The organism is Faecalibacterium prausnitzii, assembly GCF_003287405.1.
In the GTDB taxonomy this organism is placed as follows: Bacteria; Bacillota; Clostridia; order Oscillospirales; family Ruminococcaceae; genus Faecalibacterium; species Faecalibacterium intestinale.
The window spans coordinates 1-55,076 of sequence record NZ_PRLD01000013.1 but is presented as its reverse complement, the minus strand read 5'-3'; the positions used below and the strand labels follow the sequence as shown (position 1 = coordinate 55,076).

Sequence of the window (55,076 nt, the reverse complement as noted above, 5' to 3'; positions counted from 1 at the left end):
GACGGGCTTCATGGTAAACTCGTCATGCTCAAAAAGCAGGTATTGTTCGGCAGCTCCGTAGTCGGCGTTTTTAGAGTTGATATGCTTGAGTGTTGCCAACTGCGTCACCTACTTTCTTGAGAACTTCATACTTGAGGGCGGCAAGGTCGGCTATGGCGGCGCGTACCTCGCCGGACAGCGCATTGTAGGGGGCGCCGTACTCGTTCAGATACCGGGCAATCTGATTGAGGTTGCCGCCAATCCTGCCGTACTCGGCGGCCAGCTTCCCGACAGCGGAAAGCAGTTCATCATTGACCGCCGACACATGGATAATGGGGCGTATGGTGGTGCGCCGTATCGCCTGCCGGAGAAATTCGGACTGGCTGATACCATAGGGCGCAAGCCGCGCTGTGAAGTCGGCGTATTCATCTTCGGACAGCCGGGTTTTCACAACGCGGCTGCGGTGAGGTGTGTTGTATCGCTTCGGCATGGGCTGTAAACCTCCTTTCACTTATCACAAAAAATAGGCTGGTCTGTTAGGTATTTCCGGGGCAGTTCTCGCAAAAAAACGGCCTGCCGGACGGAAATATTTTTGCGGCGCAAGCCGCCATAGCAGGGTTTGGGGAAGGCACTCCCCAACAAGTTTCCCGCGAGGGGCAAAACCGCAGAATTGCGGATTTTGGCACCGTGGTAGAAACTTGCTCTCCGTGACTGCAAACTTTCTCTCACTTCCGTCCGCCACTTTTTTGGAAAACTGCAACCACAAAAGTTTGTTTCTCTTTTTCTGCTACTACTAATCCTGTAAAGGGCATTCCTGCCCGCTTTCGCTAAAATGACACCGGACGCAGTGGTTTCTACCCGGTGTTGGAGAAATCCTTTCTCTTTGCCCTCTACTACGGGTAAATGCTCCAAATGCCAAACACCAGGGCAGAAAAATTCCCTCCTCGCTTACTACTACAACCGGCAGGGGGCAAAATGGCCGGGAGCGGAGCCGGACAACAAAAAAAGCAGTAAATCTTTTTCAAGACTTACTGCTTTCGCTGGCCGCGTCGGTGGCGGCTGGTATTCAGTTTTTATGACTTGTCCGGTGGTTCGTCAAGCCGGAACTTGAATTGACAGTCAATTAACCGCTGCTTTACATAGTCCTCCACCTCGGCGTTGACCTGCCCGTTCACTTTTGAGAAATAGCGGATATATCCGGCGTAGTGGAGCAGGACAGCGTTCACGGCTTCTGGGTCGCCCTCACGGGCTTTGAGGATTGTTTCATAGGGGAGAAGTCTACTCATACCGGCTCACCCCCATTTCTTCGCGTAGCCGCTGCAAGGCAAGCTGGATATGCCGCCCCGCTGTGCTGCGTGACCGGCCAATACACGCGCCGATCACGCGCTGCGGCTGGCGCAGAAAGTAATAGCGCAGGATTTCTTCCCGCGTCTGCTCCGGCAAAACAGAGATCGCGTCGGCAAGGGCGGCGTTGCAGAGCAGGACGGTCTGACCGCAGACGGTAAATGGGTATTCCTCGTCCGGCTCCGACGCGGCAAACTGGACAAACTTCTCGTTCATCAGATAGTCAAGGGAAACTTGCCGTTCCCATTGCCGTTTAAGCTTCAAAATCTTGTCCAAGGCGGCACAGCGGATAACAGTCTTGCAAAAGGCGTTGTACCTGCGCTGGATATATTCTTGATAGGCTATCTGGTCGGTCATGGAAATTCCCCTTTCTGAATAATAGTGCGGGGCGGTGGCACTTCTTGCTGTCGCCCCTTGATTGCCTACCAGCAAAGGCGGGCGGGGCTGTCAACGGCTGCGCATATGCGCCGTTCATCTTGACCGTTGACTGGCTCGGCTGGGTTTGCTATTTACCCGACAAACTTGAATTTATTTTAAGCTATCACGTTTTACCTTCTTAAGCCTTACTATCATTACCATAGGAATTTCTTTGTTGGTTTTAAAACATTCTTCATAAAATCCATCAATGACAAATCCAGCTCTAAAACAAAGGTTAAAAATATCTTGTATGGAACGATGATAATAAATCTGCTCTTTCGGTTGCCCTTCAATCGCTATATCATAGTAACTGTGCGGTGTCATATATTTTTCAGTCAACGTGACAAAACAAGGGTGTTGCGTTGCAAAGACAAAAATTCCGCTTTCCTGCAACAGTTCATAAACAGCCATAAGAAGTGGTTCAATATCCGTAATATCCATAATTGCCATATTAGAAACTGCTTTCGTAAAGGCTCGATTTCTTTTTAATTCTAATATACTTTTTCTATCGGTCGCATCCGCCACACAAAATTCAATTTGTTTTGCATATTGTGATTGCCGTCTTTTAGCCAATTCTATCATTTTTTTGCTGTAATCAAAAGCGACAACCGAAGCGCCTCTTTGTGCAAGATACGAAGAATAATTTCCATTGCCACACGCAATATCCAAAATGTAATCCGCAGGATTAGGAGATAGAAGTTCCGTTACTTTGGGACGCACTACCTCTCTGTGAAATTCATTAGATTCGTCACCCATTGCATTATCCCAAAATTGTGCGTTCTCCTCCCAGATTTTTTTACTTTCCTCTGTTCCCATGTTCTCTCCCACTCCCCAAATTTGCTTTTTTGCTTCCATTAAATCTTCCTTACTATATTCCATTGTTACCCTCCATAACTTCTGATTGTTGCCGTCTTGACGATTATGTATCTTTACATTACCTTCTGAAACATATGGCGCACCTTGTCCAGGCGGCTGTTTGGACGGCGGGGCTGGATGACCGGCTGACCGACAGCGGCCTGATATCCTTTCAGCTCTGTAAGGCATACGCTCCGCCCGTTGGTGTAAAAGGCCAGATCAGTACGGTATGCCTGTATACAGCGGGCGGGAATCTCGCCAGTAAAGACAACTTCATCCTTTTTTACCTGGGCCGTTTCGATGGTGGCACAGTATTTCGGTGCATCATGATAAGCCCTGGAAAGGTATTCCTGGGGCGCATAGAGGATGAAGGAGAGATAAGGTTCCAGCAGCTGCGTCCCCGATTCCTTCAATGCCTGTTCCAATACAATCGGGGCCAATGAGCGGAAGTCCGCCGGCGTGCTGACCGGACTGTAATAAAGCCCGTATTCAAAGCAAATCTTACAGTCCGTTACGTTCCAGCCGAACAAGCCCTGCTCCAGCCCGTAACGGATACCATCCCTGACAGCGTTTTGAAAACTCTGGTTCAAGTATCCCAGCGAAACCCGGCTCTCGTATTGTACACCGGAGCCAAGCGAGAGTGGTGTAACAGACAGTCCTATGGATGCCCAAAACGGGTTGGGCGGCACCTCGATATGGATGGTGTGGCTGGCTGCTTTGAGCGGCCGCTCCATATAAATGACGGAGGGTTCCTTTACCACTGTTTCAAGCTTGTATTTTTCCGACAGCAAAGCGGAAACAACCTCCAACTGCACCCGGCCCAAAAAAGAAAGAATGATCTCATGGGTGATGGAATCCACTTCGCAACGCAAAAGCGGGTCAGTATCCGCAAGTTGCGTAAGAGCGTCCAGCAGCCGTTCTCTTTGCGCTGCCGTTTTCGGCGCAATCGTCGTCCGCAGCATGGGGAGGGGGTCCTCGCGCCACCTTTTACGAGGGAGCCGGGTTTGGTCCCCTAATACATCGTTTAACCTCACGCTGTCGCTGGGAAGGAGAACAATTTCACCCTGATAAGCGGTGTCTGTCCGAACAATTTCCCCTTTGGATGGAATACGCATCTCTGTGATTTTCAGCTTTTCTCTCCCGGCCAGGGCCACCGTATCCCGCAGGCGCAGCGTTCCGCTGTATAACCGTAGATAGACACGCCGCTGGCCGCAATCGGTGTACTCAACCTTGAAAACGCTGCCGCATAGGGCGGCGCCCCCCTGTTCCCCAATCGGTTGGAACAGCCCTGTCACCGCATCCATCAACGGTTGAATGCCAAGGCCATTTTTGGCGCTGCCATGATAGACTGGGAACAGGGAGGCGTCTTGAACCCGCTGCTGTTCCTCCCGCGCAAGTTTTTCCCGGCTGATTGGTTCTCCTGCGATATACTTTTCCAATAATTCATCGTTATTTTCGATGACCGCATCCCATGCTTCTATGTCGGTATTTTCCTCCAGGACTATTTCCGGGGACAGCGACACCGTCTGCTTGATGATAATATCGGCGGAGAGCTTATCCCGAACAGACTGAACCACGCTCTGCAAATCAACGCCAGCCTGGTCGATCTTGTTGATAAAGATAACGGTGGGAATGTTCATTTTCCGCAGGGCATGGAACAGAATACGGGTCTGGGCCTGCACGCCATCTTTAGCGGAGATCACCAAGATGGCCCCATCTAAAACAGCCAAAGAGCGGTACACCTCCGCCAAAAAATCCATGTGGCCGGGCGTATCCACAATGTTAACTTTACATCTGTGCCACTGGAAGGAAGTGACTGCCGCTTGAATGGTAATCCCACGCTGCCGCTCCAAAAACATGGTGTCCGTCCTCGTTGTCCCTTTTTCGACGCTCCCCGGTTCTGAAATGGCTCCGCTGGCATATAGCAGGCTCTCCGTCAAGGTCGTCTTTCCAGCGTCTACATGGGCAAGAATTCCAATATTGATTATTTTCATGTGATTGTCCTCCCTTTACAGCCCCAAAGGGCATAAAAATCCCCAGCAGTAAAATACTTTTACCACTGGGGATTATAAGTTGCGGACATACACATATACAGCATACACCTGTTTGTGATTGCTGTTTTTGGGGATATGTCAAAATTGATAAGGCAAAAGTATTCTTAAATTGGGTACAAAAAACTAAGCCCCTACAAAAGGAGCTATCATAATCCTTTGTTCCCACTATTTGATTATAGTTTTATTTAAGAATACCTTGCCGCATATTTTTTACTCCTTTTCTGGATTAAATCATTGTATCACATCAGTTTTAGGAAAGCAAGTACCTAAAAGAAATTTTTCTTCCCCTTATATGTAACAATCATACCGGCTTCCTAGCGTTCAGAATGTTTTCTGCTGTCTGCTGTGGTGTTTGGTTGGAATTGTCCAACCAAAAGCCGATCCGTGGTGTTGTCTGCATTTTACTAAATACAAATTCAATGTATACAGAAAGATATAAGGAGTGGGAGGGATTCCGCCGTAGTTGGCATTGTAGGAAAATCCAAAAGTTTAGATTTTCCCACAATGCTTATCTTTTGGTCTTTGGTTCGGAATAGTGTAGTGCTGGCGGTCTATCTCTTGTTTTCGGTTGCTTGCTTCCTTACCGTACATGAGCATTTGCGCCAGGGTTGTCGTTACCATATCCTTCCATGAGGTTCACAACGCCCCAAACACCAAGGCCCGCGCCGATGGCAACAACGAGAGTCTGGAGAACGGTAATAGCCTGATTGAAGAATTCCATATATGTACTTTCGCCAGATTGCAGCATTGATAAAAAACACGATTCCAAAAGAAAAACAGGCTGGCACATCTTCGGTGCTGCCTGCTTCCTGCAATTCTGGCTTCTCCTTTCATTTTCATAAAAATCAGCCTTTTGGAATCGCAAAAATGTAGAGATCAGTCGGACAAGTCACCTGCCACGGGGTCTGCCCGGACAGGTGGACGAGCATACTTGTTTCGGATAATGGCCTCCTTTTCTATGCGGTTGCTTCTTTTTCGGTTGCTGGAGTTAAATCCACCTCATAGCAATCAAATTCTTCATCCATCCGCAGTTGCAATTCATGCTTCAGGTAGCGTTCCACATCGAAAGCGTTCTTCTTATCAAAGTCCGACAGTTCTTTGTACCGCTTATGCTTGGTAATGTCGAATTTGTCGCTCAGGAATGGCCGGACACCGCGCAGCTGCAGGATACACTTGCTGCCATCCATGACAGAAAGTTCGTCCCGGCTCATAAGTTCCTTGCCAGTTTTTTGGTAGGTTGTACCAAATGATGGGCTTTGGCCGCGTGTGTCAGAAGTGTTATATAGGTCGATTGTTTCTTTCCCCAGCGTTTCGGAAATTTCTTTGAGTGTCGAGCTTTCCTTGCCGCCGAGGAACAGCATGGTGTCGCAGTTTCCGATAATGGTTTCTGCGGCATCCTTGTAGATGGTTTTCAGCTGGCTCTGCGACTGCAGGATGATGGATGCCGAAATCTCGCGGCTGCGGATGGTGGCGATCAGTTTGTCAAACTTCGGGATCAGCCCGATGTTCGCAAACTCATCGAGCAGCAGCCGCACATGATACTTCAGCTGACCTCCGCATTGATCGTCTGCACGGTCACAAAGCAGATTGAAAAGCTGGGTGTACATGATGGACACCACGAAATTGAACGTATCGTCCGTGTCGGAGATGATAACGAACAAGGCCGTGCGGCGATCCCCCAGCAAATCCAGTTCCATTTCATCGTAGGCCATAAGGTCACGCAACTCCGCAATGTCAAATGGAGCCAGCCTTGCGCCACAGGAAATAAGGATGGATTTTGCCGTTTTGCCGGCAGCTAGCTTGTAAAGTTTGTACTGCCGCACGGCAAAGGATTTTGGCTTCTTCTTGCCCAGATCCTCAAACAACAGGTCTACCGGATTCTGATAAGTTTCATCGTCCTCAGACACCTGCATAGTGTTTAGCATTTCCAGCAATGTTGCGAAGTTTTGCTCCTCGACAGGGGCTTCGTAGTGGAGGTATGCGATCAGCGAAACGAGCAGAAGCCGTTCCGCTTTGTCCCAGAATGGGTCGCCGCCCTGACCTTCACCTTTGGTGTTGGTCATCAGTGCGGTCACGAGTTTCAGAACATCCTTTTCACTGTGGATGTACGCCATGGGGTTATAGCGCATACTCTTGGAAAAGTTGATGGTGTTGAAGAATTTTAGCTTGTAGCCGTGCTTTAACAGGGCTTCTCCACATTCCACGCCGATACTACCTTTCGGATCTGTAACTACGAATGATACCGGAAAATTCTTGGAATCACATTGCAGCAGATTCGGCTTGATAAAGAACCTTGTCTTACCGCTGCCGGAGCCGCCCACCACCAGCACGTTTTTATTCCGGGCATTCTTGGGGTTCGGTGGGCGGTTGCTCATCATCAGCCGTTCCGTTTTGGTTAGGATGATGTTGTCGGCGAACTTTGGTGCCATGAACGGCTCAATGTCCTTCGGAGTGCCCCACCGGGCGGAGCCGTACTCCATGCCGTGACGGTACTTCTTGGCGTTTTTACCTTTCAGATACACCGCCAGCCGCATCGCGGCACCGCAGCATAAACCCACCAGCAGATCCAGTGGATGCAGGCTGGGCAGCGGATTTGAAAATGCAACCGGGAGCGTATCCATCAGCGATACGATTTTGTCGCCAAGTTCCTTACCCGCAGCCAGCCGCCATGCCTCGCCCAGATTGGTAGCTACAAGCCCAATCACCACATAGGGCAGATAGAGCGCCAGCAGCTTGGAAAGCTTCTTTTTGCTCATAGGCCACGCTCCTCCTGCTTGTGCCGCACTTTGTCCGGCAGATTTGCAACGGACTGCGCCAGATCATGCAGCTTTGCCAGCACGGAAGGACGCTTGGTTTTATCCAGCACCGATGCCGAATATTCCTTGAAAGCTGCGTTCAAGGCATCCGTGTCCTGTGCCTTGAAGTAGACCAGATACCGGGGCGGCTTGCAGGATAGGTCTTTCTGGATGGAGTAGTCGATGTGATACCGCTTAGCATAGCGGTCAAAATCCTTGATGCCTGTTTTCTGGATCTCCACATTGGTCACGCCACGGTTCTGCCGTACCAGTCGCTTCATGGACTGCTTGCCCTGCGCAGCGTGCTTATCGTACTGCCGCAGCAGAAACTGCATCCCACGCAGCAGGGTGCGGGCAGACAGTTTTGTGGTCGAGATGGCAAGGTTGACCGTCTTATGCTCGATTTCTTCCTGCATCGTTACCACCTCCTGTGCAGAAAATCGTCTTAGCGGTCATGCTCTGCCGGGGGCTTGCTCACAGCCTTTTCTGCGTCATTCTGAACCGATTCGTCCGGCACCGGAATGACCATCAGGCGACGCCCCAGAGGGAGAAAAGCTTCGGGTTGATGGAATTCTTCTTCATACTTCTGCGCCAACTCCGGGGAGAGCGATACAAAGTCCTCCTCTCCCAGCCCCACCACCAGAAAGGTTCCGGCAATAACATCGTACATCAGCCCGTCCTCGTCCCACAGGGCACGGTTCAGCGGCAGACCCATAAGCTTGCCGTCATCGTTATAGACGATGGCAACCGGATCTTCAAAAGGGTAGCTTGCGCCGATGGAGCCGCCCACCACCTGCTGCAAAGCCTTCAGATCGTTATCGATCTCGACCAGCTGCGGATACTGCCCCGGCGCAATTTTCAGCACCGACAAGGTGTTCTCTTCCATGCGAATCCTCCTTTCCGTTCAGCCCGATTTCGCCGCTTCGTGCCGCCTGCATCAGAGCTGCCACAAAGAAGCCGAAAAAGGCACCAGCTTCAAAAAATGCGATACCGATAAAAAAGTTCAGCATGGCACACCTCACTCCATGCAGATGCAGGGCAGCTTCTGGTCATCTGCCATCAAGGTGATGCTGTGGCTTGCCAGATACTTCTGGAACAGGTAGACCTCATCAATGGTCAGAGAGATGACCCTGCCGTCCATGTTGGTACGAACCAGAATCACCGGGCCGGTCAGGTAGTGCTTGCCGCCCATCTTCAGCACCTGCGCCGGATTATAGCAGAGCAGCAGCGAGGTGTCAGGGATGTTCAGGCAGGCATCGTCCTCCTCAAAGCAGGGCAGGATACCGGGAGCCTCATCCAGTGTGATGATGGTCAACTCCATATCCGGGGCAATGGCTGCGAGATAGACCTCACCGCTGCCCCGGTTTGCCGCCAGTGCAGCGCAGATACGCACATCAATGGTGATCTCTTCGGAGCGGATGGTACGGGTAGCGTTGTTTTTCATAGGCTTTTCTCCTTTTGTTTGAAAAAGAAAAAGACCCCATCGGGTCTTTCGTTACGGTATTTGTCAGCGTTCATTCTGCCGTTGCAGTTTGCGCTGCCACTGTTCCAGCAGCTTGATGATGGTGTCCTCCATCTGTTTCGGGGTGTAGCTGCGTGGAAAGTATTTCCGCAGGGTGTCGTTTTTGATGACCACTTTGTCCAGTTCGTCCTTTTTTTCTTCGCCCATGACGGCAAAGGCAACATCATACGAGAAGTGCCCCTCCTGCGCCAGCTTTTTAAGCCGCTGCGCTTGGGAAAGGGATGGCGCATTTTGGGTGTCGTTCATCGCTTCTAAAAAATCCCGCTGTTGGCTTTCGTCCAGATAGGACAGTTCCACAGCGGGATTAAAAGCAATTTTCTTTTCGTCCACCATGTCCAGCAGTTCCGGGACAAGGTTGGTCAAACGGATATAGCGGAAAATTTGATTCTTACTAGTTCCGAGTTCTTCAGCCATCTCCTCACTAGATAGTGCACCGAAATTATTCCCAACTTGGGAATAATTATCTTGCGTAGGTCGTCCTGCCTGATGCTTCATGGCTTCCAGCTTCATCTTGTAAGCGAAAGCCCTCTCGCTTGGCAAGATGGTTTCGCGTTGAAGATTGCTGTCTACCATGAGCAAAACAGCGGCATCATCATCCATCTGACGGACGATAACAGGCAGCGCATCCAGCCCGGCAAGCTGTGCAGCGTGCTGACGGCGGTGCCCGGAGATGATCTCGTAGCCACCTTCCGGGCGTGGGCGGGCAATCAGCGGAGAAAGCACACCGTATTGTTCCACACTTTCCACCGTGCGCTGCATGGATTCATCGTCCAAGACTTTAAAGGGGTGGTTTTTGAAGGGGAACAGTTCACCGATAGGAATTTGCTGCACCTGCTCTCGCTGCTGTTCCTGCCGGGATTCTTCCGTGGAGAAAATGTCATCTGCCTCTTTCAACGACACGCTTAAGCTGCCTTTCGGCATTCGCCATCACCTCCTTCGTCAGAGAGCGGTAGGCTTCTGCCACCTTGCCTTTGGGGTCATGCTGGAAGATGCTCTTGCCCACAGCACTGATTTCCGCAGCACGGACAGACCGGGGAATGGTCTGGTCGAACACCTTGATCTTGCTACCGTAGGCACCCCGAATCAGATTATCGATTTGCTGTCCGTAGTTGGTGCGGCTGTCGGTCATGGTGAGCAGGATACCCTCGATTTTTAGCTTCGGGTTTATCTGCCGCCGGACTTTCTGTACCGTCTGCAAAAGCTGTTCCAGACCCTTTGCAGACAGGTACTGCGCCTGCACCGGAATCAGGGTGGTGTCCGCCGCTGCCAAGGCATTGACGGTCAGCATTCCAAGGGAAGGGGTGCAATCCAACAGAATAAAATCGTATTCATGCTTCGCACCTTCCAGCACCTGTTTCAGCATCTTTTCCCGGTTCATGGTGTTGACAAGAGACACTTCCAGCCCTGCCAGTTCGATGTTCGCCGGAATCAGGTCAACGCCCTCCGTATGGTGCAGGATGCCTTCACCGGGCAGAATGCTCTGGTCGTTCATGGTTTTTGCCATCAGGGTGGAAAGGGTCGTGGGCAGTTCATCGGGTTGCTGCCAGCCCATGCTAATGGTAAGTGACCCCTGTGGGTCAGCGTCCACCAACAGGACCTTTTTGCCCTCCATCGCCAGCCCGATGCCCAGATTTTCACAGGTTGTGGTCTTGCCAGTACCTCCTTTCTGGTTGACGATGGCAATCGTGGTTGCTTTCTTTGAAATTTTCATCATCTCCGATTCGCTAAGTCGTGGTTGGTTTGGTTTTGATAGGAAAGCTGCATCGTGGTGGGTGCGTTATACAGAGAAGCGAGCAGATATTGTTTCATGTTGCGGATTGGGCTGCTGTTCTCTGCAAGGCACTTCAGCACAAAGCGGATATGGTCGGCGTTCAGCTTCATAAACCGGCTGCGTACTACCTCGGCGGGCTTATCGTCCCCGGCAATGCGCAGCGTCTTGCGGTTGGTGGCGCAGGTGTCCACCAGCAAATCCACGATTTGATAGATGGTATCCTCATCGTCCGGGCAGAGCCGGAGCAGAAGGTCTACCTCCAAAGACTGTGAAAAATATTCTTCCAGTTGGGTGCGTTTGCTCATCCCATCCGATTCTTCAGAATAGGAAGGATTAGTCTCACTCATTTCAGTATAATTCTCTTTAGTCTTATTACATCGTGATTTTGCAGGGTCTTGACTTGTGGTTTTGAAGCCTCCAGAATCGTGAAAATCACGATTCTGGAATATTGATTTTGACGATTCTGCTGAAAAGTTCTTCACATACACCAAACTTGGCTTTCCCAGACCTCTGCGTTTTCGTTCAATCAAACCAAATTTTTCAAGTTCCCGGAGCAGCTTGGTCGCTTTGTTGTCTGCGCAACACAGTGCCCTCTTGACATCCTCAATCGTGAAGAGGATGAACACCCGGTTCTGCTCGTCCAGCCAGCCATTTTTCACGGACAGGCTCATGCGATCCAGCAGAATACCGTACAGTGTTTTGGCATCGGTTGACAGGCTCTGGAACCGTGACTCCTGAAACAGAGCTTTCGGAATGCGGTAGAACGAAAACAGCTCTCCGGCTTGCCCGTAGAAATAATCAAGGATCATGCTGTTTTTCAACTATCTGTTCTGAAACGAATGTGATTCTTCGTGCGTGGGTAGATTTTTTTGCAACATAAATAACAGGCATTTTGAAAACTCACCTCCAGTCTTTCAGTCGGAATATGTACGAAAAATCGACGTTATACCGTATATGTTTTGTGGCGCGTATACCGCTTGCTATATTTTGTATAAAGCAAGGCAATATTTGATGGCTTTTTTGGGCATTTGCATCTTCGTTGGGTGCGTAGCTGTTAGCACTGTTTTCGCCGATTCATGCAATAAAAAAGAAACAGCCAGAAAAAATCCAACTGTTTCTCGTCAATTTTATTGCACAGGGGATATCATCCGAATCATCCCCATACGGTGCATGATCCGCAAGAAGTATTCAGATGGTCGCCCATTCAAATCGCATCTGAAACGCATTGCTCCTGAAGTGTGACTTTTTTACATTGAAGCAAAAATAGCAATTTTTTCTCGAAAGCAATGCTCGTCCGAAAACCCGCATTACGCCTATGTTTTTTGCCATTTTCCAAAAGAAATGTTTTGTCCTTTGGGGGCTTCTTTAAGGTCCGCATGGGAGAGCGTTCGGTTCGCATCCGAGAGGTCAAGGGTTCGAATCCCTCTAGGTCCATAAAAACAAAACGTCCTGCCGTATCCCGGCAGGGCGTTTTGCTTTTTATGCTGACCTAGAGGGGATTTGAAGAAAGGCGGCCAGCCGCAGCTGGCTAGGGTTCCTGCCAGTAGGAATGTCTACCGGGGATGCCGTGTGCTTTAGCCGCCATCGTTTTTGAAATTTCGAAAGTTCAAAGCTGCCATCAGGCATCCAAACGCACCCGCCCAGAGAAGGCCAGTATAGAGCCATACTTGGAGAATGACAAAAATCACCCCTGCGATCAGCAGCAGGATGCCAGCCGTTAACAGCAGACGTACCAATAACTGCTCCATCTTAGATATCCCTTTCTGTGCGAAGATAGTGCTGCACCCGGTGGACATCCCCGGAACGAACTGCAACGTACCACAAGGACTGAGCCATTGCTCCGGTAGGCATCGGCGTATTCAGCGACACCGGAAGCAGTGCCGCCCGCACCTTGTAGGGAATCTTGTTTTCCGCCATAAAGATCCGCAAACGCTTCAGCCGCGGGGTGGAGTACAGAGTTTCAAATTCGATCCATTGCTCTTTTTCTCCAAAAATCAATCTCAAAAAATTCACAGAAAGTCCTTTCCGGTGTCAAAAAGACGCAGGGCAGCTTGTTTTCACAAGTTCTGCACTGCGTCTTTGCGTCTGGCGTCTTGATCAATGATAAAATTTATAATTCCAGCCGCATGGAGATCAGTTCCTGATATCCAGCGTTCCGAGAGCGAAAACCTTTTGGGTTTCTGCCATATTCCACAAATCCTGCCGTCTGGTACATGAAGATTGCTCTTGCGTTCTCCGCCACTACCTCCAGCTCCAACTGAGCGTATCCGGCGGCTTTAGCACATTGGATACAGGCTCCCATCAAGGCTCGCCCGATCCCCAGACCCCAATACTCTTTCAGGATACTGATGCCAAATTCAACACGATGCGCCACCTTATACTGCGGTCCAATTGCATCGATCCCGGCAGTTCCTGCCACTTTACCATCCACAAAGGCGATCAGTTCGATCTCATTCGGGCTGGTTTCTTTTTTCTCTAAGTAGCGGCTTTCCTGTTCAGCGTCAAAGTGATTTTCATCAGGATAACTCAGCAGATAATCGGTTTCTGCGTGTGCCAGATTAAAGTTTTCAAGCACGGCGCTTCCATCGGATGCCACGCCGTTTCGGATGTGGACTGCCAGTCCTTTTGGGGTTATAAGCGTTTGATCGTATTTCATTTTTTTCTCCTGAATCCTTCAATCCGCTGCGCCTGCTAATTTCAAAAATTTCTTGTCTGACTGGATGCTCTGGGTCACAAACTTCCCATCCCGGAACAATGCGTATGTTGTGACCGGTGCAGGAACATTCTGAGCCGTCTCTTTCTCGGTGATGTGGATGGCTTTGAACGGGATTCCATGTTCCTTTGCAATCTCCTGCACCTTTGGCACCCAATAATAGGTGTAGGGGCACTGGTCTGTATAGTAGAGGACAAAGCCGTTTTCCTCTACCTTGGGATGCTTGGCACAGTCTTTGAATCTTGGCGGCTGGGCACTCTCTGCAAGGGGCAGATACATGAGGTTAATGCCGCAATCGGAGACGTCCGAAACCTTGAAGCCCTTATGGGTCAAAAACTTGGGGTCAGCGAGAAACTCTCGTTTGCGCCCCTCTGCACACAGAATGCAAACGCCGTTTTTGCCCTGCGCCTTGGCATCCCGAAGGCATTCTTCCAGCAGTTCGCTGGAATAGCCGTGACCCTTCAGGGAGCCGGAGACCCACAGGCAGTTGATATAAAGCCAGCCATCGGCCTCAATGGGCACCCATGCGTTTTCTGCCGGGATGTACTCGATAAAGCACTTGCCGCGCTCTGCACTGCGGTAAAAAACCAGTCCATCCTCAAAGCGCTGCTTGAGCCATTCCTTCTTAGCAAGGCTCTGTTTGCCGGACATGGCACAGCAGATGTGTTCCTTGTCGATGTTTTCCTTGGTAACTCTGATATAGTCCATCTTGTAGTTTCTCCTACGGCTTATCGCATCCGTCCATCGCCGCCCATCAAGGCGGTCATTTCCTCAATATAGTCCAGCGGGAACGGCGGAGAGCACAGCGGCTTCATGGCAATGCTCATGAGCTTCATGGGGTTATCATCTGCCGCCACCCGGTTGGAGCTGAGCTTTCCGCAGCGTTTGCAGCGGTGGATGATGGCCCACTCGCCGCCCTTGCGTACCCAGACGGCCACCGGCTCCATGATGCCGCCGCAGTCGGAGGCACGGTCGCCGGGTTCTTCGTCCACATGAAGGCTGGACAGGCAGTTGGGGCAATGGTTGCGGTGGTCGCTGCCGGCATTTTGCGGGGTGCAGACCCGTCCGCAGACTTTGCAGGTAAAGGTATCGTTGCAGGCGTGGGTTTTATAGTAACCTTTTTCAAAGGTCTTGCGTTTATTTTCACGATTCATGGTATCGTCCTCCTGAAGAATTGTGTCTGTTCGTCTTCGGGAGGAATGACTTGTGGTATTTGCCAGACCTCCCGGTCAGTCCACAAGTCCCAGTGCAAATGTTGTATGTTTCAAAAAGCTCTCCTTTGATTTTAGCATTTGTGACATTTTTCTACTTCAATAAAAATTTTAAAAATTCCTTTATTTTTCACCTCCCTCGATGTTAAAGGTACGGAAGAACAGCTTTACATGGGCATCCAGCTTTGCAAGGCTTTCGGCTTCCCGTTCCGGCTGGCGGTCGCAGACGCCGAGCAGGGTGATGACCGGGGAAACGTACATCCATGCCAATGTATCCGGGTCCTCGTCCCGAATTTCACCACCTGCGATCAGGGAGCGGAAAATTCCTGCATGGTAAGCAATCATACGGTCCACATAGCGTTCTGAGAACAGTGCTGCAAGCTCCGGGGAGCGGAACTGCTCCAGCGTCATCATCCGGCGGAACTGACTGACCTGCTTATCATGCAAAGAATACAGAAAGATCTGCCGAACTTTGTCCGCAAGAGCCTGCTCCGGGATATGAGAAAACGTAGGGCAGTCCTGCTTTACATTCTGCACATGAATGTCGATCCTGCCCGTATCTTTTTCGTAGTGGGCAGCCGTTGATTCCACGATGGCATCAAAAATCGCCTGCTTGCTGGGGAAATGATTGTACAGCGAGGGTGCCTTGATACCGACCGCCTTTGCAATTTCGCCAACACTGACGGAATCATACCCTTTGGTCGAAAACAGTTCCAGAGATTTTTCCAGAATGCGCTGTTTGGTGTCTTCCATTTTTCTCCGCCCTTCGCTAACTAATGTTTGTTAGTTCTACTATAATCAAAAATATTCCCGTTGTCAAGAGGTTTTATCGCAGGGCAAAAAACATTGTAACGTTAAAACAACATATTGGCGATATGCAATTCCACATTGTTGCCAACGCATTAAACAGTTGAATTGCTACCATATAGGTTAAAAATTTGAATTGCTATAAAGACAACGGAAGCAAAATCGTTGCCGCTGCCTACCGGCGATCATCAGCGCTTTTTTGAAATGCCAACGGGTTTCAATGGGTACGCCGCAGTTCGCACTGCATCTGTTTTCTACAGCCGCAGCGTATAACAAAAACGCAGCCGCCCTGCAAAAACAGGACAGCTGCGCTTTTGTTATTTATCCGGCAGTGCTTGTCAGGAGGTTATGCTTTCTCCTGTGCAGTAGCGGCTGCTTTCTTGTTGATCTTGCTCTGATTATACATCGAGAACACGATGACCAGAATGGCCACAGCGGCAAAGACCATGGCGATGGGAGAGGTGGTGATGGCAAAGAAGTTGCCGCGCTGGATGTTCATGTAGCGGACGAAGTTCTTTTCGCACATGGGTCCCAGAATGAGAGCCAGCAGAATGGGCGAAAGCGGGAACTCGTACTTATTCATCAGCCAGCCAATGATGCCGAAGGCTACGCAAACGCCCACATCAAAGGCATTTTTGTTGATGGAGAAGGCACCCAGCAGAGAGATGACCAGAATGATGGGGTACAGCATCTTTTTCTCCACCGAAACGATCTTGGCAAAGAAGCGGACGCCCAGACAGCCTACAGCCAGCATACAGAGGTTTGCCAGCATCAGAGCCGCAAACACGCGGTAAACGGTGGGCAGCTCAGTGACATACATCATGGGGCCCGGGGTGATGCCCTTCATGATAAAGGCACCCAGCAGGATCGCGGTGACGGAGTCGCCGGGAACGCCCAGAGACAGCAGCGGGATCATAGCACCGCCGGAGCAGCCGTTGTTGGCAGACTCGGTAGCAGCAACGCCGTTGGGGATACCAGTGCCGTACAGCTCCGGGTGCTTGCTGGCAGACTTGCTGGCGCCGTAGGAGACGAACACCGCAATATCACCGCCTGCACCGGGGATAGCACCGATGAAGGTGCCGATAAGGCCGCCGGAAAGGATGTTGGGCCAGATCTGACGGATGGTTTTGAGATCCGGCAGCACATTGGTGATCTTTTCCTTCGACTTCTGCTCCTGCTCCTCGCCGCGGATGATGCGCTCCACGCCGGCGATGACCTCGGAGACGGCGAACAGACCGATCAGCGTGGGGATGAACTGGAAGCCGTCCAGCAGGCCGGTCTGCTTGGTGGTGATAAAGCGCGGGATGCCATTGGTGGGATCCAGACCTACGGTGCACAGCAGCATACCAAAGAAGGCGCTGATCAGACCCTTTGCCACCGATTTGCCGGAGATGGCAACGATGACGGACAGACCAAAGACAGCCAGCATGAACATTTCGCCAGGGCCAAAGTTCATGGCCATATCAGCCACCAGCGGAGAGAGGAAGGTCATGACCAGAGCACCGATGACGCCGCCGCAGAAGGAAGCGAACATTGCAACGGACAGAGCCTTGCCGGCCTGTCCCTTCTTGCACATGGGGTAACCGTCCAGCAGGGTGGCGGCAGCAGCCGGGGTGCCGGGGGCATGGATCAGGATGGCAGAGATAGAGCCGCCGTACATACCGCCGCAGTAGATGCCCAGCAGCAGGCCGATGGACGGGATCAGATCCATACCAAAAGAGAACGGAATGAGCAGCGCCACGCCCATGGTGGCGGTCATGCCCGGGATCGCGCCCAGCAGAACGCCGCCCAAAGCTCCGATAAAGGTCATAAGGATGACCTCAGGGTTGGACCAGACAGCAGCGTAGCTGGAAAGAAGCAGATTAAAATCCATAGCTGTGCTCCCTCCTTAGATCATGTCCACCAGGGTGCGCAGGAAATTCAGCGGCCCCAGCGGGATATTGACGGTAAGCACCTTTTTGTACAATCTGTCCCTATCATTTATTTTGGGGAGCTTTTGTCCACGCCGCCGTTCAGGCTGTTCCCCTGCCGAAAAAAGCCGATTTTTATGCATCTGCAGCACAGGCACAGCAGTCCCCGTACCTTTCCGCAGCCTGCTTTTCAGTCCTTTTATTTCCCCTTTTTACGGTACCGCGGCTTTTTGCAGCAGTTTGCATTTTTTCACGCAAACGCCCCAAAGCTGCATATCCAAAATACGCAGTTTTGGAGGCGGAGCTTTAAAAAAATTCGCGCTGCTCCGGCAGCAATATCGTCAAAAACAGTACCGCAGCTATATTTTCCTCCCAAGAGAGCGGAATGGTACTGTCATAAAGCTGCGCAGCCATTTTGCATCGTCTTGACAAGCCTGTTTCTTCTGATTACAATACTATAAATACACAAGCAGCATCCGCAAACTGCATCTCACAAGTATGCCGTTCTGACAGGCACTATTTTTAAAAAATACGATAAAAAGTCCGCAGACGGTCTTTTTGCAGCCTGCTGCCACAAACCTCCGGGAAAGGATCTTTGCATGGAACCAAAAACAAAACAGTATCTGCTTGTTACCGTTGTAGGGGTAACGCTTTTTGTAGCGCTGCTGCGGCTCTCTGCCGTTCTGGCCTTTGCCGCAAAGCTCATAGATCTGGTGCTGCCCATTCTGGCGGGCGGTATTCTGGCGCTTTTCATCAATGTGCCCATGACCGGGCTGGAAAAGCGGCTGAAAAGCCTGTTCCGCAAGGCGAAAAAGCAGCCCTCGGCTAAAGCCATCCATCTTCTCAGCTTTTTCATCACCCTGCTGGGTGTTGCTCTGGTGCTGGTGCTGGCTTTGACCCTGCTGATCCCGGAGCTGGTACAGTCCTTCCACAGCCTTTATGTGCAGATCGAAGCCAACATCCCCCGCTGGACCGCCTATCTCAGCGCACAGAATACCGACATGGGCTGGCTGATGAGCTGGCTGGAAGGCATCAACTGGGAACAGCTGCTGCACAAGATCACCGCAGGCATCGACACTGTGCTGGTCAATGCAGTAGGGGCAGTATCCGCCACGGTGAATATCGTGGTGACTGCCTCGTTTGCGCTGATCATCTCCATCTATATGTCCCTTGGGACGGAGAGCCTTGGCCATCACGCCCGCACACTGGTGTGTGCCTACCTGAAGCCCGACCACGCCGCCGGAGTCCTGAAATTCTGCCGGCTGTTCCGTCAATCCTTCGCAAGCTTTCTGACAGGACAATGCAGCGAAGCGGTGATCCTTGGCGTTCTGATGGCTCTCGCGTTTTCCATTTTCAGGATTCCCTACGGCAGTCTGGTGGGGGTGCTAACCGCCATCTGCGCCATCATCCCCTATGTGGGTGCACTGATCTCCTGCGTAGTCAGCGTGTTCCTTGTGCTGCTGGTTGACCCTGTGCTGGCCGTGCGCTGCCTTATCGTGTATCTTGCCGTACAGTTTATTGAAAACCAGTTCATCTATCCCCGTGTGGTGGGAAAGTCCGTAGGGCTTTCCCCGCTTTACACCCTTGTTGCCGCCATGATCGGCGGAGAGCTCTTTGGCATCATCGGCATCATCTTCTTTATCCCCCTGACGGCGGTGGTCATTGAGCTTGTGAAAGAGGACGCCTGCCGGCGTCTGCGCACAAAAGAAACACCGCAATAAAACAGCGCCCCGGAGAGCGATAAAAAAACTCTCCGGGGCGCTGTTTTTTCTTTAAGGCGATCTTTCTGAAAGTACTTTCTTTTATCGCAGCTCTTCCAGCAAGGCGGTGCAGCCTTCCAGCACATCCTGCCATGTGGCTTCAAAGTCTCCGGTGTACCACGGGTCTGCCACGTCGCCGGGGCGGCAGGTGTGGTCCATCAGCAATGACACCTTGTGCTCCGGGTCGCTGCCCACAAACCGCTCCATGTTCCGCAGGTTGTTGTGATCCATGGCAATGAGATAGTCGTAGGTCTCATAGTCCCGCCGGGTCATCTGCCGGGCGGTCTTGCCTGCACAGGAGATGCCGTGCTCTGCCAGCTTGCGCCGGGCAGGTGGATAGACCGGGTTGCCGATCTCCTCGGTGCTTGTGGCCGCCGAAGCGATTTCAAACTGCGCGGAAAGCCCGGCCTTTTCCACTAAATCCTTCATCACAAATTCTGCCATAGGGCTGCGGCAGATATTGCCGTGGCAGACAAACAGCACCTTCTTCATTTTACTCTCCCAGCACCTCGCCCAGTGCCAGCACGGCGTTACGGACGCACTCCGGGCAGGGGCAGAGCGGTGCGCCGGTCTCCACACCCTTCAGGTCTTTACAAATGGTAGCGCCGCACTTTTCCTGAAAGCTTTGCAGCAATTCCTTGGAGATACGGGGCGTGCCCTTGCCGTTGGTGACGACGCCTGCCACCATCACTGCGCCGATCAATGCGCCGCAGGTGCTTTCCATGCAGCCCATACCGGCGGCATAGCCTGCGCCCAGCTTCATCAGGGTGTCGGTGTCCACCGGCAGCTTGTCCTCGAATGCTTTCAGCACTGCCTGTGCGCAGTTGCACTGTCCGGCTGCTTTCCATGCGGCAGCCTGTGCCGCCCGTTCTTCGATGTTCATTTTACAGTCCTCGTCTTTCATTGATCCGTTCCGGTTCACTGCCTTCAGTATACCATGCTTTTTCCCCGCAGAAAAGTCTCTGCACGCAAAACGGACTTCTGCAGGCGTCCAAACACGCGCAGAAGTCCGTTCGTTTGTTAAAGTATAGTCATCCGCCGACTTTTTTCGTCAGGAGACTTTTTAGCTTATTTTTCCTTTTGCTCCTTGTCCACCACTTGGATCTTGCCCTTTTTCCACAGCACATAGGAGGTCAGGATGCCGATGGGCAGCATCACGATGATAAAGATGCCCACAAGCCCGCCCAGCACGGAGCCGTAGCCTGCAAGGCGTGCGGCGAGGGAGAGCACCGTCATGATGATCAGCACCGGCAGCACGCCCTTGATGCCGCCTTTGACCACCTTGCTGCCGCTGGACGAGCTGGCGAACAGACCCAGCGCCATGGAGCCGAACAAAGCCGGCAGCAGGTAGCCGGAAGCAGTTTTGACGGCGGGCAGCTCGAACACCGGGCTGATGAAGGAGGCACACACCGCTGCCAGCGTCAGGATGGCAACGGTCATCAGGGAAGAGACCGCAACAGCCACCGAAGCAATGGCCTCACCCTCCGGGGTGTTGGGCTGCTTTTTGGTCAGGTTCATGGCGTTTGCCGCCACCGGAAGCTTCAGGTTCATGATGTTGCCGGTGATGAACGCCAGATACGCCGAGCAGCCCAGAATGGGGGTGTAGCTCAGTGCTTCTGAAAAGCCCACCGGGATGTAGATGAGCAGGATGGAGAAGGTGTTCACGTTGAACACCTCGCCCAGAGACGGGATGCTGTCATAGGCAGCCAGCACCACAAAGGGCAGCGCCACCATGTAAATAAGGACGATCAGGGTGCCCACGCGTCCCCAGCGGTGCGCCCAGCTCTGGAAGGAGTCCATTTTGGTTTCAGTCTTTGCTTTACTCATGTCCGTTTCCCTCCTTAACCGAAGATCCGTACCCATGCCAGCGACGAGACAAGGCCGCCCAGCATGGAAAATGCCATCACAAAGTTATTGAGCCATGCAAGACCCGGGCGCTTTGCCAGCACACCCACACCAATGGCGATCACAAGACCGGTGATCATAACGGCAGCCTGCACATTATCGGTGAACAGCAGGATGGGGATGTACACCGAGAACATCACCAGCATAAACACACCGGACAGCACGTTTTTCCAAGTGCTGCCGCCGCTTTCGGCTGCAGAGCGGTCCACGCTTTTGCACAGCTTTTTGCCAAAGGGCAGCAGGATCAGAAAGCCGCTCAGCATACCCACGCTCATCAGGATCATCACCACGCCAAACTGCCGTCCGGTGGCGCTTTCCAGCATTTCTGCAGAGGATGCGTAGCCCAGCACCTGCGCAATGGAGCTGGAGATCATGGTTTCATACGAGAGCGAGCCGATGACCGACAGCCGCCACCAAGCCCACACGCTGCCCAGCACCGCAATGAGCACGAACAGGCCCACCACGATGGAAAGGCTGGGCACAACGGAAAAAATAAGGCTGGATTTGATCACGTTGCTCAGTTCCTTGCGTGTGATGCCCAGCTCCAGACAGTGGTCGTAGGCCTTTTTGAGATAGACCAGCGAGAATGCGGAAATATACAAAAGACCGCCGAGGATGTCTCCCAAAACGGGAAGCATCCTCGGCGGTATTCGTTTAGCGAGTGTATTGCGGTCTGCAAGCATCCTTATGCAAAGCTTTCTGTCCGCATCAAAGATATTTCTGGATGGTCGGCACAAGGATGTTTATATTGATCGGCTTTGCAACATGGTCGTTCATCCCGGCATCCAGCGCCGCCTGTTTATCTTCGGAGAAGGCATTTGCAGTCATAGCGATGATGGGGATGTCTGCCTTTTGGGGGCCGTCCATCTGCCGTATCTTTTTTGCCGCATCGTAGCCGTTCATCACCGGCATCTGGATATCCATAAGGATCAGCCGGTAAGTTCCGTTCGCAGCCTTTTCCAGCATATCCACGCATTCCACGCCATCTTTTGCGCGGTCTACCGTGCAGCCCTCTTCCTGCAGCAGTTCGGTGGCGATCTCTGCATTCAGGTCGTTGTCCTCGGTCAGCAGGATCTTTACACCGCACAGGCTCTTTTCGTCCGAAGGAGTGGTCTCTCGTTTCGCCTGTGTTTCCTCCTGCGAGGCAATGCGGCTGGGAATGGTGACAGTAAATGTGGAGCCCACACCGATCTTGCTCTCCACTTCCACGGTGCCGCTCATCAACCCGACCAGCTTTTTCACGATGCCCATTCCGATGCCGCTGCCCTCCACCTTGCTGACGGTGGAGGTGCGCTCTCGTTCAAAGGGCTCAAAGATATGCTTCTGGAACTCCTGCGACATTCCGATGCCGTTATCGGCAACCGTGATCACCGTATTGCACCAGCCCTCTTTTTCGCCGGGCTTCTGCGTGATATCACAGCAGATCGTGCCGCAGGCACCGGTGTATTTGACCGCGTTGCTGACAAGGTTCGTGCACACCTCGGTCAGGTGCGGGATATCCGCATAGACATACGGATACAGCAGCTGTGTCGTCACCATAAGCGTCTGCCCCTTGCTGTCTGCCTGATTCTGGAATATCGCAATGCAGTTGCGGAAATCTTTTTCGATATCCGAAACAGAATATTCGATCTCCGTTTTGTCGTTTTCAATGCGGGCAAGATCCAGCACATTGTTCAGCAGCATCAGCAGGTTCTGTCCGCATACCTGAATATTCTCCATGTATTTTTCCAGCTTTGCAGGGTCGTCCAGATGCCGGGAGGCAAGGTCTGCATAGCCGATAATGGCGTTCATGGGGGTGCGGATATCATGGGACATATTGAACAGGAAGGTGGATTTGGCGCGGTTCGCGCTCTCTGCTTTTTCCACAGCGACCTGCAGTTTTGCATTCAGTTCCTGCGTATCGTTTGCGGCTTTCCTTGCAGCAGCTTCGGCTTTACGCGCCTTCTGGAGCAGCATCAAAATCGTGAGCAGAACAACTGCAACAGCAATGCTGCTGATCAGCATAACCATAAAGAAGTTATCCTTTATAAAATCGCTCAGGGTAACCTTCCGCGCGGAGCTCTTATACATCGCAAGCGCGCCGGCAAGCATATTAACAGGCATTGCCTTGATCGTTTTGTTCAGGATGGACAACAGGCTGCGGTTTCCGCTATTGACCGCAAAGCAGGATCTTACAGGGTTTACCAGCGGAACGCTGTAAAAGCTGTATTTCTTGCTGTATTTATTCTCACTGCTGATCCCGGTAACAAAGCAATCCGCCTGTCCGTCTTTGACCAGCTTTGCGGCATCCTCCTGTGTATCGCAGTCCACGATCTCCCACTGCGGATAATAAAACGCAAGGTACTTTTTCAGGGAGAGTTTGTTTTGGGGAACGGCAATGCGGTTTACATTGTTTTCGTTAAAGTACTGTTTGTTCGTGACCGCCATCAGGTTGAAGGTCCACGTTGTGTTGGTACGGGCAATGTGATACTCTTCCGCCAGATTGGGGTTCTGGTCGCAATGGAAGATCATGTCGATCTCGCCCGATTTCAGCGCATCCAGTTCTGCTTCCTTGCTGTCATAGCCGACCAGATGGAATTCCAGTTCCTGATTGCCCAGACAATCTGCTGCAAACAGAATATAATCCGTGATTGCCCCGGTAAGCTTCCCGGTGGCAGGGTCAAAGGTGCTGACGCCGCTGTCGCTCGTCAGAAAGCCCATCCTGATCGCGCCATGCTCTGTGAGCCACGCCTTTTCCTCCCCCGTAAGGATGGGCGTATAATCCATTGAGAAATATCTTTTGTACAGATCTGCCGTATAAAAAGGAGCCTCGTCCTCCACCGCGCGCATCGCACTGTCCAGTTCTTCCTTGAGATCAGGCCGGTTTTTGTTGATCGCATAGTAGATGCCGGATTCTCCCACACGGGTTATGGTCGAGATGCCACGCTCTGCCCAGAAGGATTCTTCCAGCGAAACAAAGCAGTCGATCTCGTGGTTTGCCAGTTTTTGCTTTACATCCTCGTTGTTGGAGACGTTGACGTGTTCCGTTTTCAGGCCGTATTTTTCTTCCCATTCGGTCAGCATCACTTCCGGTTCCGTTCCCATCAGAACGCCGATTTTTTTGCCGTTCAGCGTTTTGAAATCGGAGGCGGAGATGTCTGCGCGTGAGAGATCGGCGTAGAGGTAATATTTTTCCACTCCCATCGGCTCGTCTGAAAACAGCATCTCCCCGGCGCGGTCCTCCGTATAGGAAATATCGCCCATGATGTCGATCTCGCCGTTTTCGAGCTTTTCAAAGCAGTCTGACCAGTCGCAGGTCACATACTCGAACTGCCAGCCCGTATAGCCGGATAAGGTCTCCAGCAATTCGTAGCCGTAGCCTTTTCTTGCGCCTTTCTCGTTGACATAGTTGAAAGTATCCTCAAACGAGCCGACACTGACGACCTTTGCAGGGGCAGTCTCTGCGGCAGCTTTCACAGGGAGCACGGCTGACAGCAACAGCAGCAGGCTCAGCATCACACAGGCGCTTTTCCGCATCAAGGTCTGCATGGTTTCGCTCATTCCAGAGTTTTTCATTTTATCCAATCTTTCTCCGCCCCAGACGGTCTCATTCCGGCTTTATTTTCACTTCACCGATTTCAGGAAAGTGCTTGCAATATCATTCTCGTTCTGCTGTCAGCAGCTTTTTTGAATATATACCATTACCATTATATAGTAACATTATAACAAAAGCGTTTCAAGAATTTTTTCGTAAAGAGCACTTATTTTTACGACACGCGTTTATCCCTTACCGGCAAAAAGCCGTTCCCTCAAAAATACTGCGATGACGATAAAAAAGCGAGCAGCCTTTTTCAGGTCGCCCGCTTATGGAAAGCTATCTGTTATAAAGCAGTTCTCCCCTTCCTGCGCCGTCAGGGGAAGGGGCATATTGTGAACATCAGCTCTGTTGCCGCCGTAGCGCACATTCCATTCCAGACCTTCTACTCTGCAAGCAAAGCTGCCGTTTCTTCTTACTCTTACGCTCTGGCAAACGAAGTCAAGCCCTATGGCATCCATGTTACCGTTGTAGAGTTGGGAGACATCTGCACCGGATTTACAAAAGCACGCCAGAAAAGTATTCTCGGCGATGATGAATATGGCGGACGCATCTCCCGGAGCGTCAGTCAGATGGAGCACGACGAGCAAAACGGCATGGACCCGGCAGACATCGGACGGTACATTGCCGGCATTGTGGAGAAAAAGAAACCCGCCGTCGTTTATGTTGCCGGTGCACAGTATAAATTCCTGAGCCTGCTGTGCAAGCTTCTGCCCGCTGCTGCGCGCGGAAAGATCGTAGGGAAAATATACGGGTAACAGGCGCAGCGCTCCGCAAAGTATATCTTGACAAAGTTTCCAGAATATCGTATTATCTCCCCAGAAAAGTCGCCAACGGGCGGTTTTTCATAAGACAGGAAGTTAGTTATCACTAACATTTAAGATCTTCGTTTTGAAACTGTGACGGAGACGCTCGCTTTGCACTGCCGTTCAGCAACACAAAAAATCAACAGGAGAAGATGATGAAAAAACTCTTAAAAGCATTCTGGATCGTACTGGGCTTTCTTTGCATGGTTCTGGGCACCGTAGGGATCGTGCTCCCCATTCTGCCCACCGTCCCCTTCTACATGGCAACCCTGCTCTGCTTTGCGAAAAGCTCCCAAAAACTGCACGATTGGTTCGTAGGTACGAACTTATATAAAAAACATCTGGACAGCTTCGTTCAGAAAAAAGCCATGACCGCCGGAACAAAATGCAAGATCATCGCAATGGTCACCGCTGTTATGGCCATCGGCTTTCTTTGCATGAAAAATGCGCCCATCGGCAGGGTCTGCATTGCCGTGGTGTGGGTCTGCCATTTGTTGTACTTCACCCTGCGGGTCAAGACCATAAAGCCTGCGGAACAGAAACCGGAGAACGCAGAGTAATTGCCTTCCACTGGGGCATTCATGTTCCGCTTCGCTCTACAAACGCGAAGTTATCACTCTGGCAATTCCATTTCATCATTCATTTTTACAAATCCATACTTTTCATACAATGGTCGTCCCATCTCAGTTGCTTCTAATGAAATAGCTGTAATACCCTTGCTTTTAGTATCTCTAATCAGCATATCTAATGTTTTATAAGCAATTCCCAGTCTTCGATATTCAGGATCAGTATACATATTCATGATATAAGCCTTGTTTCCATTTGGATTGTGGTAAGTCGGCATTACTTGAAAAAAACTAACACCACCAGCCCCTACAAAACGATTTCCGTCAAAAACCAAATATGCAATATGAGAGCCGTCACAAAGCGCTTTTTGATAATAATTATAGGATCGTCTTTCAACTTCGCTCATATCCGTATCAGCAGAAAGTTTATTAGCCGCTCTTAACACCTCTATTCTCGTTTTTGTCAATATATCGATATCTTCAAGCGTTGCTCTCTTATATTTTAAATTCATATCGTGTTCTCTCCCGCAATTCCTAGTTTTCCCACTCAGTATATCACGCTTTTCGTTCTTATTTTATCTGCGGTGTATCCTTTCGCTGCCGGGTGGATCTCAGATATTCCAGCAGCGTCTGGCTCACCACCGAGCTTGCCGTCTTGGAAAACGCCAGCCCCAGCGTCCGGCAGCAGGCAGGCTCCAGCGGGCGGGACACCACACCGGGGCAGCCGAATGCCTGCATCACCAGCTCCTGCGAGATGGTCACGCCCAGCCCGCTGCGCACGAAGGCCATGATGAGGGTATCGTCCCGGAAGCTGTATGCAATATTCGGCTTCACCGGGCACTTGAGCATCAGGTGCTGGATATCGTTGTCGCAGCCGGGGGTTTCGATGATAAGCGGAGTCTGAAACAGCTGCGGCAGGGTCACACTGGGCTGTGCAGCCAGCGGATGCCCCTCCGGGAACACAGCACACAGCGGGTCATCCCAGAGCGGGTAGAATTTCAGGTCGTCTGCCACAATGGACGAGAGAAAACCGCAGTCCACCTGTCCACGGATGATCCATTCCCGGATCTCATCATAGTTGCCGTCCAGAATTTCGATCTTCACCTTCGGGTAATGCTCCTTGAAATAGTGCACGACTTCCGGCATCCAAAGGGTGGTGATGCTGGAAATGCTGCCCACCCGCAGTTTGCCCTCCACCTTGTGGTTGATGTTGAACGCCGCCTGCCGCAGCCGGGTCTTCTGGTTTGCCAGTTCCCGGATGTAGGGCAAAAGACGTGTTCCGTTATCGGTCAGGGTCACGCCCCGGTTGATGCGGGCGAACAGCTGCACCCCCAGTTCTTCTTCCAGCCCCGCCATCATCTGGCTGATGCCGGATTGGGTATAGTTCAGTGCCTCCGCTGCTTTGGAAAAACTGCCCGTTTCGCATACCTTCAAAAATATCTCGTATCGGTCTTTCTGTTCCCGCATCGCAAATGCTCCATAAGTAAAATTTATAGGTCGTAGTAATTTTATTGTGTTTACTGATATGATACTTCATGTTATCCTATATTACAATAGTTCGTCGCAAGATAAACAAGATGCCTGCTCCAAGCAGCATCTTTTGCGACACGCAATCCAGCCGTTGTTGCCAACGAATCAAAATGCTGGATTGCAGTTAGGATAGGAGTTTGAGAATCATGGAAAAGAAAGCAAGCAATTTCTCCGGACAAATCGGATTTGTCCTTGCTGCCGCCGGAAGTGCGGTGGGTGTCGGCAACCTGTGGCGGTTTCCGTACCTTGCCGCAAAGGATGGCGGCGGTTTGTTTTTGCTGGTGTATCTGGTGCTGGTGCTGACCTTTGGCTTCACCCTGCTCACCTCGGATATCGCCATCGGACGCCGCACCAAGCAGAGTGCCATCCGCGCCTACGAGACCATGCGCCCCAAGTGGAAATTTCTCGGCATCCTCACCTTTCTGGTGCCGGTTCTGATCATGACCTACTACGCCGTCATCGGCGGGTGGATCACGAAATATGCGGTGGTCTACCTCACCGGGCAGTCTGCTGCCGCTGCCGAGGACGGCTATTTCACCAGCTTTATCACCTCGCCGGTGTCGCCCGTGGTGTTCGCTCTGCTGTTCATGGGCGTGACGGCTTTCATCGTGTACAACGGCGTGGAGGGCGGCATTGAGCGGGTGTCCCGCTATATGATGCCCATTTTGCTGGTGCTGGTGGTCGTGATCGCGGGCTACGCCCTCACCCTGCGCCACGAGGACGCCTCCGGGCAGATGCGCACCGGTCTGGAAGGTCTGCGCTACTACCTGACCCCGCATATGGAAGGGCTGACCGTCAGCCGCTTTTTGCAGATTTTGCTGGACGCCATGAGCCAGCTGTTCTTCTCTCTCAGCGTGTCCATGGGTATTATGATCACCTACGGTTCCTACGTCAAACCGGACGTAGACCTGAACAAGGCGGTGAATCAGATCGAGATTTTTGATACCGGCGTGGCTCTGCTGGCCGGTGCTATGATCATCCCCGCCGTGTATGTGTTCTCCGGCACCGAGGGCATGAGCGCAGGCCCCAGCCTGATGTTCGTCTCTCTGCCCAAGGTGTTTGCCGCCATGGGCAAGGCCGGTACTTTCGTGGGCATCCTGTTCTTCGTCACCGCTATTTTTGCCACCCTGACCTCCTGCATCTCGGTGCTGGAATCCATCACCGCCAACTGCATGGAGATCTTCCACTCGGGCCGCAAAAAGACGGTGCTTGTGCTGGCGGTCATTTATCTGGCCGCTTCCGCCATCATTGCGCTGGGTTACAGCATTTTCTATTTTGAGGTACAGCTGCCCAACGGCTCTGCGGCTCAGCTGCTGGATATCATGGACTACGTCAGCAACAGCGTCATGATGCCTTTCATTGCCCTGCTGTCCACCATCCTGATCGGCTGGGTCATGACGCCGGATTATGTCATTGACGAGATGCAGCGGGGCGGCGAGACCTTCCGCCGCAAGAAGCTCTACCGGGTGATGATCCGCTATGTTACCCCGGTGATGATGCTGGTGCTGTTTTTGCAGTCCACCGGGATCCTTGCTTAAAAGGCTACTCTTCCATGTATCAGGACGTAAACTTCTGTATTCCCACGGAAATTGACGCCATTGAGGGTGCGTATAAGTATCGGAAAGACTAAGTATACCAATTTTAGCGGATGGTTCTGCGGAGCCATCCGTTTTTTCTTGCTCAAATCGCGTTTTTTCTGTTTTCTCTTGACGATGCCCCGCTAATGGAGTAGGATGGTGCTGCAAAAATGAATTGCAAAAGCTGCTGTTCTGAAATACCAAAAAGGCCGTCCGGCACCGCATCAGGACTGCCTTTGCAACTATAAGGATGTGTCTCTATGAAACTCAAACAATTTCTCCAGCAGGAAACGGTTCTCACCGCAGCCGCTGTTCTGGCCGTTGTCTCCGCCTTCTTTGTTCCGCCGGATGTGCAGTATATCGGCTACATCGACCTGCGCACACTGGCGATTTTGTTTTCCCTGATGACGGTCATGGCCGGGCTGCGGCGGCAAGGCTTTTTTGATGGGCTGGGACGCACATTGCTGTCCCGCACTCACAGCACCTTTCAGCTGACGATGGTATTGGTCGGGCTGTGCTTTTTCGGAAGTATGTTCATCACCAACGATGTTTCCCTGCTGACCTTCGTTCCCTTTACATTCGTGGTCTTGAACCGTCTGGGAGCAGATGTCCGCCGCGCTCTTCTGATCCCGGTGGTCTGTATGCAGACCGTTGCGGCAAACCTTGGCAGTATGCTGACTCCCATCGGCAACCCGCAGAACCTCTATCTTTACGGAAAAAGCGGCATGAGCATCGGAGGCTTTGTGCTTCTTATGCTGCCCTACACCCTGGTCTCTCTGCTCCTGCTGCTGGCTTGGGCAGCAATGGTCTGCTGGAAAACCTCTGCCGCCCTCTCCGTGGACGAGCTTGTTTCTTCCTCTGCATCTCAGGGAGATCAGAAAATCATCTTGCTGTATCTGGTGTTGTTTGCCGTTTGCCTGCTGTCCGTGATCCGGGTGCTGCCCTATGGCATTGCCTTTGCCGCTGTGCTCGTCTGCGCCCTTTTTGCTGACCCACGCACCTTGCGGACGGTGGACTATTCCCTGCTTCTGACCTTTGTAGCTTTTTTCATCTTCATTGGCAATCTTGGCCGCATTCCCGCTTTCTCCGGCTGGCTGCAGGAGTTTTTGACCGGTCGGGAAGTTCTGGTAGCGGTTCTTGCTTCGCAGGTCACCAGCAATGTTCCCGCTGCCCTGCTGCTGTCCGGGTTCACGGCAGAGACACAAGCCCTCATTATCGGCACCAATCTGGGAGGTCTTGGCACTCTGATTGCATCCATGGCCAGTCTTATTTCCTACCGGCAGATCGCACGGGAGCTGCCACAGGGGAAGAGACAGTATTTCGGGCTGTTCACCCTGTCCAATCTGATTTTCCTTGCGATTCTGCTGGGCGTGTGGTTTTTGCTCCGCTGAGCGTGGCAGATGACTTATGGTTTTTCTATAAAGCGAAAAAAGGGCGTTCTGTCACGGACGAAGGTCCGGGCAGAACTCCCTTTGGTTTTACCGTATGCACCAGCGGATGAACCGTTTTGTTTTTTCTTTATTGCGCCGCCGTCCTTTCCTCACACTGTCCCGTTTGCTTTGGTCGGCTCCGGGTACCTGATCAAATCATACAGCTTGCCAAATGCACCAAGATCGTGCATCCCGGCAAGTTCCATGCCCAGATGCACATATTTGTCGCACTTACTTTTGGCATCCGTTTCCAGAATCACCGGCACGCCCAGCCGGTCGCCCTCGGCAAATGCAAAGTTCAGCACCTTGCGCATATAACCCTGCCCCTGATATTTCTCCCGCACACAGACAAGGCCAACGAAAATATAAGGCTTCTTTTCCCTGTCCATGCGGTCTTGCAGGGAAGCGCCGCCCCGCTTGATGGCGATTCCAAACCGTAGAAGGCGCTTCAGAGTAGAGTTGTGCAGCATTCCGCAGGCAATGGGCCACATGGTCTTGAGCCCCATCTTCTCCTTCGGCAGCTTGTAGGCGATATAGCCCTCGCCCCGCTCGCTGGTGGTGTGCAGAAAGCCGCCCCGCAGCACCCCGCGCACATAAGCGCAGATATAGTTTGCCGTGGCTTCTTTCCCGGAAAAGGCAGCGGACATTCCTGTTTCCTCTCCATAGTCATAATAGCCGAAGGCATGGCCGATATCACGGATGGATTTCTCGTCTAATGTTGTAACTTTCATTGTATTTCACTTTCCTGATTCTGCTGCGCATCTGCCACTGTCTCGCCGTCTGCCAGAAAGTGCTCCATGCCAATATATCTCCCCGCTATTATCGAACCTTCATGCAAAAATCACAGCGGTCATTGCCGCGCCCCAGCGTCATGCTTCTCTCCCAGATCAGCTTCGGATGCAGGCCGGTATAGCTGATGTCATCACTGTCGCAAAAGCAGCGGCACAGCTCCGGGCAGTCGTATTCTGCACAGGTGTCGTGATAGGGACACTTCATCATATCCACACGCCAGATGCCGTTGCCGGTCTGCAGCTCTTTTGGGTCAAAGCCCGCCGCCGGGCCGAAAACGCTCCGGGTGGATTTGACGAAAACACCGGGAACAAGGCGGTAAAGCCCCGGTATGTGCAGCAGGGCGGCAAGCTGTTTGTGGCTCGTTCTCGCCAAGCGCTCCACATAGCCGTGAACGGTTTGCAGTGCTTCCTCTTTCGGCATGACCCGCTGTAAGGTCTCGTAGGCCGCAATGCCCGGTAAGATCTGCCGCTTGAGGTGGTACTGCTTTTCCTTGCTTGCACCTGCATTTTCAGCCAGCAGCGCACTCAGGCGTGCATCAAAAGCGGCGTTCAGCTGCTTTGCCTGCGTGGGAAAGCGCTGTGCCGCAGTCTCCCGGAAGTCACGGGAAAGATAAGTCTCCTTCATCGTCTGACCTCCACCTCTTTTAACTCTCCGCTTTTTGTCATTTCTCGCAGGAGAACCAGTCCAAGCGCCAGAACCAGCAGGTGCCCGGTGGATTCCGTTCCGTGGTCGATCTGATTAAGCGGCCACGGCAGAAGCGTGAACAGATTGCCCACGATCCCGGCAAAGGCGATAGGATTGCAGAGGGACGCCAGTATCCGCTGTCCTGTGCTTTTCAATGGGAGCATTCGCTTCCAGATCAGCACGAGCATCACGATGGAAAGCAGCACATCGCAGAGAATATACGATGCCAGCAGCGGCGCGGCATTGCAGTAAAACACCTTGTTGGCAATTTCAGCCGCCGCCCGCATATCGTCGTATTGCACAAAGGTAAACTTAAAGATCAGTGCCACATTCATAAACATGGCGTGGACATAACCCCAGCAGACCGTACCGGTGAGATATGCAGCCTGAAACATCTTGACCCACTTCCGCTGTTTCGGTTGGGAGAGATGCCGCTTCAGGAGTTTCCACATCTGGTGAAAGCCGATGTAATAAAGTGCTGTTCCCAGCACGCCGCAGATAATGCTGAGCACCATGCGCCATGTCGCCATATCGAGATAGGCTACCTTGACCATCAGCCCAATGGATTCTGTGCTTTGGCTTTTCCCGGTCGCCGAAAACAAAAAGTCGCCAATCACATAGAGCAAGCAACCGACCATACCCGCGACGATTGCTTTCTTCTCTTTACTCACATTCATGATCGCACCTCATTTCTGTGCTGTGATGCACAGCCAGCCCTTTTTATTTTTGTGGTTCTGAACCCTGCCAAAGCCTGCTTGCTCCAGATACACTTTCAGATCAGCATCCGTATAGATGGTCATACCGTTAATGATTTTCGTCCATTTGTCGTCTTTTGTTGTTTCGCCGTTTGCTTCGTTACAGATGAAAAAGGTTCCGCCGGGCTTCAGCACCCGATAGACCTCTCTGAAATTCTGCACAAGTTCCGGCCAGAAATAGACCGTTTCAAAGGCGGTCACCACATCAAACTGCTCCGCTTCAAACGGTAACTCTGCCACACTTGCCTGCTGCACAGCACACCGCCCTGCCGCAATGGCACTGGCATTGACTTTTCGCGCTTTTTCCACGCTGACGGCTGAGTAGTCGATACCCTGCACCTTGCCGTTGGGACAAAGTTTCAACATCGTTTTGATGTTCGCCCCACCGCCGCAGCCGCAGTCCAGCACCATAGCATCCGGGGCAGGCTGCAAAAAATGCAATCCCCACGCTGCCATTGCGCTGTGCCCAAAGTTCATCATAGCAACCATGATCTTCCCACCAAGACCTACGGGCTTGCGGGTGTTTTCAAAAAAGGACATAGCCCTACCCTCTTTCTGTTTACCATTCACAATGCAATGCTTTTTACCAGATGCGCCCACTGCTCCGAGTGACAGACCGGCAATTCTTGTGTCACAAGTTAGATAGCGCTAACTTTCAATCCTATAAAAAGCCGCTTTTCAGCGGTCTCTCTGCCAAAATAATACGCCCTGCTGCTGTCTCTGTCAAGAAGTTTCGGCATTTTCGGAGATTTTGAAGTAGATTTCGCTTTCGGAATTCCTCAACCATCACCCCAGTGCCACATCCAGCACCATCATCACGCTGAAGCCCACCGTAAAAACACCGTGCCAACGTTGGAGTTCTGTCCCTGCGACATTTCCGGGATCAGCTCTTCCACCACCACATACAGCATGGCTCCGGCAAAAAGGGAGTTCTGTCACGGACGAAGGTCCGGGCAGAACTCCCTTTGCGTTTATTATATGATGCCTTATTCGCCTTCCGGCTCCTTGCAGACATCCACCCAGCCCTCGGCTCCGACGGCGGCTTCCAGCTCCTGCAAGGTCAGCTTGACGGCGGTGTGTCCGTTGCCCGCTGCCGGGTAGACGGTGTCGAACTTGCGCAGGCTCTCGTCCAGATAGACCGCCACGCCCTCGTTCACCCCAAAGGGGCACACGCCGCCGGGCGCATGACCCACATAGGTCTCCACCTCATCGTAGGGGATCATTTTAGCCTTCATGTGGAACAGGCTCTTGTACTTGTGGTTGTCCAGCTTTGCCGTGCCCTCGGTGACGATGAGCACCGGCTTTCCGCCCTGCAAAACCGACAGCGTTTTTGCGATGCTGGCAGGCTCCACGCCCAATGCGTGGGCTGCTTCGGCCACGGTTGCCGAGGACTCGCTCAGCACAATGACATGGTCTCCCAAGCCTTTTTCTTCCAGATCTGCTTTTGCTTTTTCAAAGGACATTTTCCCACTTCTCCGCTCTTATTCGGTAATGGCCCAAACCCGTGCGGGCAGACCAGTTGCACCTTCAATGCGGGGATAAGAAACGATGACTACCGCACCGGCAGGCTGAACTTTATCCAAATTTGCAAGCACCTCCACCTGCAGCTTGTCGTTGTCCAGAACATAGCGCTCGCAGGCAAGGTCGCCCTTTTCCTCCGCCACCGCAGAGGAATCGGTATCCAGCGTTTCGTGGCCGTTGGCGGCGGCGTTGCGCACCTTGTAGATATACTCCAATGCTTCCAGCGACCAGCCGGGGGCATTTTCTTTGCCCTCTGCGTCGATGCCGGACAGCGCATCCATATCCGGCCACTTCTTGTACCAGTCGCTGCGCAGAGCCACCAGCGCACCATCCGGGATGGGGCCGTACTTTGCTTCATAGGCCTTGATGTCCTCCACCGTCACGGCGTAGCGGGGGTCTTTCTTGGCCTGCTCGGAAATATCGATGACCACCAGCGGGAAAATCAGGTCATTCACATCGTACTTTTCGGACAGCGCTTTGCCCTTGATGAAGTGACCCGGGAAGTCGATATGGGTACCAAACTGTCCGGGGAATTTGAAGGTCTGGATCAGGCATTCCAGTTCCGGCTTGCCCCAGTCCCACACGGTCTTTGCCAGCTCCACAGAGCCTTCCGGGATACCGGACCAGTAGGGGCTTTCGTTGTTCAGCGAGTGAGAAAGTTCCACCCAGCGATATTTCTTAGCGTCTTTCAGTGCATTCCACAGTTTATAATCAGCCATTGTCGGTTCTCCTTTTATTGTGACGATGTATGTTCGGGCACTTCTCCCAGACAACGGCATCTTCCTGTTTTTTCTCAGTCTGTCTGCCGGAAATTTGTCTGGGAGCAGCGCATTCGCCCGGGCAGTCTGTGCCGGGCATCTGTTGTACGTTTCATCTGCCTGTGCTCCCTTCCTTGTGTTGGGGATAGTATAAACCCATTTTCGCACCATGTCAATAGGTTTATTCTTTCAAAGACAAATCTGCCATTTCGTCAACCGGTTGCCCACTGCCGGGGCCCCCTTAATTTCATACGTCCTGCTTCTTTTCCAGTGCTTCAAAGTGATACCGGGGCTTCCCTTTGCTCTTTCTGCCGTACTCGATGGCTTCTTTCGGGCAATAGCAGATGCACGCCATGCAGTGGGTGCAGTTTTTGCCCCAGACCGGTTTGCCGTTTTCCAGATGGATGTTGTTCAGCGGGCACAGCTCCACGCACTTACCGCAGCCGATGCAGGCATCCGTTGCCCGGAAGGCATCGGCTTTTACAAAAAAGCGATAGAACACCGGGTTCACCGGGCCGCTCATAAAGCGGTCGTAGAGGTTTTCTCTCGGCGGAGGAAATTCCTGTCCGGCTTTGAGCTGGGTCAGCACCTTTTGAAGTGCAGGCTCTGCCTGCTCCACGATGCTCCGGGCCTGCTCTTTTTGGGGTGCATTAAACATGGCAATGTAGTTTTCCGGCATGATGATCTGGGCAGTCCCCATATAATGCAGGTGTTTTTGCGCCGCAAGCTGCCGGTTATATTTTGCCGCATTGCCGATCTCGCTGCCGCAGTCCATCACAAACCAGATACGCTCTGCCCCGGTCAGCGCGGTCTTGCCCAGCCACTCCGACACCACCCGGGGGATACGCCATGCGTAGGTAGGCGTTACCAGCACCACGTCCCGCCCAGTCTGCACCGGGGCGGTATTCCCTGCCTTGATGCAGGCGTTCAGGTCGTAAAGCGGCATCTCCAACCCTTCGGCAATGCGCCGCGCCAGATACCGGCTGTTGCCGGTTCCCGTAAAATAAAGTACCATGGCTGCTCCTTCGTTTTTTGTGTGGTTTTCAGTTGCCTGTCTGCCCGGCAAACTGGAACTTGACACTTTGTATTTTTATTGAGAATACTCTTGAAACCATTTTGCAAAGCGTGATTTATTGAAAATAATGAATTTATATAGTTCTCCATTTTTCATATTAACTGTTGCAATTGGAAAGACTATCCACTTCCAAGAGATTTCTTTTATTTCCTGCATCGGCAAAACTAAATTTCTGTATTTTTTGCCAACTGTAAGCTTGTTTGTCTTGTAAGTAAGCGACTGACTGTCGAGGTACAGACCTCCTCCAACTATGCCATTGTGACACAAACTGCAAACAAAAGATTTCATAGAAACATCCCTCCATTAAATTCCAAGTTGTCGTTCTTAGTGTCCCATGGTTTTTGCACGCAAAAGACCCGCAGCAAGGTGCGTGCTTACACCTCGCCCGCAAACTTCATGCCCCAGCTCATGCGGATATCATACATCAGACGGGTCAGGGCAAGGCTGTCCTGCGGGGTGTAGCGGTCGCTGCCGGTACGCCCCAGCTTGACGCAGCGGCTTGCTTCCCGGATCTCGTACTCAAAGCCGTTGATGTCCACCGGGCAGTGGATGACCTCCGGCTCTTTGCCCTCCACTTCCAGCGTCATGGTCTCGGCGTGCTGGAAATCCGGCAGGAAAATACTGCCCTTGGTGCCAACGATGTGGGCATTGCGCTCCAGCTCCTGCCCGATGGTCTGGACCGACTCCGCCTTGCAGCCGCCGGGGTAGGTCAGCACAAGGCGGCTGTAATCGTCGGTGCCGTACTCGTTGATGTGAACCTCTTTGGTCTCCACCTTCTCCGGGTCCTGTCCGGTGAGGATGCGCAGAAAGCCCAGATTGTAGATACCGATATCCAGCAGCGCACCGCCGCCCAGACCGGAATCAAACTTGCGGTCCTTCCGGGCACCGGAGGCAACAAAGCCGTACTGACAGGTGATCTGCTTCAGCTCCCCGATGGTGCCAGCCGCAAGGATCTGGCGCAGGCGGTCGTACAGCGGCAGCAGCCAGATCCAGAATGCCTCCATGAGAAAGAGGTGCTTTTCCTCTGCCAGACGGTACAGCTGCTGCGCCTGTTCCGGGCTAATGGTAAAGGGCTTTTCGCACAAAACGTGCTTGCCCTGCTCCAAGCAGAGCTTGCAGTTTTCGTAATGCAGGGTGTTGGGGGTGGCGATATAGATGACCTCCACCTCCGGGTCGGCGGCAAGGGCTTCGTAGGAGTCATAGCAGCGAGGGATGCCGTACTGCTGTGCAAACGCCTGTGCGCTTTCCAGATGCCGTGAGCCCACGGCAACAAGCTGCTCTCCCTCTGCGCCCATCTGTTCCACCGTAGACGCAAATTTTTTGGCAATGGTGCCGGTCGCTAAAATTCCCCACTTCATAACGGTACCTCCCGGTTTATTACTTTGGATTCGTTGCGTTCAGTATACCATGATTTTCCCTTGCGGAAAAGATTCCCAAAAACAAAAATATCCCCGGAGGGCTTGTTCCAACTCTCCGGGGACAGATTCTATGCACCGGTATCTTTCATCTTGTTCCAAACATTCTCATCCATTATAATAGAGATAGAGAGAAGGTGCCAACATGAAACATCGCATTGTGACGGCTGCGCAGATGAAGGAAATCGAACGGGCCGGGGATGCCCACGGTCTGCCTTACCTGCAAATGATGGAAAACGCCGGGCTGGCTGCTTACGCCGAGCTGCAAAAGCAGTTCCCTCATCCCGGCAGGCTGCTGGTGGTCTGCGGAAAGGGCAACAACGGCGGCGATGGGTTTGTGATCGCCCGCGCCGCTGCAAAAGATAGCTGGAACGTAACCGTTCTTTTGGCTGAGAGCGAGCCGAAAACTGCTGACGCCATCCGCAATTTTGAGCGTCTGCACTCCCTGCCGGTGCACATCTGCGCCGACGGTTCTGTACTGGAAATGCAGCGCTTTGTTGCCGTTGTGGATGCCCTCTATGGCACCGGGTTCCATGGTGAACTGCGGCCTTCCGGTCTTGCTGCCTGCGGGCTGATGCGCCGTCTGCACAAGAGCGGTGCCTTTGTGCTGGCCGTAGACCTGCCCAGCGGCATCAATACGGATACCGGCGAGGTTGCCGAGGGTGCTGCTCATGCAGACCTGACCGTAACCTTCGACAGCTATAAGCCGCTGCATTTCGCAGAAACTTCTGCGCCGCTGTGCGGAAAAATCGTCTGCGCCGACATTGGCATCCGGGATGAATGGCACCCGGAGTTTTGACGAGGACTTGCCGCTGCGGTCAAGGATAAAAACAAGCTCTGTGAGATTCTTCTTCATAATAACGGTGTCATGCTTTCTTTCCACGGAAAAGCGTCTGCACGCAAAAAAGCTCCTGCTAGCATCAACCACTGGCAGGAGCCCGTTTATTTCTTACAGCTTCGTCATCCACAGACCATGCAGATTGCAGTAGGCGTAGACCGCCACCGGCTTTTCGCTGCCCAGCTCAAACACCGCCTTGGGTGCCTTCCCGGGGGCGAGGTAGCGGAGCTGTCCGCCGTTTTCGGTCTCCACAAAGAGCCACTGGATGTGGTGCACATCCACCATGGGGTGCTCCACTGCACCCACCGTGACGATGAGAGTGCTGCCGGAAAGCTCTGCCACCGGCAGATGCTTTTCGCCGCTGGCTTCCACCGTGTTGGGGAGCAGCTCCTTCATCTTTTCGCCGCAGCAGACCAGCGGAACGCCTGCGTTGTGGATGGTGGTGACCAGGTTGCCACAGTGCTCACAGATATAAAACTTTGCCTTCATATTCAAATCCTCCATCGGAATGTTGTTAGTGTTTTCTGTGACTATATGATAACATTTCCTAGTTAGATTTTCTGTGACCGGGTCACGCAAGACAGCCTTGTTCCGTGGGGATGCCCTCAGCTTCCCATGGCGAGGAGCACCAGCACGACTACCACCGCAATGGCGATGAGGCAGCCGCAGCCGCTGCCGTCTCCGCCACCGCCACCGCCGCCGCCGGACGAGCCGCCAAAGTTGCGGTTGAAGGCCGTCATGTACTGGGCATAGCCCGTGTCGCCTTTGCCAAAGTAGCCATAATCACCGTTTGCCATTGTGTTTTCCTCCGTCCGAAGTGTGTTTTGCTTCTTCTGAGGTCATTTTACTGAAAGAGCTGTCCTATAAACATCTCTTTCAGCATTTCTTGTCATCTCATTCTTCCCCGATGCCCAGATACACATCAATGTCCATGATGCCCTCCCCGCTGATTTCCACCAGATCTTCAAAGGGCACCACGGTGTCGCCCACTTGCAAGGTGCGGAACACCGGGTCGATGCGGTCTGCTTTTCCGGTCAGTGTGATGTAGTTGCCCACTGCTGGAATCTCCGGGTGGGCGGTGTCCTCCTTGAAGTACCGCACCGTGATGGTCATGCCCTTGGTGACCTGCATCAGCCGATCGGACAGCGCCGACATTTCTTCCTCGGTCAGACTGCGCTTGGGCACACGCTCGGTGCGCTGCTTTTCTGCGACAAGCTGCTCATCATAACCCCGCAGTGCTGCAAAGGGAGAGAAAATCTTTGCCCGGTTCTGCAAGGTCATGCGGGGATGCTTGCGAAGGGATTCTTCGGTCTGGGGGCGTTCCATCTCTATGATGTCCCCATACTTTTGGGCAGTCTCTTGTCCGATCTTGCTATTTTTGTAGTTTTCCATCCGAACCTCCCGCGCTGTGCCCGCCGATCTGCGCGTTGCGCTGGCGCATGGTGGCACCTTCCTCGTAGCTGCTGGCTTTCAGCACGGCGTTTTTGCCGTACTTGTTCTTGATGCCCAACATGGCTTGCTGGAGTTTTTTCTCCTTTTCCAGCTTCTTGGTGTCAGTGAAAAAGTCCACTTGATAGATACCCTCGTCCGGCGTGACCTTGTTGGCGTTGAGGGTGATGCGCCGCACCGTCAGCGCAGGGTTAGTAATGCGCTCAAACAGCTTTGCGCTTTCGTTGATGATGGTGCTGCCTAGATTGGTAGGAGCATCGAATCGGACGGTGCCGTGTGCCGCTTTGGGGATGATTCTGCCGTAGCGGTCGGTCTGGGTCAGACCACGGTAGCCGCCCTTGTCCACGTTCTCCCGGTCGTAGCCCACCTCCAAGGTGATGGATTCCGCCACCAGCTTCTTTTCCGTGAGCCGGAACATCAGAATTTCCGCCATCTCCCGGACGACGAGCTTGGCCTTATCGTTGGGGTAAGGGCAGGTCAGCACCTGTCCCTCACTGATGCTGTTGGTGCTGGGCTTGTAGCTTTTGATTTGTTCCATGCCGCAGGGTTCGTAGCCCCATGCGTGGTCGATGAGAATTTCCGCATCCACGCCAAAAATCTCATATAGCCGATCTTCCCCGTGGATGGAGAACCGTGCCAAGTCCCCCATCGTATAAATGCCGTGGGCTTCCAGCTTTTTCACTGTGCCGGGGCCGGTCATCCAGAAATCCGTCAGTGGTCTGTGGTTCCACAGCAGATACCGGTAGGACTGCTCGTTCAGCTCCGCAATGCGGACACCATCCTTGTCCGCAGGGATATGCTTTGCCACAATGTCCATGGCCAACTTTGCAAGGTAGAGATTGGTGCCGATGCCTGCCGTTGCGGTGATGCCGGTGTTGTACAGCACCTCCCGCACCATGGTCATGGCAAGTTCATGGGCGCTCATGTGGTAGTAGGGCAGATAGCCTGTCACATCAATGAAAACCTCGTCGATGGAGTAGGGGTAGATATCCGCCGGGGACACATATTTGAGGTAGGTCTTGTAGATCTGGGTGGACACATCCAGATACCGCTGCATCCGGGGCGGCGCAACAATGTAACTCAACCCCAGTGCAGGATCTGCGTTCAGGACGTTGGCATCGAAAGAGGTGCTGGTAAAGTGGTACTTGCCATCTTCTCCCCGGACTGCCTTTTTCTGCCGGATGGCAGTTTGCAGCCGCTGGGCGTTGACTTCTTTCACCCGCTGAACGGCTTCAAACAGCCGCGCTCTGCCGGGGATCTTGTAGGCTTTCAGAGAGGGCGACACCGCAAGGCAGATGGTCTTTTCGGTGCGGGAGGCATCCGCTACCACCAGATTGGTGGTCAGAGGGTCCAGATGGCGGTCCACGCACTCCACCGAGGCATAGAAACTTTTCAGGTCGATTGCCAGATAGGTGCGCTGCGCTGCCATGATTCAGCCCTCCTTTGCAAGAGCAACAACTATTTATCTTATTATAATAAATCTTTACGCTGTTTTCAAGATGGAACGCTATTTTATCTGTGATATAGACAACAAAAAAGAGTGGCAGCATTTCAAGCTGAAACGCTGTCACTCTGTAGGAACTGCGTAATGACTGACGATTATCCTTCTACTTTGACCGTAGCACGATCGCTCTTTGCGTTTCCATCCGCATCCAGCGTGATATGCACAAAATGTTCCGGCTTATCATAATCCTTTGTCTCGCCGTCATCGGTATAGTATTCATAGGATGCACCATCGGGAGCATAGGCAAGCAGACGCAGGTCTGTGAAGTCCACGTCGGCAACGCTCTGGATCTTTTTGCCGTCCTTGGCAAGGGGCAGAAGGTGTCCCTTGCGCATAAAGAACACCACTTCATCCAGCTCCACCGGAATGTAATGATGGCCTGCTGGCAGCACGCTGGTTTCGATGCGGTTGCTTTCGCTGCACTTTACCCGCACCTGCAGCATCTCCTCCGGCAGGTAAACATAACGCCCCCGGGCGTTTTGCTCATATACCGGGGCGATCAACAAGCTTTCACCGATCATCACCTCATCCTCCACCCGGCGGGCAAAGTCGTCCTCCGGGAAGGCGAACGCCAACGGCATACAGTACATGCCGTCGTGCAGGGCAGCTTTCATGTACTCGCTGTAAATGTAGGGCAGCAGCAGGTAGCGCAGCTGTAAAATACCGGCAAAGGCGGCCTTGTTCTTAAAGCGGTAGGGTTCCTGCCGGCGGGTGTCCTTGGCAGAGTGATTCCGCAGCAGCGGAGAGAAGATGCCCATGCCGTACCAGCGCAGCACCAGATCCTCTGTGGTATTGCTGCCAAAGCCGCCAATGTCGGGGCCTTCGTACAGGAAGCCGCACATATTCAGGGAGGGCATCATGCGCAGCGCAAGCAGAATGTGGCTCCACCAAGAATGGTTGTCGCCAGTCCAGATGCCGCCATACCGGTGCATCCCGATGCAGGCAGAACGAGAGTATATCAAAATGCGCTTGTCCGGCTCCAGCCGCTCAAAAGCCTCGCCTGCAGCACGGGTCATGTTATAACCAAAAAGATTATGTACAATGTCGTGCCGCATACGCCCCTGTTTGGTGTTGTGGTAGAACATCTTATAATCGTCTTCGTTGTTGGAAAGCTCTGCCACCATGCCGGTAAAAGCAGCAAAGCTGGAAATATCCAGGTTTTGCTTGCTGTATTCCCCAATTTTAGCAAAGGTCTTTTTCAGTCTTTCCTCTGCGTAGAAGATAGCAGGCTCGTTCATATCATTCCAGAAGCCCTCGATCCCCTGATCCAGCAGAACTTTATATTGACTGCCAAACCAAGCACGGGCTTCCGGGTTGAGCATATCGGGGAAGTGTACCCGTCCCGGCCACACACCGGCTACAAAGGGGGTGCCATCCTGATTCGTGCAGAAGTAGCCGTTTTTCACGCCTTCCTCGTACACATCATATCCCTCTTCGACCTTGACTGCTGCATCGATGATGGGGACAAGACGGATGCCCTGCGCTTTCATCTCGGCAGCAAAGTCTGCAAAACGCGGGAAGCGCTGCGCATCCACCGTAAAGTCCTTGTAACGCTCCATGTAATCAATGTCCAGAACCACAGCGTCCAGCGGCATATTATTGGCACGGTAATTTGCCGCCACCTCGCGGACCTCATCCTCGTTCATGTAGCTCCAGCGGCTCTGGGCGTTGCCAAAAGCCCATTTGGGCGGAATATAACTGCGCCCCACCAACTGGCGGAACTGGTGCACAATATCGATCAGGCTTTCGCCCTCAATGATGTAGAGATCGTAATTTTCCTCGGCCACCGTGATGCGTAAGGTATCCATGTCGGTGTAGCCGCAGTCAAAGGTGACCTTGCCCGGGTAGTCGATAAAAATGCCAAATGTATCCTTGCCGGACACGATCATAAAATTATAAGCACCGTACAGCGAGGATTTGCCCTCGGTATGGTTGCCGTCATCGGAGCATTTGCTTTCGTACACCCACCCACGCTTGTTGATACCACGGACGTTTTCGCCAAGACCATACAGAACATCCTGCGGTTCCATGGCATAGGAGAAACCATCCGGCTCCTTGGTCAAATAGGGTATCGTTTCCATCATGGGCAAAAAAGAACCCACTACACTTTCGGTATCAAACGGTTGACCGTATCGCTTTTTGTAGATCATAGTAAAATATCTCTCCTTTGTTTTTTAAATCGTCACAGTGTAAAACGAACCAACGTATTTTTGATGGACAATTATAGCAATTCAACTTTTTAATGCAACAGCAACAACGTTGAATTGCATATCGCAAATATGCTGTTGAATGTTGCGCTAATTTCTTGACTTGCGATAAGAAACTCTGACATTGGCTGGAACAATTGGGGCTTCAGCCTTATTTTCAACCCAATCGCTGCGGTTGTGCAGCTATTTCAATACAAGATCCTCGAAACGTGATGTTCCTGCTTGCCCAGATACAGCTCCACGATCATCCGTCCATTTTCGGTGTTGCAGAGGTCCTCTTTGCAATAGCCGCAAAGTTTTCCGTCTGCCTGCGCCACATAGCGGCGCAGCGGCTGCTGAAGCTCCTGCGGGATGCTGCTCCACGGGATCACATAGCTCATGCCGGTATCCCCCACATCCACGATGCAAGCCCGGTCGCTGTCCTCCTCCGATAAAATCAGTTCCACCTGAAACACATCCACAAAGGGTGCGCCCTGATACTGGGCTTTTTCCCGCCTGCGCTGGGTAGCAAACGTTGTGCCCTTAGCACATGAACGAAGGTAAAAGGAGCTGCTGAACGTGGATACGATCTATCTGCTGCCAGGTGAGGAACGTTGCGTTAATTTTCGAGATGCCAATGGAGTCCCGAAGGTACACTACACTTACTGTTCCATCCGTGGCAAACTTTTCAACTGCACCTGCTGCACAAAGGACGAAGCCCAGCGGCTGTGTGAAGATTGGCTCGAAAAACAGGACCGCTACTATATAAACTAAAGGACGTCGAGTATACTGTTCATTCTGTAGTCGGTTCATTGCAGTTTCAGTTTACAACAAAAAAATGAGATAGACAACCCCTTTTGGGGAAACCTATCTCATTTTTTCGTTGGGGCTATTTTGCAACAGTCCCCTTTATAACAACCCTGCCTTACAGTTTGGGAGAAACGCTTAGTGCTTCAGTTCCAGCAGCGCATCGCCCTGCTTTACGGCACCACTGGCTTTAGCCGCGACAGCGGCATAGTCATCAGTATTGCAGACAATGAGCGGCGTGGTCACGGGATATCCTTCGGCCTTAATGGCTTCCAGTTCAAAGCGGATCAACGGCTGGCCTTTCTTCACCTTGTCACCCTCGTTGACGAGGTAGGTAAAGTGCTTGCCACCCAGCTTGACCGTATCGATGCCGATGTGCATCAGCAGTTCGGCACCGTCAGCCGTAGTCATGCCCACGGCATGGTGGGTCTCAAAGGTGGAGGAGATCTCACCGTCAGCAGGTGCCACCAGTTCACCGTCGGTGGGCTCAACGGCAATGCCCTCCCCCAGTGCACCGCTGGCAAAGGCTTCATCCTTTACATCGGCCAGCGGCACTACAGTGCCGTTCAGGCAGGCAGACAGCACGGTATCCTTTGCTGCGGGAGCCGCCGGGGCGGGTGTTGCGGTCGCCGCCGGGGTCTTAGATGCATTTTCCAGATAATCCTCCAGCTTTGCCTTGATGACGGCCACCTTGGGGCCGTACACCACCTGCACACCGTTGCCCTTGCAGATCACGCCAGAGGCACCGGAGGCTTTGAGCACATCCTGTTTGACCAATGCCGCATCCTTGACGGTGCAGCGCAGGCGAGTGGCACAGCAGTCCACGTCGGACAGATTAGTGGCACCGCCCAGACCTTCTACGATCAGGGCGCTGACCGGATCATCCCCTGCGGGGGCGGTGCTGCCGGAAGCGGCGCTGCGGGCATTCACGTCCGCACGGGTGTACAGCTTGACTTCCTCGGCATCATCACGGCCCGGGGTCTTGTAGTCAAACTTGGAGATCATAAAGCGGAAAATGATGTAGTACAGTACAAAGTACACCGCACCGACCACGACCACCCACACCCAGTGGGTCTTGGCGTTGCCCTGCATCACACCGAACAGCACCAGGTCGATGAGACCGCCGGAGAAGGTCATGCCCACGCCCACATTCAGAATGTGCATCAGCATGAAGGACAGACCGGCCAGCACGCAGTGCACCGCGTACATGGGCAGTGCCACAAAGATAAAGGTAAACTCCAGCGGCTCGGTGATGCCGGTGAGGAAGGCGGTCAGGGCTGCGGAAAGCAGCAGGCCGCCTGCAACCTTTTTCTTTTCCGGCTTGGCGCACTGGTACATAGCCAGCGCCGCGCCGGGCAGACCGAACATCATAAAGGGGAACTTACCGGCCATGAAACGGGTAGCGCTGACCGAGAACACCGTGGTAGACTTGGAGGCCAGCTCGGCAAAGAAGATGTTCTGTGCGCCGGTCACGGTAACGCCATCGATGATGGCGGTGCCGCCCACAGCGGTCTGCCAGAACGGCATATAGAACACATGATGCAGTCCAAAGGGAATCAGCGCACGCTCCAGCAGGCCGTAAATAAAGGTGCCTGCGTAGCCGGAAGCCAGCACCAGTGCACCCAGCGCGGCAATACCGCTCTGCACCACCGGCCAGATATAGAACATGGCAATGCCGACCACCAGATACACGATGGAGCTGATGATGGGCACAAAGCGGGTGCCGCCAAAGAAGGCCAGCACCTGCGGCAGCTCGATCTTATAGAACTTGTTGTGCAGCGCCGCCACGCCCAGACCAACCACGATGCCGCCGAACACACCCATCTGCAGGGTGGTGATGCCCAGCATGGTGGTGGTGGAGTTGGCAGGCATTGCGTCCACGCCGCCTGCCGCGTTGATCATGGCCTGAATGGCCGTGTTCATAATGATATAGGCCACTGCGCCGGACAGGGCAGCCACCTCTTTTTCCTTCCGGGCCATGCCGATGGCCACGCCCATGGCGAACAGCAGCGCCAGATTGTTGAACACGGCGCTGCCGGTCTGGCTCATCACGTCCAGAATGGTGTAAATCAGGGTACCGGGGTGGATGACGCTGTTCAGGCCATAGGCCGCCAGCATGGTTTCGTTGGTGAACGAGCTGCCGATACCCAGCAGCAGGCCCGCTACAGGCAGCAGTGCAATGGGCAGCATAAAGCTGCGTCCCACGCGCTGCAGCACGCCAAAGATCTTGTCTTTCATCTTCAGTTCTCCTTTTCTCAAGTTCGTATCCAGCATATATATCCACACAGGAAAGACCTGTGGAGAATCAAAGGTGAAGCAAGAAAGCTTATTTCCCCATCCGAATCCGTTTCAGATGGATCGTAAGGAACACCAGTTCCTCGTCCGAAAGCTCCTTGTGCCAGGTGTTGCGCACATACTCCGCAATGCAGCAGGCGCATTTGTAGTGTTCGCTGCAATTGCGGGCGATCAGGGCGCGGAACACTTCGTCGTGGGTATCGTTTTCCTGCTCCTGTTTTCCTTGAAATACGCGCTGCGCAAAAAAGCGCAAATGCACTGTAAAGCGGCTGAAATCCAGTGCATCCCGGTCAAAATGGCAGTTGTAGAAGTATTCCACCACCTGCACGCAGCCATCCACAAAGCGAGTGACATCGTTCACCACGCTCATGGTGGTGTTGAGCTCTGCGTTGACGATGTGCAGCGCAATGAAGCCGCCCTCGTCGTCCGAAAGGACTGCATGGCAGCGCTGGCGGATGGCAGCAAGGCACTCCATGCCAAGGCAATACTCTTCCGGGTAGAATTCCCGAATGGGAGCCATCAGCGGGTTGGAAAAGCGAATCCCCTGTTCGCTGCGCTGAATGGCAAAGCTGATGTGGTCTGCCAGCGTGATGAGCAGGCTTTCGTTCAGTGGGTAGTTCACCCGGCTGCGGATCATTGCCACCAGCTCGTCGGTGAGCAGCAGATGCTCATAGGGAATCTGTTCCAGAAGTTCCACCAACTTCTGTTGTACGGCAGGGCTGGTCATGCGGTAGCTGCGCTCCACGGTTTCAGCCTCGATTTTATAGCCAGGCTTAACACCAAAGCCCAGACCGCGCCCGGTGACGATCAGCTCACAGCCCGTGGGGTCCACCACGCGCAGAATGTTGTTGTTGATCGGTTTTTTGACGGTATATTGCATTGTTTCTCCTCCTCAGGTTGAAAAAGGCAATAAAAAAAGACCACTCTTGACACAGCAAACATACCGAAGGCTGAAACACGCTTTCGGCTTGTGCTATGCAGAGTTGGTCTAGCCCGCCAAACGGTAACAATCCAACGACGCTGCTCACGTACAATTTTCTTTTTTGTAATGCACGAACAAATTAAGCACTTGAATGGAAATTTATTCTATGCTTGATTACAATACCATATTCTTTGTGGAGTGTCAAGATAGAAGCGGCTTTCTTTTTCACTTTGTCAATTTTACCCAAACTCAGGTGATTTTTTACAGCAGATTGACAAGTAAGAGTATTCCTTGTACTGCCACAGGTCGGGGTCACGGGAATTGCGGCGCACACCCGTATCCGACACATCGAAAACGTAGTGCAGGCGCGGGAATCCGCTGGATTCATCCAGCAGAGCGATGCCCTTAGAGCCACGCCTGACATAGCGGTTCATTCGGTTTTATTCCAAACATCGTAGTCGGCGCAGGCGGTGGCATCGGGGCGCTGGGCAAGGGCAAGATATTCTTCGGTTTTGCTTGGCATAGCGTTCCTCCCTTCAAGTTCATGGTAAAGAAAAAGCGAGCGACCTTTTCAGATCACTCGCTATGGAATCTATTTTTTTGTGTTTTGCGGCAAGCTTTTCCTTTATACGCCAAACACCGTTTTCGTCAGTCGGATGCCTGCCGCCGTTTTCATGGTATGCTCCATAAAAGATTGAATCGCCTGCCGGCTGTACCCGCTTTCGGATGCATTGACGATATAATCCGCTTCGATCAGGATCTGGTAGTCGATGCCGTCGATCTGCGCCGGGCTGTGGTGATGCCCCACCAGATAAGCCACCCTATCAATTTGTGCAGTCGTCATGCCGGTATCTGCCAGAAACTCCCGCACCAGCGGGTCGCCCTCCTGCTCCTGATAGCTGCCGTTGGCGTTGCCGTATTTCTTGCGGCAGAGCGGACAGGCAATGTCGTGGGTGATCGCCGCCACTTCCAGAATAAACTGGGTCTCTGCGTCCAGCCCTTCCAGTTCACCGATGGTCTTGGCATAAGTCCACACGCAGCTCAGGTGCGTGATATCGTGAATGTTCCCCTCGGAAAAGGCGATCATCTTTTCCATGATCTGTGCAATGGTCATCATTATCATTTCAACAATGCTTTCAAATCTTCTTCCGGCGTTGTAATCGGTGCGATGCCATAGTTTTCTACCAGGAAGTTAAGGATGTTCGGTGAAATGAATGCTGGCAGCGTAGGACCAAGACGGATATTCTTAATACCCAGATACAGCAGCGTCAGCAGGATGCACACTGCCTTCTGCTCGTACCATGAGAGCACCATGGACAGTGGCAGGTCATTCACACCGCAGCCGAAAGCATCCGCAAGGGCAACCGCGATCTGGATGGCGCTGTAAGCATCGTTGCACTGTCCGACATCCATCAGGCGGGGCAGGCCGCCGATGCTACCAAGGTCAAGGTCGTTGAAGCGGTATTTGCCGCAGGCAAGGGTCAGCACTACGGTATCGGCGGGCGTCTGCTTTACAAACTCCGTGTAGTAATTGCGGCCGGGGCGTGCGCCGTCGCAGCCGGCAACCAGAAAGAAGTGCCGGATCGCGCCGGACTTGACCGCCTCGATGACCTGATCTGCCATTCCAAGCACCGTACCGCGGGCAAAGCCAGTCATAACCGTGCTGCCGCCGTTGATGCCGGTGAAGGATTTATCCTCGGAATAACCGCCTAACTCCAAAGCCTTTTCGATCACCGGGGCGAAGTCCTTGTCTGCTCCGATGTGCATTATTTCGGGGTAAGATACCACCGACGTGGTGAACACCCGGTCGGCATAGCTTGCTTTGGGCGGCATCAGACAGTTGGTGGTGAACAGCACCGGCGCAGGAAGTTCTGCAAACTCTTTCTGCTGGTTTTGCCATGCCGTGCCGAAATTGCCCTTGAGGTGGGAATACTTTTTCAGTTCAGGATAGCCGTGAGCGGGCAGCATTTCACCATGGGTATAGACGTTGATGCCTTTGCCCTCAGTCTGCTCCAGCAGCAGCTTCAGGTCGTGGAGGTCATGGCCAGAGACGACGATGAACGGTCCCTTTTCCACGGTCAGCGGAACGGTAACAGGCACGGGCGTTCCGTAGCTTTCGGTGTTGGCCTTATCCAGAAGCGCCATGCACTTGAGGTTTTTCTCGCCAACCTCCATCACGATAGGCAGCAGTTCCTCCATGCCCCAGTCCTCGCCAATGGCGAAGAGCGCCTTGGCAAAGAAGCGGTTCACCTCATCATCGGTATACCCCAAGACCAAGGCGTGATGTGCATAAGCTGCCATGCCGCGCACGCCAAAGAGAATAAGAGATTTCAGACTTCGGATATCCTCATCGGCGCTCCAGAGCAGGTTCATGTCGTAGTCGCTGGTGCGTCCGCAAGGGGCAGCGCAGCCTGAGCAGTCGGGTGCCAGCCGCGCCTTTTCGGCATGTACCCGGCCGATCAGTTCCCGAATCGTATTTTCGTTGAAGTTCACATTGGTGACTGTGGTGAAAAGTCCCTCGATCATCAGCCGCCACATCTCTGGCGTTGCCTGCATACCGCCGTCCGTGGCTCTGGACAGTCCAACCAGAGCGCCGGTCAGTTCGTCCTGAAGCTGTGCGACATCGGCGGTCTTGCCGCATACTCCCGCTTTTCCGATACAGCCGGTGCAGGACGCTGTCTGCTCGCACTGAAAACAAAACATTTTATGTTCCATCTTGAGTTCCTCTCTATTTGCTTAATCCAGAATTTTACCATCAATGGAGATGGTGACCACCTGCCACGGAATGAACTTTCCGCTGGTCTGCAGTGCCTTTTTTGCCGCCATCTCCAAGCCGCCGCAGCAGGGCACCTCCATGCGGAGGATGGTCACACTCTGGATGTCGTTATTGCGCAGGATCTCGGTAAGCTTTTCGCTGTAATCCACAGCGTCCAACTTCGGGCAGCCGATGAGGGTCACCTTACCACGCATGAACTCCTGATGGAAATTGGCGTAGGCGTATGCCGTGCAGTCCGCCGCGATCAGGAGCTTTGCACCCTCAAAGTAGGGCGCATGGACAGGTGCTAGCTTGATCTGCACCGGCCAGTTGCGCAGGCGGGAAACGGGCTGCACGGGGGCAGAAGACACGCTTTCGGCGGTCTCCGGCTGTTCCAGCATCCGCATCCGGGAGCCGGGGCAGCCGCCCTCGTGGAGGTGCTTCATCTTCTCCTGCAATTCCTTCTTCTTTTTGTTCTCCTGCACCGCCGTCTCGTCGTAGGCAGGGGCTTCCCGCTCTTCAAAGGTGATAGCACCGGTGGGGCAGCCCGGCAGGCAGTCGCCAAAGCCATCGCAGAAATTCTCCCGCACCAGCTTTGCTTTGCCGTTGATGATATCGATGGCTCCCTCGTGGCAGGCGGTCGCGCACAGCCCGCAGCCGTTGCATTTTTCTTCGTCAATATGGATGATCTTCCGAATCATATCTATACTCTCCTGTTGTGGGTGTTTTTGCATTTGCAGCCTTATTATAGTATACTAAAGCCATCTTGTATGTTCGAATTCCAACAAGGAGAACTTTTATGCAAAAATATCTTCCTGTTCTGCGGAACTGCCCCTTCTTTACCGGGCTTACCGACGATGAGATCTTGTCCATTCTGCACTGCGTCAGTGCAACAAAAATCACCCGGCCCCGGGGCTCCTATATCTTCCGTGCCGGAGATTCCACAGAGGTCATGGGACTTATGCTGTCCGGCTCCACCCTTGTGATACAGGAGGACCTTTGGGGACACCGCAACATCCTGTCCAAGTGCAACACCGGAGATTTTTTCGGCGAGCCTTACGCCGCCACTCCCGGTGCCATCCTGAACATCAGCGTGGTGGCAGAGGAGGATTGCGAGATCCTGCTGCTCAACGTCAAGCGGCTGCTCACCGCCTGCCCCACCGCCTGCGACCATCACCAGAAGCTCATCCGCAATCTGGTCAGTGTTCTGGCAAACAAAATACTGCTTTTCAACGATAAGATCACCCATGTCAGCAAGCGGACCACACGGGAAAAGCTGCTGTCCTACCTGTCTGCCGAGTCCATCCGGCAATCGTCCCTCTCCTTTGACATTCCCTTTGACCGTCAGCAGCTGGCGGATTTTCTCTGCGTGGAGCGCGCTGCCATGTCGGCAGAGCTTTCCAAGCTGCAAAAGGAAGGGCTGCTGGTCACCAAACGGAATCATTTTGAGCTGTTGGCCCGTTGACTCTTCCATACGCCGCCATGGGCAGTTTTTCGGGCGGTTCGTCCCTGCTACGTGGGTATAAAAAAAGCGGCCGACCGTTTTGGATCGTCCGCTGAAGGGTACAGAATGATTTGTTTGCCCGACAAACTGGAATTTATAGTCCTCTCAAAACCAATTTGCTTTTTCTTCTCGAAATACGGGAATATCACTATCTCGATATGGATTGTAATTATGAAGATTGCAACCAAACTCTTTTAATGATTTTATTTTGTTATCCTGTGTCCATACAATTAAAGATATTCCGTCAAATTCTTCAACATTTCCATTATTCATTTTGTTTTTAAAATACCACTCCACGATTGTTTGATTGCCTTGATGAAAAAATTGCTTAATCTCCCAGACAAGAACACTTCCGCGTGTATTCCATTCGTCAAACCAGTGCTTTACCGTTTTGCGGTTTTCATATTTAGGACTCCAACTCTCAGTATATACAACATCCTCTGTAAAAATATTGTCAATTCCTAAATCTGCTTTCTTAATCCACATATCAAACCATAATCGGATAATTTTTTCTCTCTCGTTCATAAAGTACCTCCATAACTTCCGACTTGCCGCCCTCAGTATACCACGCTTTTTCCCTGCGGAAAAGATACCGCGCACAAAAGGCTCTCCGGCAACTATCCGCGCCCCGGCTCATACAATCTAACAACTATGTACCGGGAGGGATATCGTGTGTTGCTGACCTTACTGCAATTTTTCGCCACAAAATTTCTGTTTCTGGCGCTCCATCTGGAAAGCGGCTGCTTTCCGCGTCCGCTCACAGCCCGGGAGGAAGCTGCCGCCTTCAGTGCCCTGCGCGCCGGAGATGCCGCCGCCCGGGAAAAGCTGATCCGCCACAATCTGCGGCTGGTGGCGCACATCGTAAAAAAATATTACGCCCTGCCGGGCGATCAGGAGGATCTTGTTTCCATCGGCACCATCGGGCTGATGAAAGCGGTAGATACCTTTGATGCCACACGCAAGGCGCGTTTTTCCACCTATGCAAGCCGCTGCATTGAAAATGCTATGGTAATTTTTCTCCGGTCAAACGAAAAAGCTCGTCTGCAAGCCACGATATGTGGCAGCGCAGACGGGCTTTCGTTATGGAATCATTCTGTTTCAATTATTCTGATATTCGCTCTGACTTACATGGCGTTCCGTAAAACACGCAGTCGTTCTTCAAACGTTGCTTTCCATGCCGGATGCTCGGAGAATACGGTGTGCTCCACCTGACGGACTTGGTTCAGTCCGATGTTCCGCACCGCTTCCACTGCAGCATCTTTTTGGCTCAGATGGCGTTTTCCCACGGTCAGACAGTTTGCGCCTTCTGGCGTGTCGTACTGCTGAAACGCCCGGTTGAAGTCCATCAGGTCATGCAGACGGATGGGCTGATTGGTTTCGTTGTCTACCAGCAGACCCCAATTTTCCCAATGACGGTCGGCATTGCCCACCAGATAATCCAGAATGTTCATCATATAGTAGCTGGGAGCATCCAACTCTAAGATCTTATCCAGCGTGTTCCAATCATGGTTCGTGCAGTAGACGTCATAGGCTGCATAGGTCACAAGACTGTATCGCTGAGATGTCATGATTTTGCTGATAGAAACCGGCTCATTTTCAAACATCCCCTGCTCATACAGTACCTGATGGCAGTCAAAGCACCGGCAGATTTTGCTTGCCAGCACTTCACGTTCCACCGCTTCCCTGCCACCATCCTTGTAAAGATAGAAGCCATCCTCTTTTCGCACCCACGCCTTGGGGTACAAGCCGCCCGTAGACAGGTCATTTGCCAGAAGATGGGCGTTTATCACCGTCATTTGGTGCCCCCGCAGCGCAATATCCACAAGCGCATTGCTTAAGGAGTGTGCAAAAAGGTTGATATCCTCGAATCGAATCTTCTCGTTTTCTTCTTTCACCCAGAACACATCCAGCAAAGACAGACAATGGTAGGATAATGCAATCTGTGCTCGTTCCCTGTCCGTAACACTCTGAGATGCACCGATACTGTTCAGGATTTCCTTGGCGTAGGTGCGATCCAACGTCAACATCCGGGAGGCGCACCAATAGTAAAAGTTCGTTACATTATTGATGCGCTCGTCAAAATCATCCGATTCCACCAGAACCAGATCATAGGGCATGAAATCCTCGAGGCAGACCCTGCACTCCCCTGTCGTGCTGAGTTGTGCCACACAGCTTTCCCGGTGCATGATCTCGTAAAACATGGTTTTCATCCCTCCCTGCGTTCTGTGTCTTGCTCTGTATTTATATTACCTTCTTTTTTCACGGGACGCAAGAGCTTTTACTTTTCAAAAAGCTTTTTCTGCTGCTCCATCAGGACGGTTTCGATACGCTCTTTCAGCAAAAAGTGGAACTGTTTTGAGTGTTATGCAATGCCATAGGATACCATATTGGCCGCCAGCAATCAACCGTTTTGTTGTGTCAGCCGCATTTCAAAACACTTATGTAACACAAAAAGCCCCACGCTCAACACTGCCTCTAAATCTGACCGTCTCTGGTCAGAGCAGAAAAGCATATGTTGAGCGTGGGGCTTTATTTACCGGCTGGGCTGCCAGCCGGGCTTTTGGTGTTCCTTGGGTTTGTAAGTTCCTTTGGTAGTATCGATCACCGCCTGCAGCAATTCGAGTTTCTGCCATGTGGGGCAGTTCAGACGGTCGATTTTTTCGATCACATAGTTGGCGTGGGCGGTTGCGACCCGTTTTCCGAGTTCGTCCCATCCCTCTTTCGTTTTGGGGTAATGTACCACCACTTCAATGGGGGCACTCTTTCGCATGGCTCACTCACCTCCGATTACATCGCTATCACCTCATTTTTACGGGTTACTGGTTGTCCGCTATTCGCTGCGGTTTCCGCTCAGAACGTTCAGAGCCAGACTGACCAGCAAAGCCATATCAATGCGGAGCATTTCAGCCTTGCTGGCATAGCCCATAAAGCGTTCTATGCGGGATTTATCGATCGTAAAAATCTGTTCCAGAAGAATCATGGACGGTTCTTCAAAGGCCGGGTTGGAATCCACCAGCACATGGGTGGGCTGGTTTTTCTTCTTTTCCGTCCGGGTTGTAACGGTTGCTACGATCAATGTAGGCGAATGACGGTTTCCAATGTTGTTCTGCAGAACCACCACAGGACGTTTTCCTCCCTGTTCCGAGCCGATATGCGGCTCCATGTCTGCATACCGGCTGTCCACCGATATCTTCAACCGTGCCACAGAGCCGCCAAAAACGCAACGTATTTTCTTCTTTGAAATATCAAACGAACATTGCCGGCATATCCAAGATACGTTTTACCCGCCC

Annotated in this window: 61 protein-coding genes and 2 pseudogenes (1 of these 63 running past the window's edge); 9 read left to right on the top strand and 54 right to left on the bottom strand. The window is 52.6% G+C overall.

The window, feature by feature from the left end; translation table 11 throughout:
* The 22 genes and pseudogenes from C4N24_RS12120 to C4N24_RS11995 form a co-directional block, all read right to left on the bottom strand.
* Positions 1-99, bottom strand: partial view of a relaxase/mobilization nuclease domain-containing protein gene (locus C4N24_RS12120; protein ID WP_112091622.1) — the 5' portion only. It extends 1,560 nt beyond the left edge of the window; only the first 99 of its 1,659 coding nucleotides appear in the window; its start codon is at positions 97-99; its stop codon lies off the left edge, out of view.
* Positions 71-469 carry a plasmid mobilization protein gene (locus C4N24_RS12115; protein ID WP_087284239.1) on the bottom strand — a complete coding sequence of 133 codons (399 nt, stop codon included), beginning with the start codon at positions 467-469 and terminating at the stop codon, positions 71-73. The genes C4N24_RS12120 and C4N24_RS12115 overlap by 29 nt, the downstream gene beginning before the upstream one ends.
* A gap of 583 nt (positions 470-1,052) precedes the next feature.
* Entirely contained in the window at positions 1,053-1,265 is a 213-nt protein-coding gene (locus tag C4N24_RS12100) for a helix-turn-helix domain-containing protein (RefSeq protein WP_002586615.1), read from the bottom strand.
* Positions 1,258-1,680, bottom strand: a complete 423-nt coding sequence (locus C4N24_RS12095; RefSeq protein ID WP_002586616.1) for a sigma-70 family RNA polymerase sigma factor — start codon at positions 1,678-1,680, stop codon at positions 1,258-1,260. The genes C4N24_RS12100 and C4N24_RS12095 overlap by 8 nt, the downstream gene beginning before the upstream one ends.
* A 171-nt stretch (positions 1,681-1,851) precedes the next feature.
* A complete protein-coding gene (locus C4N24_RS12085) occupies positions 1,852-2,619 on the bottom strand; it encodes a class I SAM-dependent methyltransferase (RefSeq protein ID WP_002586626.1) in 768 nt (255 codons plus the stop codon).
* A 50-nt stretch (positions 2,620-2,669) separates the two neighbouring features.
* Positions 2,670-4,589 carry a tetracycline resistance ribosomal protection protein Tet(W) gene (gene tet(W), locus C4N24_RS12080; protein WP_112091621.1) on the bottom strand — a complete coding sequence of 640 codons (1,920 nt, stop codon included), beginning with the start codon at positions 4,587-4,589 and terminating at the stop codon, positions 2,670-2,672.
* Positions 4,590-5,241: 652 nt separating this feature from the next.
* Positions 5,242-5,370, bottom strand: a pseudogene (locus tag C4N24_RS12070) (Maff2 family mobile element protein); the annotation flags it as partial.
* Between the two features lie 235 nt (positions 5,371-5,605).
* Positions 5,606-7,405 carry a VirD4-like conjugal transfer protein, CD1115 family gene (locus tag C4N24_RS12065; protein ID WP_112091620.1) on the bottom strand — a complete coding sequence of 600 codons (1,800 nt, stop codon included), beginning with the start codon at positions 7,403-7,405 and terminating at the stop codon, positions 5,606-5,608.
* Positions 7,402-7,860 carry a PcfB family protein gene (locus C4N24_RS12060; RefSeq protein WP_112091619.1) on the bottom strand — a complete coding sequence of 153 codons (459 nt, stop codon included), beginning with the start codon at positions 7,858-7,860 and terminating at the stop codon, positions 7,402-7,404. Before C4N24_RS12060 ends, C4N24_RS12065 begins: the two co-directional genes overlap by 4 nt.
* Before the next feature lie 29 nt (positions 7,861-7,889).
* Positions 7,890-8,336 carry a DUF3846 domain-containing protein gene (locus C4N24_RS12055; protein WP_112091618.1) on the bottom strand — a complete coding sequence of 149 codons (447 nt, stop codon included), beginning with the start codon at positions 8,334-8,336 and terminating at the stop codon, positions 7,890-7,892.
* Positions 8,260-8,454 (bottom strand): hypothetical protein, encoded by a 195-nt coding sequence (locus C4N24_RS12050; RefSeq protein ID WP_112091617.1) that lies wholly within the window; start codon positions 8,452-8,454, stop codon positions 8,260-8,262. The genes C4N24_RS12055 and C4N24_RS12050 overlap by 77 nt, the downstream gene beginning before the upstream one ends.
* An 8-nt stretch (positions 8,455-8,462) precedes the next feature.
* Complete coding sequence (locus C4N24_RS12045; protein ID WP_112091616.1) at positions 8,463-8,888, bottom strand: hypothetical protein; 426 nt, start codon at positions 8,886-8,888, stop codon at positions 8,463-8,465.
* A gap of 63 nt (positions 8,889-8,951) precedes the next feature.
* Positions 8,952-9,887, bottom strand: a complete 936-nt coding sequence (locus C4N24_RS12040) for a ParB/RepB/Spo0J family partition protein (protein WP_112091615.1) — start codon at positions 9,885-9,887, stop codon at positions 8,952-8,954.
* Positions 9,844-10,677, bottom strand: coding sequence for a ParA family protein (locus tag C4N24_RS12035; RefSeq protein ID WP_181573089.1), 834 nt, complete (start codon positions 10,675-10,677; stop codon positions 9,844-9,846). The genes C4N24_RS12040 and C4N24_RS12035 overlap by 44 nt, the downstream gene beginning before the upstream one ends.
* Positions 10,677-11,546 carry a DUF6017 domain-containing protein gene (locus C4N24_RS12030; protein ID WP_112091613.1) on the bottom strand — a complete coding sequence of 290 codons (870 nt, stop codon included), beginning with the start codon at positions 11,544-11,546 and terminating at the stop codon, positions 10,677-10,679. Before C4N24_RS12030 ends, C4N24_RS12035 begins: the two co-directional genes overlap by 1 nt.
* A gap of 765 nt (positions 11,547-12,311) precedes the next feature.
* On the bottom strand, positions 12,312-12,485 hold the full coding sequence (locus tag C4N24_RS12020; RefSeq protein ID WP_242983266.1) for a hypothetical protein: 174 nt from the start codon (positions 12,483-12,485) through the stop codon (positions 12,312-12,314).
* Position 12,486: 1 nt separating this feature from the next.
* Positions 12,487-12,750 (bottom strand): hypothetical protein, encoded by a 264-nt coding sequence (locus C4N24_RS15400; protein WP_181573090.1) that lies wholly within the window; start codon positions 12,748-12,750, stop codon positions 12,487-12,489.
* 97 nt (positions 12,751-12,847) lie between these two features.
* Positions 12,848-13,393: a GNAT family N-acetyltransferase gene (locus C4N24_RS12015; RefSeq protein WP_112091611.1), complete on the bottom strand. Its 546-nt coding sequence runs from the start codon at positions 13,391-13,393 to the stop codon at positions 12,848-12,850.
* A gap of 18 nt (positions 13,394-13,411) precedes the next feature.
* The gene (locus C4N24_RS12010) at positions 13,412-14,158 is read right to left on the bottom strand and encodes an N-acetyltransferase (RefSeq protein WP_112091610.1); all 747 of its coding nucleotides are present in this window, start codon (positions 14,156-14,158) and stop codon (positions 13,412-13,414) included.
* Between the two features lie 20 nt (positions 14,159-14,178).
* Entirely contained in the window at positions 14,179-14,604 is a 426-nt protein-coding gene (locus C4N24_RS12005) for an RNHCP domain-containing protein (protein ID WP_015536987.1), read from the bottom strand.
* A gap of 180 nt (positions 14,605-14,784) precedes the next feature.
* Complete coding sequence (locus tag C4N24_RS12000) at positions 14,785-15,414, bottom strand: TetR/AcrR family transcriptional regulator (protein WP_112091609.1); 630 nt, start codon at positions 15,412-15,414, stop codon at positions 14,785-14,787.
* Between the two features lie 400 nt (positions 15,415-15,814).
* A complete protein-coding gene (locus C4N24_RS11995) occupies positions 15,815-17,341 on the bottom strand; it encodes a tripartite tricarboxylate transporter permease (protein WP_112091608.1) in 1,527 nt (508 codons plus the stop codon).
* A 636-nt stretch (positions 17,342-17,977) separates the two neighbouring features.
* On the opposite strand from C4N24_RS11995, the gene C4N24_RS11990 reads away from it, so the two are divergent.
* Positions 17,978-19,099 (top strand): AI-2E family transporter, encoded by a 1,122-nt coding sequence (locus C4N24_RS11990; RefSeq protein ID WP_112091607.1) that lies wholly within the window; start codon positions 17,978-17,980, stop codon positions 19,097-19,099.
* Positions 19,100-19,180: 81 nt separating this feature from the next.
* Here C4N24_RS11990 and C4N24_RS11985 read toward each other — a convergent pair whose 3' ends face one another.
* From C4N24_RS11985 to C4N24_RS11965, 5 genes are all read right to left on the bottom strand, one after another.
* On the bottom strand, positions 19,181-19,630 hold the full coding sequence (locus C4N24_RS11985; RefSeq protein WP_112091606.1) for a low molecular weight protein-tyrosine-phosphatase: 450 nt from the start codon (positions 19,628-19,630) through the stop codon (positions 19,181-19,183).
* Position 19,631: 1 nt separating this feature from the next.
* Complete coding sequence (locus C4N24_RS11980; RefSeq protein ID WP_112091605.1) at positions 19,632-20,021, bottom strand: C-GCAxxG-C-C family protein; 390 nt, start codon at positions 20,019-20,021, stop codon at positions 19,632-19,634.
* Positions 20,022-20,206: 185 nt separating this feature from the next.
* Positions 20,207-20,965 (bottom strand): hypothetical protein, encoded by a 759-nt coding sequence (locus C4N24_RS11975; RefSeq protein ID WP_112091604.1) that lies wholly within the window; start codon positions 20,963-20,965, stop codon positions 20,207-20,209.
* A gap of 14 nt (positions 20,966-20,979) precedes the next feature.
* Positions 20,980-21,669, bottom strand: coding sequence for a DUF5058 family protein (locus tag C4N24_RS11970; protein WP_242983265.1), 690 nt, complete (start codon positions 21,667-21,669; stop codon positions 20,980-20,982).
* A gap of 82 nt (positions 21,670-21,751) precedes the next feature.
* Positions 21,752-24,598 carry a hybrid sensor histidine kinase/response regulator gene (locus tag C4N24_RS11965; protein ID WP_112091602.1) on the bottom strand — a complete coding sequence of 949 codons (2,847 nt, stop codon included), beginning with the start codon at positions 24,596-24,598 and terminating at the stop codon, positions 21,752-21,754.
* A gap of 300 nt (positions 24,599-24,898) precedes the next feature.
* On the opposite strand from C4N24_RS11965, the gene C4N24_RS11960 reads away from it, so the two are divergent.
* Both C4N24_RS11960 and C4N24_RS11955 read left to right on the top strand, forming a co-directional pair.
* Positions 24,899-25,375, top strand: a complete 477-nt coding sequence (locus C4N24_RS11960; RefSeq protein ID WP_242983269.1) for an SDR family NAD(P)-dependent oxidoreductase — start codon at positions 24,899-24,901, stop codon at positions 25,373-25,375.
* A gap of 200 nt (positions 25,376-25,575) precedes the next feature.
* The gene (locus C4N24_RS11955; RefSeq protein ID WP_347475229.1) at positions 25,576-25,983 is read left to right on the top strand and encodes a YbaN family protein; all 408 of its coding nucleotides are present in this window, start codon (positions 25,576-25,578) and stop codon (positions 25,981-25,983) included.
* A gap of 53 nt (positions 25,984-26,036) precedes the next feature.
* On the opposite strand, the gene C4N24_RS11950 is transcribed toward C4N24_RS11955, so the two are convergent.
* A complete protein-coding gene (locus tag C4N24_RS11950) occupies positions 26,037-26,501 on the bottom strand; it encodes a GNAT family N-acetyltransferase (protein WP_112091600.1) in 465 nt (154 codons plus the stop codon).
* Between the two features lie 58 nt (positions 26,502-26,559).
* Positions 26,560-27,456, bottom strand: a complete 897-nt coding sequence (locus C4N24_RS11945) for a LysR family transcriptional regulator (protein WP_112091599.1) — start codon at positions 27,454-27,456, stop codon at positions 26,560-26,562.
* A 209-nt stretch (positions 27,457-27,665) separates the two neighbouring features.
* Here C4N24_RS11945 and C4N24_RS11940 point away from each other — a divergent pair, with 209 nt between their 5' ends.
* Complete coding sequence (locus C4N24_RS11940) at positions 27,666-29,057, top strand: sodium-dependent transporter (RefSeq protein WP_112091598.1); 1,392 nt, start codon at positions 27,666-27,668, stop codon at positions 29,055-29,057.
* A gap of 299 nt (positions 29,058-29,356) precedes the next feature.
* Positions 29,357-30,487, top strand: a complete 1,131-nt coding sequence (locus C4N24_RS11935; RefSeq protein WP_112091597.1) for an SLC13 family permease — start codon at positions 29,357-29,359, stop codon at positions 30,485-30,487.
* 149 nt (positions 30,488-30,636) lie between these two features.
* Here the strand turns inward: C4N24_RS11935 and C4N24_RS11930 are convergent, their stop codons facing one another.
* The 9 genes from C4N24_RS11930 to C4N24_RS11890 form a co-directional block, all read right to left on the bottom strand.
* Positions 30,637-31,257 carry a GNAT family N-acetyltransferase gene (locus C4N24_RS11930; protein ID WP_112091596.1) on the bottom strand — a complete coding sequence of 207 codons (621 nt, stop codon included), beginning with the start codon at positions 31,255-31,257 and terminating at the stop codon, positions 30,637-30,639.
* Between the two features lie 88 nt (positions 31,258-31,345).
* Positions 31,346-31,942 (bottom strand): L-2-amino-thiazoline-4-carboxylic acid hydrolase, encoded by a 597-nt coding sequence (locus C4N24_RS11925; protein ID WP_112091595.1) that lies wholly within the window; start codon positions 31,940-31,942, stop codon positions 31,346-31,348.
* Entirely contained in the window at positions 31,939-32,679 is a 741-nt protein-coding gene (locus tag C4N24_RS11920) for a DUF6796 family protein (RefSeq protein WP_112091594.1), read from the bottom strand. Before C4N24_RS11920 ends, C4N24_RS11925 begins: the two co-directional genes overlap by 4 nt.
* 9 nt (positions 32,680-32,688) lie before the next feature.
* Positions 32,689-33,297: a class I SAM-dependent methyltransferase gene (locus C4N24_RS11915; RefSeq protein ID WP_112091593.1), complete on the bottom strand. Its 609-nt coding sequence runs from the start codon at positions 33,295-33,297 to the stop codon at positions 32,689-32,691.
* A gap of 446 nt (positions 33,298-33,743) precedes the next feature.
* Positions 33,744-34,220: a YbaK/EbsC family protein gene (locus tag C4N24_RS11910; protein ID WP_112091592.1), complete on the bottom strand. Its 477-nt coding sequence runs from the start codon at positions 34,218-34,220 to the stop codon at positions 33,744-33,746.
* Between the two features lie 18 nt (positions 34,221-34,238).
* Positions 34,239-34,997, bottom strand: a complete 759-nt coding sequence (locus tag C4N24_RS11905; protein ID WP_112091591.1) for a cyclase family protein — start codon at positions 34,995-34,997, stop codon at positions 34,239-34,241.
* 286 nt (positions 34,998-35,283) lie between these two features.
* Entirely contained in the window at positions 35,284-36,051 is a 768-nt protein-coding gene (locus C4N24_RS11900; RefSeq protein WP_112091590.1) for an EFR1 family ferrodoxin, read from the bottom strand.
* Positions 36,052-36,126: 75 nt separating this feature from the next.
* Positions 36,127-36,399 (bottom strand): hypothetical protein, encoded by a 273-nt coding sequence (locus tag C4N24_RS11895; protein WP_112091589.1) that lies wholly within the window; start codon positions 36,397-36,399, stop codon positions 36,127-36,129.
* A gap of 86 nt (positions 36,400-36,485) precedes the next feature.
* Positions 36,486-37,469: a Gfo/Idh/MocA family protein gene (locus tag C4N24_RS11890; protein ID WP_112091588.1), complete on the bottom strand. Its 984-nt coding sequence runs from the start codon at positions 37,467-37,469 to the stop codon at positions 36,486-36,488.
* Positions 37,470-37,671: 202 nt separating this feature from the next.
* Here C4N24_RS11890 and C4N24_RS11885 point away from each other — a divergent pair, with 202 nt between their 5' ends.
* On the top strand, positions 37,672-38,325 hold the full coding sequence (locus tag C4N24_RS11885) for an NAD(P)H-hydrate epimerase (RefSeq protein WP_112091587.1): 654 nt from the start codon (positions 37,672-37,674) through the stop codon (positions 38,323-38,325).
* 150 nt (positions 38,326-38,475) lie between these two features.
* On the opposite strand, the gene C4N24_RS11880 is transcribed toward C4N24_RS11885, so the two are convergent.
* The 6 genes from C4N24_RS11880 to C4N24_RS11850 form a co-directional block, all read right to left on the bottom strand.
* Entirely contained in the window at positions 38,476-38,853 is a 378-nt protein-coding gene (locus C4N24_RS11880) for a desulfoferrodoxin family protein (protein WP_112091586.1), read from the bottom strand.
* Positions 38,854-38,969: 116 nt separating this feature from the next.
* A complete protein-coding gene (locus C4N24_RS11875) occupies positions 38,970-39,161 on the bottom strand; it encodes an HFLK protein (RefSeq protein ID WP_112091585.1) in 192 nt (63 codons plus the stop codon).
* Between the two features lie 97 nt (positions 39,162-39,258).
* Positions 39,259-39,756, bottom strand: a complete 498-nt coding sequence (locus C4N24_RS11870; RefSeq protein ID WP_112091584.1) for a hypothetical protein — start codon at positions 39,754-39,756, stop codon at positions 39,259-39,261.
* On the bottom strand, positions 39,737-41,242 hold the full coding sequence (locus C4N24_RS11865) for a DNA methylase (protein ID WP_112091583.1): 1,506 nt from the start codon (positions 41,240-41,242) through the stop codon (positions 39,737-39,739). The genes C4N24_RS11870 and C4N24_RS11865 overlap by 20 nt, the downstream gene beginning before the upstream one ends.
* A 170-nt stretch (positions 41,243-41,412) precedes the next feature.
* Entirely contained in the window at positions 41,413-43,467 is a 2,055-nt protein-coding gene (locus C4N24_RS11855; RefSeq protein ID WP_112091581.1) for a TIM-barrel domain-containing protein, read from the bottom strand.
* A 245-nt stretch (positions 43,468-43,712) separates the two neighbouring features.
* Positions 43,713-43,970, bottom strand: a complete 258-nt coding sequence (locus C4N24_RS11850) for a hypothetical protein (protein WP_242983264.1) — start codon at positions 43,968-43,970, stop codon at positions 43,713-43,715.
* A 112-nt stretch (positions 43,971-44,082) separates the two neighbouring features.
* Here C4N24_RS11850 and C4N24_RS11845 point away from each other — a divergent pair, with 112 nt between their 5' ends.
* Positions 44,083-44,277, top strand: coding sequence for a DUF3873 family protein (locus C4N24_RS11845; RefSeq protein WP_112091580.1), 195 nt, complete (start codon positions 44,083-44,085; stop codon positions 44,275-44,277).
* A gap of 171 nt (positions 44,278-44,448) precedes the next feature.
* Here the strand turns inward: C4N24_RS11845 and C4N24_RS11840 are convergent, their stop codons facing one another.
* From C4N24_RS11840 to C4N24_RS11815, 6 genes and pseudogenes are all read right to left on the bottom strand, one after another.
* A complete protein-coding gene (locus tag C4N24_RS11840) occupies positions 44,449-46,548 on the bottom strand; it encodes a PTS transporter subunit IIABC (protein ID WP_112091579.1) in 2,100 nt (699 codons plus the stop codon).
* Between the two features lie 88 nt (positions 46,549-46,636).
* On the bottom strand, positions 46,637-47,485 hold the full coding sequence (locus C4N24_RS11835; protein ID WP_112091578.1) for a PRD domain-containing protein: 849 nt from the start codon (positions 47,483-47,485) through the stop codon (positions 46,637-46,639).
* Between the two features lie 329 nt (positions 47,486-47,814).
* Positions 47,815-48,050 (bottom strand): annotated as a pseudogene (locus tag C4N24_RS15870) (hypothetical protein); the annotation flags it as partial.
* 102 nt (positions 48,051-48,152) lie between these two features.
* Positions 48,153-48,650 carry an HD domain-containing protein gene (locus tag C4N24_RS11825; RefSeq protein ID WP_242983263.1) on the bottom strand — a complete coding sequence of 166 codons (498 nt, stop codon included), beginning with the start codon at positions 48,648-48,650 and terminating at the stop codon, positions 48,153-48,155.
* On the bottom strand, positions 48,647-50,242 hold the full coding sequence (hcp, locus tag C4N24_RS11820; RefSeq protein WP_242983262.1) for a hydroxylamine reductase: 1,596 nt from the start codon (positions 50,240-50,242) through the stop codon (positions 48,647-48,649). Before hcp ends, C4N24_RS11825 begins: the two co-directional genes overlap by 4 nt.
* A gap of 21 nt (positions 50,243-50,263) precedes the next feature.
* Positions 50,264-50,983, bottom strand: a complete 720-nt coding sequence (locus C4N24_RS11815; RefSeq protein ID WP_112091576.1) for a 4Fe-4S binding protein — start codon at positions 50,981-50,983, stop codon at positions 50,264-50,266.
* Positions 50,984-51,081: 98 nt separating this feature from the next.
* Here C4N24_RS11815 and C4N24_RS11810 point away from each other — a divergent pair, with 98 nt between their 5' ends.
* A complete protein-coding gene (locus C4N24_RS11810) occupies positions 51,082-51,747 on the top strand; it encodes a Crp/Fnr family transcriptional regulator (RefSeq protein WP_112091575.1) in 666 nt (221 codons plus the stop codon).
* Between the two features lie 144 nt (positions 51,748-51,891).
* Here C4N24_RS11810 and C4N24_RS11805 read toward each other — a convergent pair whose 3' ends face one another.
* Complete coding sequence (locus tag C4N24_RS11805) at positions 51,892-52,311, bottom strand: nuclear transport factor 2 family protein (RefSeq protein WP_112091574.1); 420 nt, start codon at positions 52,309-52,311, stop codon at positions 51,892-51,894.
* A 147-nt stretch (positions 52,312-52,458) separates the two neighbouring features.
* Here C4N24_RS11805 and C4N24_RS11800 point away from each other — a divergent pair, with 147 nt between their 5' ends.
* Positions 52,459-52,998: a sigma-70 family RNA polymerase sigma factor gene (locus tag C4N24_RS11800; RefSeq protein WP_242983261.1), complete on the top strand. Its 540-nt coding sequence runs from the start codon at positions 52,459-52,461 to the stop codon at positions 52,996-52,998.
* On the opposite strand, the gene C4N24_RS11795 is transcribed toward C4N24_RS11800, so the two are convergent.
* The 3 genes from C4N24_RS11795 to C4N24_RS11785 all read right to left on the bottom strand — a co-directional run bounded on the left by C4N24_RS11795 (position 52,911) and on the right by C4N24_RS11785 (position 54,949).
* The gene (locus C4N24_RS11795; RefSeq protein ID WP_112091573.1) at positions 52,911-53,996 is read right to left on the bottom strand and encodes a hypothetical protein; all 1,086 of its coding nucleotides are present in this window, start codon (positions 53,994-53,996) and stop codon (positions 52,911-52,913) included. The two genes, C4N24_RS11800 and C4N24_RS11795, sit on opposite strands and share 88 nt — an antisense overlap.
* 323 nt (positions 53,997-54,319) lie before the next feature.
* Positions 54,320-54,556 carry a hypothetical protein gene (locus C4N24_RS11790; RefSeq protein ID WP_005922522.1) on the bottom strand — a complete coding sequence of 79 codons (237 nt, stop codon included), beginning with the start codon at positions 54,554-54,556 and terminating at the stop codon, positions 54,320-54,322.
* A 60-nt stretch (positions 54,557-54,616) separates the two neighbouring features.
* On the bottom strand, positions 54,617-54,949 hold the full coding sequence (locus C4N24_RS11785; RefSeq protein WP_112091640.1) for a type II toxin-antitoxin system PemK/MazF family toxin: 333 nt from the start codon (positions 54,947-54,949) through the stop codon (positions 54,617-54,619).
* Positions 54,950-55,076: the final 127 nt, after the last annotated feature.

What these genes read in the sequence shown, in the direction of transcription:
- C4N24_RS12115 (WP_087284239.1), bottom strand. Translation starts at nt 469, where the DNA reads ATGCCGAAGCGATACAACACACCTCACCGCAGCCGCGTTGTGAAAACC.
- C4N24_RS12100 (WP_002586615.1), bottom strand. Translation starts at nt 1,265, where the DNA reads ATGAGTAGACTTCTCCCCTATGAAACAATCCTCAAAGCCCGTGAGGGC.
- C4N24_RS12095 (WP_002586616.1), bottom strand. Translation starts at nt 1,680, where the DNA reads ATGACCGACCAGATAGCCTATCAAGAATATATCCAGCGCAGGTACAAC.
- C4N24_RS12085 (WP_002586626.1), bottom strand. Translation starts at nt 2,619, where the DNA reads ATGGAATATAGTAAGGAAGATTTAATGGAAGCAAAAAAGCAAATTTGG.
- C4N24_RS12065 (WP_112091620.1), bottom strand. Translation starts at nt 7,405, where the DNA reads ATGAGCAAAAAGAAGCTTTCCAAGCTGCTGGCGCTCTATCTGCCCTAT.
- C4N24_RS12060 (WP_112091619.1), bottom strand. Translation starts at nt 7,860, where the DNA reads ATGCAGGAAGAAATCGAGCATAAGACGGTCAACCTTGCCATCTCGACC.
- C4N24_RS12050 (WP_112091617.1), bottom strand. Translation starts at nt 8,454, where the DNA reads ATGCTGAACTTTTTTATCGGTATCGCATTTTTTGAAGCTGGTGCCTTT.
- C4N24_RS12045 (WP_112091616.1), bottom strand. Translation starts at nt 8,888, where the DNA reads ATGAAAAACAACGCTACCCGTACCATCCGCTCCGAAGAGATCACCATT.
- C4N24_RS12040 (WP_112091615.1), bottom strand. Translation starts at nt 9,887, where the DNA reads ATGCCGAAAGGCAGCTTAAGCGTGTCGTTGAAAGAGGCAGATGACATT.
- C4N24_RS12035 (WP_181573089.1), bottom strand. Translation starts at nt 10,677, where the DNA reads ATGAAAATTTCAAAGAAAGCAACCACGATTGCCATCGTCAACCAGAAA.
- C4N24_RS12030 (WP_112091613.1), bottom strand. Translation starts at nt 11,546, where the DNA reads ATGATCCTTGATTATTTCTACGGGCAAGCCGGAGAGCTGTTTTCGTTC.
- C4N24_RS12020 (WP_242983266.1), bottom strand. Translation starts at nt 12,485, where the DNA reads ATGGAGCAGTTATTGGTACGTCTGCTGTTAACGGCTGGCATCCTGCTG.
- C4N24_RS12015 (WP_112091611.1), bottom strand. Translation starts at nt 13,393, where the DNA reads ATGAAATACGATCAAACGCTTATAACCCCAAAAGGACTGGCAGTCCAC.
- C4N24_RS12010 (WP_112091610.1), bottom strand. Translation starts at nt 14,158, where the DNA reads ATGGACTATATCAGAGTTACCAAGGAAAACATCGACAAGGAACACATC.
- C4N24_RS12005 (WP_015536987.1), bottom strand. Translation starts at nt 14,604, where the DNA reads ATGAATCGTGAAAATAAACGCAAGACCTTTGAAAAAGGTTACTATAAA.
- C4N24_RS12000 (WP_112091609.1), bottom strand. Translation starts at nt 15,414, where the DNA reads ATGGAAGACACCAAACAGCGCATTCTGGAAAAATCTCTGGAACTGTTT.
- C4N24_RS11995 (WP_112091608.1), bottom strand. Translation starts at nt 17,341, where the DNA reads ATGGATTTTAATCTGCTTCTTTCCAGCTACGCTGCTGTCTGGTCCAAC.
- C4N24_RS11990 (WP_112091607.1), top strand. Translation starts at nt 17,978, where the DNA reads ATGGAACCAAAAACAAAACAGTATCTGCTTGTTACCGTTGTAGGGGTA.
- C4N24_RS11985 (WP_112091606.1), bottom strand. Translation starts at nt 19,630, where the DNA reads ATGAAGAAGGTGCTGTTTGTCTGCCACGGCAATATCTGCCGCAGCCCT.
- C4N24_RS11980 (WP_112091605.1), bottom strand. Translation starts at nt 20,021, where the DNA reads ATGAACATCGAAGAACGGGCGGCACAGGCTGCCGCATGGAAAGCAGCC.
- C4N24_RS11975 (WP_112091604.1), bottom strand. Translation starts at nt 20,965, where the DNA reads ATGAGTAAAGCAAAGACTGAAACCAAAATGGACTCCTTCCAGAGCTGG.
- C4N24_RS11965 (WP_112091602.1), bottom strand. Translation starts at nt 24,598, where the DNA reads ATGAAAAACTCTGGAATGAGCGAAACCATGCAGACCTTGATGCGGAAA.
- C4N24_RS11955 (WP_347475229.1), top strand. Translation starts at nt 25,576, where the DNA reads ATGATGAAAAAACTCTTAAAAGCATTCTGGATCGTACTGGGCTTTCTT.
- C4N24_RS11950 (WP_112091600.1), bottom strand. Translation starts at nt 26,501, where the DNA reads ATGAATTTAAAATATAAGAGAGCAACGCTTGAAGATATCGATATATTG.
- C4N24_RS11945 (WP_112091599.1), bottom strand. Translation starts at nt 27,456, where the DNA reads ATGCGGGAACAGAAAGACCGATACGAGATATTTTTGAAGGTATGCGAA.
- C4N24_RS11940 (WP_112091598.1), top strand. Translation starts at nt 27,666, where the DNA reads ATGGAAAAGAAAGCAAGCAATTTCTCCGGACAAATCGGATTTGTCCTT.
- C4N24_RS11935 (WP_112091597.1), top strand. Translation starts at nt 29,357, where the DNA reads ATGAAACTCAAACAATTTCTCCAGCAGGAAACGGTTCTCACCGCAGCC.
- C4N24_RS11930 (WP_112091596.1), bottom strand. Translation starts at nt 31,257, where the DNA reads ATGAAAGTTACAACATTAGACGAGAAATCCATCCGTGATATCGGCCAT.
- C4N24_RS11925 (WP_112091595.1), bottom strand. Translation starts at nt 31,942, where the DNA reads ATGAAGGAGACTTATCTTTCCCGTGACTTCCGGGAGACTGCGGCACAG.
- C4N24_RS11920 (WP_112091594.1), bottom strand. Translation starts at nt 32,679, where the DNA reads ATGAATGTGAGTAAAGAGAAGAAAGCAATCGTCGCGGGTATGGTCGGT.
- C4N24_RS11915 (WP_112091593.1), bottom strand. Translation starts at nt 33,297, where the DNA reads ATGTCCTTTTTTGAAAACACCCGCAAGCCCGTAGGTCTTGGTGGGAAG.
- C4N24_RS11910 (WP_112091592.1), bottom strand. Translation starts at nt 34,220, where the DNA reads ATGTCCTTTGAAAAAGCAAAAGCAGATCTGGAAGAAAAAGGCTTGGGA.
- C4N24_RS11905 (WP_112091591.1), bottom strand. Translation starts at nt 34,997, where the DNA reads ATGGCTGATTATAAACTGTGGAATGCACTGAAAGACGCTAAGAAATAT.
- C4N24_RS11900 (WP_112091590.1), bottom strand. Translation starts at nt 36,051, where the DNA reads ATGGTACTTTATTTTACGGGAACCGGCAACAGCCGGTATCTGGCGCGG.
- C4N24_RS11895 (WP_112091589.1), bottom strand. Translation starts at nt 36,399, where the DNA reads ATGAAATCTTTTGTTTGCAGTTTGTGTCACAATGGCATAGTTGGAGGA.
- C4N24_RS11890 (WP_112091588.1), bottom strand. Translation starts at nt 37,469, where the DNA reads ATGAAGTGGGGAATTTTAGCGACCGGCACCATTGCCAAAAAATTTGCG.
- C4N24_RS11885 (WP_112091587.1), top strand. Translation starts at nt 37,672, where the DNA reads ATGAAACATCGCATTGTGACGGCTGCGCAGATGAAGGAAATCGAACGG.
- C4N24_RS11880 (WP_112091586.1), bottom strand. Translation starts at nt 38,853, where the DNA reads ATGAAGGCAAAGTTTTATATCTGTGAGCACTGTGGCAACCTGGTCACC.
- C4N24_RS11875 (WP_112091585.1), bottom strand. Translation starts at nt 39,161, where the DNA reads ATGGCAAACGGTGATTATGGCTACTTTGGCAAAGGCGACACGGGCTAT.
- C4N24_RS11870 (WP_112091584.1), bottom strand. Translation starts at nt 39,756, where the DNA reads ATGGAAAACTACAAAAATAGCAAGATCGGACAAGAGACTGCCCAAAAG.
- C4N24_RS11865 (WP_112091583.1), bottom strand. Translation starts at nt 41,242, where the DNA reads ATGGCAGCGCAGCGCACCTATCTGGCAATCGACCTGAAAAGTTTCTAT.
- C4N24_RS11855 (WP_112091581.1), bottom strand. Translation starts at nt 43,467, where the DNA reads ATGATCTACAAAAAGCGATACGGTCAACCGTTTGATACCGAAAGTGTA.
- C4N24_RS11840 (WP_112091579.1), bottom strand. Translation starts at nt 46,548, where the DNA reads ATGAAAGACAAGATCTTTGGCGTGCTGCAGCGCGTGGGACGCAGCTTT.
- C4N24_RS11835 (WP_112091578.1), bottom strand. Translation starts at nt 47,485, where the DNA reads ATGCAATATACCGTCAAAAAACCGATCAACAACAACATTCTGCGCGTG.
- C4N24_RS11825 (WP_242983263.1), bottom strand. Translation starts at nt 48,650, where the DNA reads ATGATAATGATGACCATTGCACAGATCATGGAAAAGATGATCGCCTTT.
- hcp (WP_242983262.1), bottom strand. Translation starts at nt 50,242, where the DNA reads ATGGAACATAAAATGTTTTGTTTTCAGTGCGAGCAGACAGCGTCCTGC.
- C4N24_RS11815 (WP_112091576.1), bottom strand. Translation starts at nt 50,983, where the DNA reads ATGATTCGGAAGATCATCCATATTGACGAAGAAAAATGCAACGGCTGC.
- C4N24_RS11810 (WP_112091575.1), top strand. Translation starts at nt 51,082, where the DNA reads ATGCAAAAATATCTTCCTGTTCTGCGGAACTGCCCCTTCTTTACCGGG.
- C4N24_RS11805 (WP_112091574.1), bottom strand. Translation starts at nt 52,311, where the DNA reads ATGAACGAGAGAGAAAAAATTATCCGATTATGGTTTGATATGTGGATT.
- C4N24_RS11795 (WP_112091573.1), bottom strand. Translation starts at nt 53,996, where the DNA reads ATGAAAACCATGTTTTACGAGATCATGCACCGGGAAAGCTGTGTGGCA.
- C4N24_RS11790 (WP_005922522.1), bottom strand. Translation starts at nt 54,556, where the DNA reads ATGCGAAAGAGTGCCCCCATTGAAGTGGTGGTACATTACCCCAAAACG.
- C4N24_RS11785 (WP_112091640.1), bottom strand. Translation starts at nt 54,949, where the DNA reads ATGGAGCCGCATATCGGCTCGGAACAGGGAGGAAAACGTCCTGTGGTG.